This window comes from Nannocystis bainbridge (genome assembly GCF_028368995.1).
GTDB lineage: Bacteria > Myxococcota_A > Polyangia > Nannocystales > Nannocystaceae > Nannocystis > Nannocystis bainbridge.
Window position 1 is genome coordinate 1 of record NZ_JAQNDL010000002.1, and the last position, 57,671, is coordinate 57,671.

Consider the following 57,671-nt stretch of genomic DNA (forward strand, 5'->3'; position numbering starts at 1 on the left):
TCGTAATGGTGGGAGGAGTCACCTTCGGGCCGCGGCGCGAGGGCCCCGTGGTAGCCGCGGAGCAGCCGCTTCTGGACCATGTCGCGGTGGACATGGATGCGCTCGAGCGCGGCCCGCCGCTCGGCTTCGGTCGGCACCAGCACGAGGATGTCGGCCTCGGGCTCGGCCAGGATCAGGGCCTCGCACAGGGCGATGGTGACCGGGCGGAAGCCGCAGATCAGCACCCGCTTCAGCGGGAGGTGCGGCTCGCGGGCGAAGGGCGGGGCGTCGGTGACGGTGTGCAGGGCGGCGGCCTCCTGGTCTTCGGACCAGACGGCGCCGTCGGGCTCGCGCCGCAGCGCCTCGGAGAACTCGCGCACGTGGGCGAAGCTGGGGGCGAGCGCGACGAAGCCGTTGCAAGTGGGGGCGATGGCGCCGGCGGGGCGGTCGTCGCCGCCGATGGCGACGCCGAGGTCGGGCATGCCGAGCTCGTCGACCTCTTCGTAGAGGAGGCCGATCGGGACCAGCCGCTGCCGCCGCGGCAACATCCGCGCCCGCCGCGTCAGTTGGTTCATCGCCGCGTGCGGCTCGGCCGCCAGCTGCGGCGGGGTCTCGCAGCTGTAGCTGAGCTCCGGCTGGTCGAAGAAGCAGGTGTAGATCTCGTGGCCGGTGCAGGTCAGCAGTTCGGCGAGCAGCGGGCCGATGCCGGCGGTGCGGCCGACGCAGGCGAGGAACAGCGCGATCATGCGATCGACGACGACGATGAAGGCCCGCAGCTCGCCGCCGCCCGAGGCCAGCGCGGCCCAGGCGGCCGGGACGTTGCGCTCGTCGAGGATCTCGGCGATGAGCAGCTTGCCGCGCCCGCGCTGGTGGGTGAGGTGGCCGTCGGTGACGCGGGCTGTCCTTCGGGACCTGTTCTTTTGGACCTGTACGTTCGAACCGGTGACGGCGCCCTCCTCGGGGTCGGCGGGGCTCGGGTCGCGCAGGCCCTCGACGATCGCCAGCGAGGCGCGGATGGTCTCGGCGTCGGGCTCGGCGGCGGAGGTGTCGGCCAGCAGCACGACCCGCTGGGCCACGGCGATGTCGGCGCGGTGCATGAACGCCTCGTCGGTGGCGCTGCCGTGGCGGTAGACGATGCGTGCCAGCTCGCTGCGGCGCAGGAAATCGGGCCGCTCGGGGCTGGTGCCGACGACGACGTAGCGCGGGCCCATCAGCGCCCGCCGCACGTTGTCGAGCAGGAGCACGAACCACCAGCGCGACAGCGGCCGCACGTCCTGCGGCAGCAGCTTTTGGTAGTAGCGCATCAGCTCCTCGAGCAGCTGACGGGTGGCGGCGGTGATGTTGACGATCACCGTGTGCCCGTGCAGGCCGGGCGGCCGCAGCTGGCTCAGCTCCATCATCTCGCGCACGACGTCGCTGCCTAGACCGATGAGGAAGCTGACGAGGAACAGGCCGGCGACGGTGAGCCACAGGCTGATGATGACGACGCTGGCAGCGGAGGGCGCGGCCATCATGTTGCCGGGATCCTGGATCTGCCGGAACGCCCACCACAGCTTGGTGAAGAAGTCGTGGTCGTCGCGGTCGACCACGCCGTCCTCGTCGTAGTCGACGCCGCGATCGTCGACCTCGCTCTGCTGCAGGAACAGCGCGCCCGCGAACGACAGCAGGCCGACGACCATCGCCATGACGACGACCTGCCGGGCCCGCTCGCGCCGCAGCATGACGGTGCGCAGGTCCTTCATCAGCGGGGCCCAGTAGCCGAGCAGGACCACGAATCGCAGCAGGCGGAGGCTCCGCATCCACGGCGAGGCACGCGGGTCGATCGGCAAGAAGCTGACGAGGGCGACGAGGTCGAGGGCCAGCAGCGCGAGCGCCCCGGGCCGCGGCAACCGCCAGCCGCGCTGCCGCGGGTCGTCGGCGGTCTCGCGCCGCACGGCCAGCAGGAGTCGTAGCGAGAACTCGAGCGCGAACAGCCCCAGCAGCAGCGGCTCGTACTGCTTGACCCACGGCTCGGGGATCAGGCTGAAGATGATCGCCGCGCTGAGCAGCAGCCTCACGCCGGCGCTGCCGAGGATCCGGCCGAGGCGCGCGAGTGCGGCGGAGGACCTTTCCGGCACGCGGGGAAAGATAACCGAGGGACTGGCCGAAGGGGCAATCCCGCGCGACACTCAAGTCATGTGCGGCCGCTACACGCTGACGACCCCCGACCTCGAAGCGCTCGCGCGCGTGGTGCAGGCGGAGATCTCGCCGGAGCTGCGCGAAGCGTACCGCCCGCGCTACAACATCGCGCCGACGCAGGCGACGACGATCGTGTACGCGGCGCCGGAAGAGGGCCGGCGGCTCGATTTGGGCCTGTGGGGCGTGCACCTCGCGGGCAACCGCCCGGGGGCACAGATCAACGTGCGCGCAGAATCGGCCGCGACGGCGCCAGGCTCGCGCGAGCTGTTCGCGCGCGGCCGCTGCGGGGTCCTGGCCGACGGGTTCTACGAGTGGTCAGGCCCGAAGGAGCACCGCCAGCCGCACTGGTTCCACACGCCCGGCGGCCGCCTGATCGTGTTCGCGGGCCTCTATCAGGACGTGCGCGACGAGGCGACGGGCGAGGTGACGCGGAGGTTCGCGATCCTGACGACGGGGGCGAACCTCACGGTCGGGCGCCACCACGATCGCATGCCGGCGATCGTGCCGCGCGGGCAGCTCGGCCGCTGGCTGGCACCGCTGCCGCGCACTGCCAACATGGCCGAAAAGACAGCTCTGGCGCACCTGCTGGGCCCGGCGCCCGACGACATGCTGGTCGACTCCCCCGTGTCGACGCGGGTCAACAGCCCGCGCTTCGACGACCCGAGCTGCCTCGAGCCCGAACCGACGCTGCTCGAGGACGAGAGCGAGGCGCCGCGCGGCCGCTCGAAGTGACGGGCGGCGAGACATCGCAGGCGCGTCAGGCTGCGAGCTCGGCCGAGGCGCGGCATCACCCGTGGGCTTGCGACCCGGGATGTCGCGCCGCGAGCGGGCTCGACCGGCGCGAGAGCAACATGTCTCTTGCGACATGTGAGCACGCTCGACATTGGGGGAGAGGTGTCGGCGCTCGGTGACTCTCGCGACAAGCGCTCCCGCGAGCGAGCTCGACCGGGGTGAGGGGCACATGTCTCTTGCGACATGCGAGCGCGCGCTCGAGGGCGAACGCTCGGGGGATGCCGCGCTCGTCGGGGGTCGTCTCACTTTGGAGGCTGGGGCGCGTGGGCGAGCGCGACCGGCGATCTGCAGTTCGGGGGTGCGCGGGAATCATATGTCCTTCAGGACATGTCTCGAAGAGCGGTGAGCCTGGCCACATCGGCGAGATCGGGCGGCCTCTCGCCGCGTTCGGCCCGGGGCATGTCGTCCACGCGCCTGTTCATCCGCGCCCTCGCGCTCGCGTTGCCCTTCTGCGGCGCCGCCCTCACGTCGCCCGCGATCACGCTGGGCACCTGCGGCGAGCAGGTCGAGCGGATGCGCCGGAGCTTCGCCGACCTGGAAGGGCGGCTCGGGGGTCCGCACGTGCAGCGCGAGGATTGGCCGTTGCCGGTGTCATCGGCCGGCGCGCCGATGCACGGGGCCGACGTGGGGCCGATCCTTTACGGACCGACCTCGGACCACGAATGGCCGGCGCTGGTGCAGGCCGTGGCGGCGCTCGAGGACGACCGCCGGCTCCGGCGCGCCAGCGGCGAAACGCGCCCGCCGGAGCCGATCTATCTGGCGCTGCGCAGCGATGTCCGCCTCGACAAGCACTGGTCCGCGCTGCAGCGGCTCGCCGGTGAATGGGAGCTGCGGCTGGTGGTCGCCTCGCCCGAGCCGGCGCTGCCGCGGCCGAGCGCGCCGGCGTGGGTGCGCGAGGCGCTGGCGGGGCGCACGTTGACGGCCCAGGCCGGCTTCGATCGCTTCGAGGAGCTGCGCGACGTGTGGGCGGCCGCCGATACCTGCCCGGCGACGGTCCACGTCGACACGCGCTTCGGCTTCGGCCCGCGGCAGATGATGCGGCTGTGGGCCGAGCGGGCCGAGGCGTGTCATTGCTTCTCGATCGACGAGGAGGCGCTGATCGCCGTGGCCTGGCGGGCGTTCGCTCCGCAGGGCGCGCCGCAGCGGTGGGTGCCGCTGCGGATCGCCGTCAGCGAGGCGGCCCGCCACCGGGCCGAGCGCGAGTACGGGACCGACTCGGTGCATTCGGAGGATCCGACTGCCATGTTGCTGCCGGGCGCGGCCACCGTGGAGCGGCTGCTCGCCTTGCTCACCGCCGATCGCGCGCCCACCATTCATTTCGGGGCGCCCAATCGCGGGCCGCTGTTCGATCCGCTGTTTGATTATACCGCCTGGGCCGGCAAGCGCCGGCGGTGAGCGGTGCGGCGAATCGCAGGCGACCTGCGATTCGCCGCACCCGGCGGCCCGCTTCAGTTGTACTCGGTGCCGCCGCTGCGCAGCAGGTACTTCTCGGACACGCTCTTGAGCTGGACCCGGCCGAGGTCGGGGTGACGGCGCTCGAGCTGCGGGCGCAGGACGATGCCTTCGCGGACGTGGAGGGCCTGGCCGGACACGGTCTCGCGGCCATCGGTGTGTTCAGCCATGGTCGCGCGGTTGAACGGGCCGCGGTAGAGCACGGGCACGCGCGGCAGCTCGAGCGCGCTGCAGGCGGCCTGCAGGTCGGCGTCGGACAGGAAGCCGCCCTGGCCGTACCAGCCGGTGTAGATGTCGAACACGCGGAACCCGAGGTGGCGGTCCTGATCGGTCTTCGAGCCGTAGGCCAGGTCCTGCACGCCGGCGCCGAACACCTCGCCGAGCACGAACACCGGGCGACCGGCGGCCAGCTCCTCGGCGAACACTCGCCCGGCGCGGGCCTCGAAGTCGAGGTGGCGGGCGACCCGGAGGTACAGGTTGTGCTGATTCTCGGTGGCGGCCGGCGTGAAGGCGAGGCCCTTGGCCGCGAGGCCCTTGCTGCTGACGATCAGCGGCCCGTGCTCGCCCGCGGCGTCGTTCGGCACCAGCCCGAGCTGGCACCACGTGCCGTGGATCTTCTCGGTGAAGACGACGGGCTCGCCCTCGACGAGGACGTCGGGGAAGGCCTTGACGTTCTCGATGTCGTACTTGACGCAGCGATCGGGGCCGGCGCCGTAGACGTGGCCGTTCATGTGCGACGGCACGGCCGGCTCATACTTGAGGATGCCGAGCTCGGCGGTGACGTCCTGGCCTTCGGACCAGGTCGGGCGGGCCGGGTAGACCAGGCCCTGCGACAGCACCCCGCGCAGCTTGATGGCCTTGACCCGGTTCGTGTCCTTGCCGGACAGCCGCCCCCGCAGGCCGAGCTCGTCGAGCAGCGGGTCGGGGACGATGGCCTGCTCCGGGATGTACGCGACGAGCTCTCCGCTGGTGAACTGGCCCTTGCGGACGATCGAGCGGTAGTCACCGACGCGGGCGATCTCGAGGGAATCAGCGTTGTCGTGCGGCTCGATGGCCACACGCACGACGTGGACGGCGAAGCTGGACATGATGCACCTGTGCTTTCGTGGACGAAGGTCCTGGCAATGCGAGGACACGGCGATACCCGACGTGTGCTCGCCGACGCGGCCGCGCTCGCGCGGTCGGGTCGGAATGTCACGAGCCGCGGCGGCCCGGACTAAAATCAGCGGACTGTCGCTGGGGCCCGATACGCTCCTGGCACGCGCGCAGCAGCCGTAAAGGCCGGGGCGTACGAGGATGCGCAAAACAAGCGGCGGGCGGCGAGCGACATGGAGAGACCCAGGGAGGGCGAGAGTATGCCGTGACCGGCCCGGGTGTCAATCCATCATGATCGCGCCACCGTCGATTCGGCCGCGGGCGCGAACTCGAACCGCCGGCCTGCGGACGACGGCGGCGAGGGGTCGCGGCCGAGAGATGTCCTGAAGGACAGATCGGCGGCCGGCTCGCGCCCGGCGATGAATCATAGCAGTTCGACGCAGCCGTCGGGACCCGGTCTGCCGAGGCCGGGGGCGAGGCCGGCGGCGGTGACGGTGGGGACCACGAGCAGGGCGTCGAAGGCGGTGGCCAGCGACTTGTAAGGGTCGTTGTAGCGGCTGGCGTCGACGGGATCGTAGGCGCCCTCGATGGCGCGAATGGCCGGCTTGCCGCCGAGGCTGCGCTGCAGGCTCGAGCCGCGCAGCAGGGTCGGGACGGCGAGCAGGGCCGGGCCGGCGAGGCCGGCGAACACGGCGTCGAAGCTGCCCGCACGGGCAGGTGGCAACTCGAGCGGGCACAGGCGGCCGTCGCTGCGCTCGAGCACGGCGCGGCCGCGCACGAACAGGCCGCCGATGGCGACGTAGGCCCGGCCGTGCCACTGCCGCAGGTACTCGCCGACCGAGGGCGCGCCGCCGGGGACGTCGGCGGCGGCGCGCCGGTTCTCGCCCCAGAAGAACAGCTTGTAGCCGGGGCCGCCGAGCTGCAGCGCGAGGTCGAGGTTGCGCGCGCGGTGGAACTCGGGGGCGTCGAAGGCCCAGCTCTCGGCCTGGTCGAGCAGCTGCACGGAGGCCTCGGCCTGCATGCGCGCGCGGGCGTAGGCGGAGGCGGAGCTGCGCTCGACGTAGGCGGGCCGCTGGGCGTCGAAGCGCTTGAGCAGGGCCGCGAGGCCGGGGCCGTCGCCGCCGCGCAGGATGGCGGTGGCGCGGGCGGCGTGGTCCGGATCGACCAACTCGAGGTAGCCGAGGTAGCCGCGCGCGACGCTGTCGAGCTCGCCAGGGTCGGTGCCGTGGACGTGCAACATGCCCTTCGGGCCAGCCGCGTTGTGGGCCCGCACGGCGGCGATGAAGTCGCGCAATTCGGCGGTGCGCAGGGCGGGCTCGTCGAGGTCGAGGAGGATGGCGTCGAGGGCGTCGAGGTCGGGCGCGCCGGCGGCGGTGGCCCAGGCGTCGAGGGCGAAGCCGGCCTTGATGCTGACGTCGAGGGCGAGGCCGGTGACGCCGTGATCGCGGACGAGGGCGAGGAAGAGGTCGCGCGCGAGGACGACGAACTCGTGCCCGCCGGCGAGCGGCCGCCCGAGGCCGATGATCCGGGCCTCGGCGAAGCGAGCGTTCAGCGGTTCGAGCGCGGCGGCGGCGATCGGCTGTCCAGGTTGGAGGGCGCCGCGAGCCGCGAGCGCGTCGAGCTCGGCGCGGGCGTCAGGGCGCAGGTTACGATTGCCGGCGCAGGCGGTGGCGAGGAGGAGGAGAGCGAGGGAGATCCGGCGCACGCGCGAGGAAGCTAGCACGGCCCCGCGACACTGGTGAATCGCGGCTCGCGTGCGTGCGAATCCAGGGAGACATGCGGACGAGATCTTGGGGCCGACGTCAGGCGACGCCAGGAACGGTGGATGTCCGCTGTAGGACGAGGAGGATCCGCCGGGCGCGGCAGCACGATCGTGACACGAGCGCCAGCTCCGGCGACCGTCGCAGCGAAGCCTCAGGGGAAGGGGCGTGGGGCCGGCTGGTTGACGATCGAACGCGGACGTGTACCATGCCGGCGATGCGACTCTTACGAATGGTTGTCCTGGTGAGCGTGGCCCTCGCGAGCATGGGCGAGGGCGAAGCAAAGGCGTGCTCCTGCCTGCGGCAGGGCTTCGGCGGCGGCAAGCTCTACGTCGGCGCGGGCGGCTCGGTGCCGGCGGACGCGGAGGGCTTCGCGTGGACCGGCGACGAGAAGCTGAGCAGCGCGAAGGGTCGCGTGACCGTGGTGCGCGTCGACGGCAAGAAGAAGGTGCCGGTCAAGCACACGATCGTCGAGAAGGGGCCGGTCGAGGTGATCGTGCCGGCCGCGAAGTTCAAGCCGGGCCAGGTGTTCGAGGTGACGGTGCGCGAGGGGCCGCTGGCGGCCGAGACCCGCAAGTCGCTCGACCCGGCGGCGGCCGACGTGCCGAAGCCCGAGACGACGACGACCGTGACGATCGCGGCCGGCCCGCTGGCGCTGCCGCAGGCGACGGTGACGGCGGGGGCGCCGGCGCAGGAGAAGATTCAAGTGGCCCACCCGGCCAGTTGCAGCGCAGAGGTGGCCGCGGCCACGGCGACCCTCAAGGTCGAGCTGCCGGCCGAGGCCGAGGCGATGCGTGAGTACCTGGTGTACGAGACGCGGGTCGACGGCGCGGTGTGGAACGCCAGCGCGGGGCTGTGCAATCACGTCGATCCGGGCCGGACGTGGACGGGCGAGGTCGGCACCGACAAGCTGTTCGTGGTCTGCGAGCAGCCCGAGGCGCTGAAGCCCGGTAAGCACAAGGTCGAGGTCGAGGTGGCTTCGCCCGATCGGGTGCACGTGATCACGACGCCGGCGGTCGAGCTCGAGCTGGCCTGCGCCGCCGCGCCGGACCCGACCCCGGAGCCGGCCACGCCGCCGCCGGGCTCGGAGCCGCAAGAGCCGCCGCCGGTGGCGAAGAAGGGCTGCAGCGTCGGCAACGACGCCGGGTTCGCGTGGGTGCTCGGGGTCGGGCTGCTGTTCGCCCGCCGCCGCCGTCGGGCCGCCTGAGCGAGGATGACTCCGCCGCGCCAGGCGGCGGGCTCGTGAGCGTCGCCCGGCACGAGGGTGCCGGGCGGCTGTCCCCGAGGACATGTGCATAGAGACATGTCCGAATGGCTTAGTCGTCGGTGAGTGATTCGACGGGTCCTGGGGCAGGTCGTGATCGACGTGACCTCGAGGACAGATGACGGTCGCCTCGCGGTCGAGGGCGTGAATCGACCTGACCGCGAGGACATGTTGTCGGGCGGGGTCGCACCGGGCCGCGCGAGACTCGCTGTGCAGGGTCTTCCAGGACGTGCCGGGCGCTGCTCGCTGCGTGCGGGTTCGCGCGCGGGCCGCTCATGACAAGGGACGGCGGAGCCGCTATCGTGGCGGGACCTCATGGTCGTGTCGAAGCTCCTGCTCGCTGTCGTGCTCGCTGCTCCGGGCGAAGAGGCGAGCGGTGCTTCGCCGGCGGCGGTCGACGGCACGGAGGCCGCAACCTCGACGTCGCCGACCCCGGCCGATCCGGCGGCTCCCGGGGCGCTGGTGCCGGCTCCGCCCGCGACCCGGCCGGCGGTGGTCGTGAGCTCGCCGGTGCGGCGGGCCAAGACGGGACGCGGGCTGCTGATCGCGGGCGGGGTGCTGACGGGGCTCGGGGTGGTCGGGCGGATCGGGCTCGAGGTGTTCTGGTCGACCGCGGCGCAGATCGTGCCGAACGATCCGTTCGCGCGCTGGAGCACCGCGAACCTGGTGTTCGTGACCAACTGGAACAACCTCATGTTCTTCGGGCCAGGTCTCGGGCTGCTGACCGCGGGGGCGTATCGCCGCGGCGGGCACGAGGCGGGGCTCGGCAAGCTGCGCGACGCCCGGCGCATGCGCCTGGTCGGGATCGGGCTGCTCGGCGGCGGGCTCGGGCTGTGGGCGCTGTCGCGGGCGCTGTTCCTGCCGATCGCCGACGCCTGCCCGAGCAACCGCTGCGCCTATACGACGCTCGAGACGACCTTCTGGGTCGGCGCGGGGGCGATCTTCGCCGGCGCGGCGCACCTGGCCTATGCGACAGGTTATTCGCGGGCCGCGGCGCGCGTCCAGGTCGCGCCGAGCCTGGGTCCGGGCTTCGCCGGGCTGGGCCTGACCGGCCGCTTCTGACGGAGGAACGCCGATGCACGCGCACCGCCTGACGCTCGCCGCCCTCCTGCTGCTCGCCCCGGCCTGCGCCGACGACGAGGTCCCCGGGGACCTCGGCTCGCGGCCGGAGGACGACGTGATGCTGATCGACAGCCCGGCGCTGCAGCACCTGGCGGCGGCGCTGCAGGACGGCGAGACGCTGCGCGTGAGCGACCTGTTCTTCGCCGAGCGGCTGCGCTTCGACGCGGCGCCCGATCCGTCGCCGTTGCTGGCAGCGCAGGCGAGCGAGCACGCCGGATTGCCGCCGCTGGCCGAGCCGGCGACGCTCAAGGTGCTGACGTACAACGTCGGGCTGCTGAATCGCTGGTACCCGTTCACCCACGTCGGCGTGCCGTATTACCGCGAGCGCCGGGCCGAGGCGCCGGGGCGGCTGCTCGCCGACGGCTGGGACGTGCTGTTCTTGCAGGAGGCGTGGGAGCTGGTCGACGTCGAGCGCTTCGCGGCCGAGGCGGAGCGGCAGGGCTATGCGATCTACGCCGGCAGCAAAGACAAGCACGTGCAGCACGGGCTGGTGATTCTGGTGCGCGAGGCGCTGATCGGCGCGGCGAAGCAGGAGTTCGGGGAGGAGCAATTCGCGGCCCAGCGGGAGATCGAGCTGTTCCCGGGGCCGGGGATCAAGCGCGGGCTCATCCGCTGGAGCTTCACGCACGCGCCGACCGGGCGGCGGATCCACCTTTATGCGACGCACCTGACCGCATTCCCCGAATTGTGGCAGGAGCGCGACGTGCAGGCGCGGGTGCTCGGCGGGCGAGCCAGCAGCCACGACGACGAGGACGTGGTGCTGATCGGCGGCGACTTCAACGCCGGGCCGTATTACCCCGACGATCGATTCGGCAGCACCGGCGAGGAGGTGCTGTCGGGCTGGTGGCACAACGCGATGATGTATCCGCTGATGCTGCACTACGGCGGGCTCTACGACAGCCGCAGCGCGCTGCAGCCGGCCGACGACGTGGCCCGCATGCAGCAGTTGTTGCTGCCGTTCGCGTTCGCGCCGTACCGCGACGAGCCGCTGGCGGGCCGCTGCGCGAGCATCCCGGCCGACACGTTCACCGGCACCGACTGCAACTCGCTGTACTTCCAGCAGTACGGGGCGACCGAGTACCCGGCGCGGCTCGACTACATCTTCGTCCGCGACGTCGCGCGGCACGCCCGCGTGGTGGCGACGGCGCTCGAGTACACCGAACCGCTCGACTTCGGGGCGGCCGGCGCGTTCGAGCTGTCCGATCATTACGGTCAGTCGGCGACGCTGCAGATCGAATGAAATAGCGCCGCGGGCCCGCGGGTTGTGCCCCGGCCGCATGCGACCCGCCGGCGTCATCCCCGAGTCGCGCCAGGCCCGGCGCTTCGCCGACTATCTGCGGACGCAGGGCATCGCCGCGCGGCTGGGCCCGGCGCGCGAGGGCTGGACGGTGTGGGTGATCGAGGAGGAGGCGCTGCCGCGGGCGCGCGACGAGCTGGCGTCGTTTTGCCGCGAGCCGGGCGCGGCCCGCTTCGCCGTGCCGCGCGAGGCCGTGCGGATCCGCCCCGAGACCCGACGGCGCGAGGCGACCGCCGCGGCGCTGCCCCGGGCGCCGGCGTGGTGGGCGTGGACGCTGTCGTCGCCGACGCCGTTGACGTGGGCGCTGCTGCTGCTGGCCGCGGTCGCGGCGCTGATGACCCGGCTCGGCGATCCGGCCGCGCCGCTGCTGACGCGGCTGCTGCCCGCGGCGAGCGGGCTGTCGGCGGGCGCGCCGGGGCCGTGGCTCACCCCCGTGATCGTCCATTCCGGGCCGCTGCACCTGCTGTTCGTGGCCGCCACGTGGCCCGAGCTGGCGCGCCGGTTCGAGGCCCGGCGCGGCACGCTCGCGCTGGCCGCGGCGGTGATCGGTTTCGGTCTCTTGGGCAATGTCGTTCAGACCATGTACTTCGGGACAGCTTGCATCGGCCTGTCGACGCCGGTGTTCGGGCTGCTCGGGCTCGCCGCCGCCGAGCGGCGCGGGGGCGCGGCGCGCGAGGCCGAGGTGGTGCTGGCGGCGGCCTGGCTCGGCGCCTGTCTCTTGGGACTGGTCGGTCCGGTCGGCGGCGCGGCCCACCTGGCGGCGCTGGCGGGCGGGGCGATCGTCGGCACGGTCGCGGCGCGGCTGCGGGCGCCGGACTGAGACTTTCGACGGCGATGCTCACCGCGGGACAGCCCGGGCCTGACGGGCCCGTGCGAGAATTTCGCTGGCGAGGGGGCGGGCCAGCGCCTATTGTCCGAGGGCATGGTCAAGGCGGCGGAGAGCAACCTCGACGGCTTGCGCGACAAGATCGCCAGTCGATACAGCGACGGCGCCGTGCTGGTCGGCAAGGCCCACGATCTGGCGGCCACGGGCGACGCGGCCGCGGCCCTGCGCGGGGTGGTCGCGGCCGACATGCTGACCGAGCTGCGCCTCGATCCGCCGGCCCTGGCGGCCGCGATGGTGGCCGACGCGGCGATCTCGGGCGCGATCAAGATCGAGGCGGTCGGCGAGGCGCTCGGGCCCGACGCGCAGGCGATCGTCGACGGCGTGCGTCGGGTGGCGATGATGCGCTGGGACCGGCCGGCCGGCGACGACGGCGAGAGCCTGCGCAAGATGTTCATGGCGATCGCCGCTGACGTGCGGGTGGTGATCGTGGCGCTGGCGCTGCGCCTCCGCGACATGCGCTCGCTGCGGAGCCGCGACGACGAGGCCGAGCGGCGGCGGATCGCCCGCGAGACGCTCGAGATCTACGCGCCGCTGGCCAACCGCCTCGGCATCTTCCACCTCAAGTGGGAGCTCGAGGACCTGTGCCTGCGGGAGCTCGAGCCGGACATCTACCGCCAGATCGGCGCGGCCCTGGCGGCCAAGCGGGACGAGCGCGACGGCATGATCCGCGACGCGATCCTGACGCTGCAGGCGCGCATCGAGGAGGCCGGCATCCACGGCAAGATCAGCGGCCGGCCCAAGCACATCTACAGCATCTACAAGAAGATGCAGCGCAAGCGGGTCGCGTTCGCCGAGATCTACGACGTCAGCGCGGTGCGGGTGCTGGTCGACTCGGTGCCCGACTGCTACGCGGTGCTCGGCATCGTCCACGGGCTGTGGACCCCGATCGCCGGCGAGTTCGACGACTACATCGCCCGCCCCAAGCCCAACGGCTACCAGTCGCTGCACACCGCGATCGTCGGCCCCGGCGGGCGCTCGCTCGAGGTCCAGATCCGCACCGCCGAGATGCACCAATTCGGCGAGTACGGCGTGGCCGCCCACTGGGCCTACAAAGAGAGCCGCAAGGCCGGGCGCATGGCCGACGCCAAGTTCAACTGGCTGCGGCAGCTGATCGACTGGCAGAAGGAGGTCACCGATCCGCACGACATGGTCGAGTCGCTCAAGACCGACATCTTCCAGGACCAGGTCTACGTGTTCACGCCCGGCGGCGACGTCATCGACCTGCCGGTCGGGGCGACGCCGGTCGACTTCGCCTACCGCGTGCACACCGACGTCGGCCACCGCTGCCGCGGGGCGCTGGTGAACGGCCAGATCGTGCCGCTGGACCACAAGCTGCAGACCGGCGACCGCATCGAGATCCTGACCCAAAAGACAGCCCAGCCGAGCCGCGATTGGTTGAGCCCGCAGCTCGGGTATGCGGCCACCTCGAGCGCGCGCCACAAGATCCGGCAGTGGTTCCGCCAGCAGGGCCGCGAGGCGGCGATCGTGCAGGGCCGCGAGTCGCTCGAGCGCGAGCTGAAGCGCCTCGGCATCGATCGCCCGCGCCACGACGAGTACGTCAAGCTGTTCGCCAATCACCACACGCCGGAGGAGCTGTTCTCGGCGATCGGGTTCGGCGACATCGCCACCCAGGCGGTGGCGGCCAAGATCCTCGACGCCGAGCGCGCGCAGCAGGAGGCGGCCAAGCTGGTGGCCGAGGCGGCCCGCCTGGCCGCGACGGCGACGTCGACGCATTCGGGGTCTGTCCCCGAGGCCAGCCCGAAGCGCCCGCCGAGCAAGCCGGGGGGCGCCGGCGGGGTCAGCGTCGAGGGCCAGGGCGGAGTGCTGAGCCACCCGGCCCGCTGCTGCACGCCGGTGCCGGGTGACGCGGTGATCGGCTATATCACCCGCGGCCGCGGCATCGCCATCCACCGCCGCGATTGCCCCAACATCCTCAGCAGCCCCGAGCCCGAGCGCCTGATCGAGATCGCGTGGGGCAACGAGAACCGCCGCCGCTATCCGGTGACGATCATGATCCAGGGCAGCGACCGTATCGGCCTGCTGCGCGACATCGTCGAGGTGTTCGCCGACCTCGGCATCAACGTCAGCGGGACGACGGTGACGACGAACAAGAAGGAGCAGTCGGCCTCGATCTCGGCCACGCTCGAGGTGTCAAGCAACGAGCAATTGGTGCGCGTGCTGACGAAGATCGAGCGGGTCCCGGGGGTCGAACGGGCGCGCCGGCAGGCGGGCTGAGCCGAGTTGGCCGGTGCTCCGCCTCCGGCGAGGAGATCCCCGGCGTTTCCGTCGATTGGTGGCAGGATCGTCGACAGGATCGTGGCCGAAAGGCCAGGCCGCCGGTTCGATGGCCGGCGCCATCCTACGTCGATTCGCCGTTCGTCCGTCGCTGTCGCGCGGGGTGACGACTGCCACGCGTAATGTCGATGGATAGCGATCGCGGCGCGGGGACGCTTGCGAAGCGGCCGATCCGGCGTGTATCACCACAGGCGAAGGCGAGGTTTACCCGGATGGCGAAGAAGACGGCGGGGGCGAAGAAGACGGCTGCGAAGGCGACGGCGCGCAAGGCCGCAAGCAAGACCCAGGCGACGCAGGCGACGACCGGCGCGACGTCGAAGGCCGCGAAGGGCACCTCGGCGAAGCCGGCGGCCGCGAAGGCCAAGTCGGCGAGCAAGAAGGCGACGAAGGCGAAGCCGGCGGCCGCGAGCAAGAAGCCCGGTAAGAAGGCCAGCAAGAAGGCGGCCGGCGAGGCGACGGCGCCCGCGAAGAAGGCCGCCAAGAAGTCGGCCAAGTCCGCGAGCAAGGCGAAGGCCGAGCCGAAGGCCGCCAAGGCGACCGGGACCCGGTCGACCAAGAAGGCGAGCAAGGCCGCGAGCAAGGTGACGAAGGCGTCCGCGGCCCCGTGGATCGCCGGCGGCTCGACGGGCGCGGGCAAGAAGCGCGGCAAGCTGGCGCCGCCGCGCGCGACCGAGGCGAGCAAGATCGCGGCCCAGGTGATCGAGGCGGCCGCGGCCGCGCTCGGCACGGGCAAGAAGGCGGGCAAGTCCAAGTCCAAGGCCAACGTCGGCGCCGACTACGGGGCGCCGGCCAAGGGCAAGGGCGGCAAGGGCGGCAAGGGCGGCAAGGGCGGCAAGGGCAAGCAGTCGAGCCTCGCGGCCGACTACGCGACGCCGGTCGTCGAGCTGGCGGCGAAGAGCAAGAAGGCGGCCAAGAAGGGCGGGCGCAAGGCCGGCGCGGCGCTGGCCAACGCGGTGCAGACGGTCGCCAGCGTGACGAAGGCGGCGGTCGAGGCCGCGACTTCGACGGTCAAGGCGGTCATCGCCAAGGCCCAGAGCGGGTCCAAGAAGGCGGGCCGCAAGGCCGCCAAGGCGGGCAAGGCCGCGAGCAAGGCGACGCAGGCGCCGGCGGCCAAGAAGACCGCCAAGAAGACGGCGAAGAAGGCCGCCAAGGCCGGCGCGCCGAAGGCCGCTGCCGCGGGCAAGCAGGCCGAGGTCGCGGCGCCGCGCAAGGGCACGACCAAGGCCAAGGGCAAGAAGAGCGGGTCGAAGCGGGCCAAGGGCGGCAAGAAGGCGTCCAAGAGCTCGGACGACTCCGCTAGAAGCCCGCAGCCGGGCGCGGTGAAGGCCGCGCGCGCGACGAAGGTAGCGACGACGCCGGCGACGAAGGTCGCCCGCGACGGGCAGGCTGCGGGCAAACATAAGGGCAATCCGGCCGCTCGTGCGGCCAAGCTGATCGCCAAGATCGAGGCGGGCGCGAGCGCGGCCGGGGTCAAGCTGCCGAAAGGCGCCAGCCCGGCCGCGATCGCCAAGCTCGAGCAGACGCTCGGGCTGGTGCTGCCCGACGCGGTCAAGGCCTGGTACCTCGCGCACGACGGAGGCGGCAGCCGCTTCGAGCTCGAAGAGCGCGAGCTGCTGTCGCTCGAGCGCATCGCCGACGAGTGGAAGATCTGGAAGGACCTGCTCGACAAGGGCGTGTTCGGCGACAACGCCCACAGCGACCCCGGCCCGGGCGTGCAGCAGAAGTGGTGGATCCCCGAGTGGGTGCCCGTCACCTACGACGGCTCGGGCAACCACGACGTGGTCGACCTGGCGCCCGGCAAGGGCGGGACGCGCGGGCAGATCCTGTCGTTCTGGCACGACGAGCCGAGCCGCCGGGTGGTGGGTAGCGACTTCCTGTCGTGGCTCGCCAAGCAGACCTGGGGCGCCGACTGATCGGTCGCCCGGCGGTCGCCGGGCGCGCATGACTGTTCGGGTATGTCCGATAGGGCATGCCCGAATGGGCATGTTCTTCCGGACATGTTCTAAAAAGCATGTCCGGGCGGGCATATGCCCAAATCGTGTCTGTGCGGGCGTGCAGGGCATGTGTGCGTAGGCCTGTCCGAACGGGCAGGTCCGGACGGACCCGCGTACGAACTGCCCGCGAGTGCTGCGAGCGGGTATGTTCGAAGGGACATGTCCGTGAGTGGCGCGAGAGAACGGCCATGTTCGAAGGGACATGTACAGACGTGGCCCGTACGCTGACGATGGGCCGCATCCGAAGGGGCAAGCCCGAGTAGGCCTATCGGCGAGCCTCCCGGAGGGCATGCACGGGAATGATTCGGGCATGACTCGCGCATGCCTGTGCATGACTCGCGCATGCCCGAGCGGGCATGCCCGAAGGGACATGCCCGGTCAGGGGCGACGGCGCGGGCGCAGCAGGGGCAGGAGCACCAGCAGCCACGCGGGACCCTGCGGGGCGCCGCGGCAGCCGCAGCCCTCGCCCTCGCCCGACGCTTCGGGCTCGCCGGTCTCCGACGCGGTCGCGCCGCTCGTCGAGAGGTCGACGCCGGTCTCGCCGGAGCTGCCGGTCTCGTCGCCAGAGCTGCTCGAGGTCGGGGCGCCGTCGCTGTCCGATTCATCGGGGGCGGTCGTGCTGCCGCCCGTCGTCTCGCCCGGATCGCCGGTGGTCGGGGCCATCGGCTCGGGGCAGGCGGGGTTGGCATCGCCGACGCCGCACTGGTGCTCGTCGAGCAGCCACACCTCGTCGCCGGTGCCCTGGACCAGGATCGGGCGCGCGGCCACGGGCGTGCCCTCGGGCAGGCCGGCGATCGCGTCGGCCGGCATGATCGCGGCCGTGGCGGGGTCGAAGCGCCAGGCGCCGAGGCTGTCGGGGGCGACGAGGCGGCGAAAGCCCTGATCGATCAGCCACAGCGGCTCGGTGGTGCCCTCGGCGAGGGCGAGCTGCGGCGGGCCAGCGACGGTGGCGCCGATCGGCGTGCCGGCGATGGCGAGGTCGGCGACCTTCATCAGATCGAAGTAGGTCGAGAAGTGCCACTGGTCGAGGATCGACGGGCCAGCGATGTGGCGCTTGACGTTGCCGACGACCGGCAGCGGCGGGCAGGTGTAGACGGCCGGCGAGCCCGACAGCTCGAGGTTGGGATCGCCGTTGGTGTCGATGCCGTAGGCGTGCACGGCGTGCGGCTGGCCGTCGAGGCGGCTCAGCGGGAGGGCGCCGCGGAAGCCGTGCTGGCACTGCTCGCCGCGACAGCCGCCGTCGAGCGGACGATTGGCGGTGAGGGGCACGCCGGTCGCCGCCGGATCGCCGGCCGGACCGTCGAAGTAGAGGTGGACGTCGATCGTGGTCGGCGGGGTGTCGGGATCCTGGGCCCAGCCGGACACGCCGCTGCAGTCGGCCGTGACGACGCCGACCGGGCCGGCGGCGCTCACGGCGGTCGGCGCGAGGGCGATGAGCCCGAGGACCAGGGCGGACCGGGTCATCGCGCTCACAGGACGACGCCGTCGATCGGCGCGGTGCCGTCGTCGCCGAACACGGCCCCGTCGAAGCCGAAGCTGCCCTCGACCTCGTAGGCGTCGAGCAGGCTGACGTGGAGGTCGGTCAGCGGCGGCTGGGCGTCGAGCGGGAAGGCGAGCTTGCGGTTGCCGGTGGCGATCACGCCGGTGCCGCCGAACAACATCGGGCAGTTGTGGCCGTGATCGTGGCCGTTGCCCTCGCCCATGCTGGCGATGGCGAGCACGATCGTCTCGTCGAGCAGGGTGGCGCCGGTGGTGCCGGGGGTGTCGCGCAAGAGGCCGAGCAAGGCCCCGAGCTGCTGGTTCTGCCAGGTCTCGACCTTCTCGAGCCGGTCCTTGGCGGCCTGATCGCCGAAGTGCGACAGGGCGTGGTGACCGCCCGGAGCGGCCAGGAAATCGTGCGAGCGACAGCTGAGGCCGAACTCGATCATGAAGCTCATGATGCGGGTCTGGTCGCACAGGAACGCCAGGCGGATCAGCTGATGGAAGGCGTCGACGCGGCCGGCGTAGTCGAGCCCGGGCACCGGCGGCTGCGGGTCGGCGGAGCACTCGGCGCCGCTGCTGGCGAGGCTGAGCTCGAGGTCGCGGAGGGCGTCGAAGTAAGCCTCGAGGGTGGTGCGATCGGCGGCGCCGAGCTGCTGCTGGAGGACGCGCGCGTCGTCGCGGACGAAATCGATGACCGATTGCTTGGTCTGGCGCCGCAGGTCGGCCGGGGGCCCGGTGAGGCCGTCGACGCCGGCGCCGAACAGGCGCTCGAAGGCGGCGCTCGGATCGATGGTGGCGACCAGCGGCGAGCCGGGGCCGGTCCACGAGATGCTCTGGGTGAAGGCGCAGGAGGAGCCGCCGACGTCGCACGGGCCGGGCTCGCCGGCGCTCCACTGCAGCGACTTGAAGCGGGTGTCGGGCGCGAGCTGCTGCACGAGCAGCTGATCGAGCGAGACGCCGTTCTGCATGTGGCCGCTGAGGTCGACGATGTGCCGCCCGGTCATGATGGTGCCGGTGCCCATGGCGTGGGCGGCCCCGGGGCTGGCGATGGCGGCGTTGTTGGAGAGGTTCTCGAGCGCGAGGGCGCGGTCGGCGAACGGCTGCAGCGCGGCCGCCTGGGCCGGGTACACGAGCTGGTTGTCGACGAGCTGCGGGACCCACCACTCGGGCCGGTGACCGTTGGGGAAGTAGTAGACGAGCAGGCGCGGCTTGGGCCCGGCGGCGCGGGCGGTGCCGACTTCGAACAGCTCGAGCGCGGGCAAGACGAGGCTGGCGGAGCCGACCCCGAGCAACCACCGACGACGCGAGAATCGTTGAGACACGGGCATCACTTCTCTCCGAGAGCGGCCGGCGAGCGGAAGGCCGGGGTGTGGACGATGGCGTCGATCAGCTCGCCGAGGGTGTGGTCCTCGACGGTCGCGGCGGTGGCGATCTCGTTGAGGTAGGCGGCGTCGAACAGGGCGAGCGGCCGACCGGCGGCGTAGGTGAACAGCTTGCGGGTGAGGCAGCCGACGAACACCTCGCTGTCGTTGAACAGGCCGGAGAGCTCGGCGGCGCCCTCGAAGGTGCGCCCGTCAGGCAGCTCGCCGAGGTTGTCGAGGTTGGGGTCGAAGACGGGCTGGGCGACGCCGTCGTACTCCTCGAGGCCGATGCCGAGGACGTCGAGCAGGGCGTGACAGCCGGCGCACGACGGATCGGAGCGGTGCTGCTCGAGCGCCTCGCGCACCGAGCCGGCGCCGCCGAGGTCGGGCGGCTCGAACACGAGGCCCGGAGGCGGCGGCGCGACCGGGGTGCACAGCAGCTTCTCGGACAGCCAGCGGCCGCGGCGGATCGGCGAGGAGTGCTCGGCGTCGGAGGTGGCGGTGAGCCAGGCGCCGAGCGAGAGCAGGCCGCCCCGCTCGCCCTCGCCGACGGGCACGCGCACGACCTCTGCGGAGCCGACCGGCGGGAGGCCGTAGTGGGTGGCCAGGCGATCGTTGCGGTAGGTGAAGTCGGGGTGGATGATGGCGGCGACGGGCAAGCCGTTGGTGAAGAAATCGCCGAAGAACCGCTTGGACTCGGCGGTCATGGCGGCCCGCACGTCGTCGTCGAAGCCGGGGAACTTGTCGGGGCTGGGGCTGAAGCTCTGGAGGTGCCGCGTCGAAAGCCACTGCTCGGCGAAGCCGTCGAGCAGCGCGGCGGCGCGGGGGTCGTCGAGCATGAAGGCGACGGCCTCGGACAGGCCCTCGTCGGTGGCGAGCCGGCCCTCGGCGGCCATGGCGAACAGCCGGTCGTCGGGCATCGAGCTCCACAGGAAGTACGAGAGCCGGCTGGCGAGCACGTAGTCGTCGAGCCAGGCGCCCTCGTCGGCGTCCTCGGTGGTGCGGGCGCGGTAGAAGAACCGCGGCGAGAGCATGACGGCGCGCATGACCAGGCGCAGCGCCTCGTCGGCGGTCTCGCCCTGCTCGCGCAGGCGGGTGAACAGACCGACGAGCTCGGCCTCCTCGGCGGCGTCGAGCGGGCGCCGCCAGGCGCGGAAGGCGAACTGCTTGACGATCTGGGCGTAACAGTCGAGGTCGCCCTCGCCCTGCGGCGCGCACACGAACACGCGGTCGTGACCTGGCCCCGGGGCCAGGTCGAGCGAGCGCACGCCGAGCGTGGCGACGAAGATGTTGTTGAAGGTGTTCTCGGCCGGGAGGTTGACCCAGTTGGTCGGGATGACCTCGATGGTGTGCACGCCGGGCGCGAGCGAGATCGGCTGCACGTGCTCGGCGGGGATCGCCGGCGTGCCCTGGACCGCGAACACCGGCAGGCTGACGCCGTTGACGCGCAGGCGCGCCTCGGCGGCGGGGGCCGGGCCGCCGAGGCCGGCGCCGGCGCGCAGGACGATCTGCGCCTCGGTGGCGGCGGGCACGTGGACCTGGACGACGAGCACGTTGCCGGTGAGGGCCCACAAGTCGCCGATCGAGTAGCCGGGGGCCGGGACGGCCAGCTGTGCGCCGGTGAAGCTGGCGGCGAAGGCGGGGCGATCGGCGAGCGCGTCGGCGATGACGGTGCGCGCGGCGGCGTCGTAGGCGTCGAGCAGGGTGGCCGACATGTGAAGCTGGCCGGCCATGTTGTCGAAGCCGCTGGCCTCGGGATCGGGGCCGAAGGCGTCGGCCGGGCGCAGCGAGGTGCCCAGCAGGTCGCGCACGGTGTTGTTGTATTCGAGCCGGTTGAGCCGGTGCAGCGGCTGGGCCGGCTGCTCGGGGCCGTCGTCGCCGCCGGTGGTGTCGTCGGGGCCGCCGGTGCCGGGGCCGTCACTGGTGGCGGCGGCGGTGGCTTCGCTGCCGCCGCTGGTGCCCGCGGTGGCCTGGGCGGGGCCGTCGTCGCGGTAACAGCCGAGGGTCAGCAGGGCGCCGGTCAGGGCCCCGGCGACCAGGCGGCGTGAAGATGGGAGCCCCGGCGAACGAGCGCGCGCGGGCCGGGACAGCAGGTCGAGGGGTGCAGACATGGGCGGCGGCGAGGCGTGGGAGACGACCAAACTCGACCATAGCCAGGCGCGCGACGGCTGAGAAGAGCGAATCGCGGTTCGCTCGATCGGCCGCACATGGAGGTCCGCGGGTGCGGGCGACCTGCGATCTGCGGGGTCACGCGCGCGGCGACGCGGGCCGAGGCGCGCACGACCTTCGATCTGCGGGGTCACGCGCGCGGCGACGCGGGCCCGAGCGCGATGTGCATCACACACATGTCCCGAGAGACAGGTGTCGAGAATGCGCCCCGCTCACCCGGCCGGATTGCCGAGCCGGATCTCCACGTCGACGGGCGGCGGCGGGCGCGGGCGGCGGGCGGCCAGGCGGGCGCGGGCGCGAGCGACCAGCGGCGGGCCGACGACCGAGGCGACGGTGGCGGTGGTGGCCGAGGCGGCGGCGATGCCGAGGCCGACCGGGCCGAGCGGACGGCAGCCGAACAGGTGGCTGAGGCCGGGGGTCTCGACGACGGCGAGCATGACGGCGAGCGAGCCCACGCCGGTGAGGATGACCGCGCGGCTCATCTGGCCGGCGACGAGGGTCTGACCGAGCTGGCTGCCGACGAGGGCCAGCAGGCCGACGGTCGAGGCGCCGCGGCGGCCGCCCGGCAGCAGGTGCGCGGCCATCCACGCCGCCCCGGCGCCGCCGGCGGTGGTGATGGCGCGCAGGGCGATGTCGCGGTCGAGGGCCTCGCCGAGGGCGACCTCTGGCCCTTCGGACAGGAGGTGGCGCAGGCTCGCGGGCGCGGGCGGGCGCAGGGCGATCGCCATGGTCGGGGCGACGTCGGTGAGGAGGTTGATGAGCAGCAGCTGACGGGCGTTGAGCGGGCTGCCGCCGAACAGGCCCGACAGCAACGAGAAGCCGATCTCGCCGAGGTTGCCGCCGGTGAGGATGGCGACGGCGTCGCGCACGGCCGACCACATGGCCCGGCCCTCGGCGATGGCGTCGACGATGGTGTCGATGCGCTCGTCGACGACGAGGAGGTCGGCGGCGTCGCGGGCGGCGAGAGTGCTGCGCGCGCCGAGAGCGATGCCGACGTCGGCCAGGCGGATCGCGGCGGCGTCGTTGGCCCCGTCGCCAGTCATGCCGACCACCCGCCCGGCCCGCTGCAGCGCCTTGACGATCCGGACCTTGTGCGCCGGGGTGGCGCGGGCGATCACGCCGAGGCTGGGCAGGGCGGCGTCGAGTGTCTCATCGGACATGTCCTCGAGTTCAGGTCCGGTGAGGACGTCGCGGCCGTTGAGGAGGCCGAGCTGGTCGGCGATCCGGCGGGCGGTCCGCGGGTGGTCGCCGGTGATCATGATGAGGTCGACGCGCGCCTCCTGCAGGCGGGCGATCGCGGCGGCCGCCGAGGCGCGCGGAGGATCGCTGAGGAGGACGAAGCCGCCGAAGCGCAGGCGATCGATGCGGGCGTCGTCGAGGTCGCGCTCCTCGCTGGCGGGGCGCTCGGCGATCGCCAGCACGCGCAGGCCCTCGCCGGCGAGCGCCTCGGCGCGCGCGAGCACGGCGGCGCGCTCGGCCTCGGGCAGGTCGCAGCGGCGCAGGACGACCTCGGGCGCGCCCTTGACGGTGAGCCGCAGGCCGGCGTCGCTGGCCCCGAGCACGGCGTGATAGCCCCGACCTGGCTCGAAGGGCATCTCGTGCAGGCGCTGCCAGCCGGGCACGTCGCGCTCGGCGACGACGCCGATCCGTCGCCCGCCGTCGACGATCGCGCGGTCGGTGGGGTGCGGCAGGACAGCGCGCGCGTGGTTCGGCGGCGAGGCGCGCAGGGCCGCGGCCAGGAGGGCGCAGGCCCACTCGGGTGATTCGTCGCTGCCGAGCGCGACGGTCTGTTCGGCGTCGGCGAGGCCGTGGAGGTGGATCTGGCCCTCGGTGAGGGTGCCGGTCTTGTCGGCGCACAGGACGTCGAGCCGGCCCAGGGCCTCGACGGTCCGCGGGTTGCGGACCAGGGCGCCGCGCTGCGACAGCCGGCGCGAGGCGGCCAGCTGGGCGACCGTGGCGAGCAGCGGCAGACCCTCGGGCACGGCGGCGATCGTCATGCTGACGCCGAGGTCGATGAGGCTGTGGATGTCCTGGTGGCGGAACAGGCCGGCGCCGACCAGCAGGGCGCCGCTGAGGCCGGCGATCGGCAGGGTGCTCTCGGTCAGCTTGCGCAGGCGGGCCTCGACGCCGGTCTCGGGGCTGAGCTCGCGCAGGGCGAACAGGCCGCGCCGCGCCTCGGTGTCGGTGCCGGTGGCGACGACGACGGCGCGCGCGCGCCCGGCCGCGATCGCGGTGCCCTCGTACAGCATGCTGCTGCGATCGGCGATCGCGGCGGCGTAGGAGGGTGCGGGATCCTTGGCGATCGGCAGCGACTCGCCGGTGAGGCTCGACTCGTCGACCTCGAGATCGTCGGTCGCGAGCAGGCGGCAATCGGCGGGCACGACGTCGCCGGCGTGGAGGTCGACGACGTCGCCCTCGACCAGCAGGTCGGCGGCGATCGTGCGCTCGCGACCGCCGCGGAGGACGCGGACGGCCGGGCGCTCCTGGTCGGCGAGGGCGGCGATGGCCCCCTCGGCCTGGTAGCGCTCGGCGCCGCCGATGATGGCGTTGAAGCCGAACACTGCGGTGATGAGGCCAGCGTCGAGGAAGGAGCCGGTGACGGCCGAGAGCGCGGCGCCGGTGACGAGCACGGGGGTCAGCGGATTGACGATCTCGTGGGCGACGGCCCGCGCGAGCCGCAGCGGGCGCGCGGGCTGGTGCGGCGGCGGGTGGTGCCGGCTCGCGGCCACGGCGTCGGGCAGGCCGGAATCGACGCTGGCGCCGAGGCGCGCGAGCACGAGCTCGGGCGAGAGCCGGTGCCACGGGGTCGGGTCGACGGCGGGCGGGGGCGGTCGCCTGGCCAAAAGGACAGCTCGCCTGAGGCCGTTGGCGAGGGCGATCACGCTGGCGGCGTAGGTGGCGAGCATGACCTGCTGCGGGCGGGTCTTCTTGAGCCCGCCGAGCGCGAGCGCGGCCCCCAGCGCTGCGCCGACGCCGGCCAGCACGACGCTCTGCTCGGCGACCTGGCGGGCGACCACGCAGGCGTCGACGAGGAAGGTGGCGTCGGCGAGGTCGTCGCGCAGGAGGATGTCGGCGGTCCACGGCGGGTGGCGCGGATCGAGGGCGAGGCCGAGGCCGACGTCGGCGGCGGCGAGGCCCGGGCGATCGCGGGCCGAGAGCACGGCGACGACGCGACCGTGGCGCTGCAGGCCGTCGACGGCCTCGGACAGGCCCGCGGGCTCGATGCGCTCGTGGGCGGTGAGGAGCCGCGCGAGCGCCGGGTCGTCGCAAGCGAGCACGAAATGCAGGCGCGAGTGGCGGATCGCCGCCAGCAGGACGTCGGCGCCGCGACGCAGGGCCGGACGCAGGTGGACGACCGCGACCGGCTCGCCGCCGTGGGCGAGGATCAGCGAGTCACCGGTCCAGCCGTCGACGGCGGCGCGCAGCGGGCCGCGCCAGTCGGGCGGGACGAGGCTGGCGGGCGGGCCGATCGACCAGTCCTCATGGACATGGACCGAAGACCAGGCGTCCTCGCGGAACAGCATGCCGGCGTGGTGGACCACCGGCTCGCGGGCGACGCCGGGCCCGGGCACGACGGCGGCCATGGTGCGGGCGTCGGTGAGCAGGGCGTCGGCGTCGACGACGAGGGTGTCGACGCGGTCGAGCAGGCGCACGGCGGCGTTGCGCAGGACCAGGCAGCGGCGCCGGCCGAGCGCGACGCCGAGCTCGGCGGCGAAGATGGTGCGGCCGTAAAAGGCGGCCTTGGGCAGGCCGCCGAACAGCGGGGTGAGGGCGGACTCGAGGTTGTGGGTGTCGGCGATGCCGACGACGAAGCCGCCGAGCGAGGCGAACAGGGCGTCGTCGGCGTAGCGCTCGATGATGCTGTCGGGCAGCGGCACCGGCCGCTCGCGCGCGGGCAACGGGGCCAGCCGCGCGGGCGCGTGCGGGTCGCCGCACAGCTCGGCCTCGCGCCCTTCCCAGGCGGCATAACGGGCCCGCTCGGCCCGCAGCTTGACGGCCTGCACGACCATGTCGACGAGCAGGCCGATCGGCCCGGCGCCGACGGCCTGGACGACGGCGTTGGTGACGCCGACGCCGACCTCGGTGGCGGCGCTGCCGAGGCGGTCGACCAGGAGCTTGCGCAGCCGCGGGGTGTTGTCGACGACGGTCATCAGCGCGGCGAGGTCGAAGCCGGCCCGGCTCGGGGCGAAATCGACGAGCCGCAAGGCGCTGCCGAGGACGACGCCGCAAGCGTCGGCGCCGAGGTCGACGGCCTTGCGCAGCAGCGGCTCGCGATCGCCAGGGTAGTCGGGCAGCGCATCGGCGAACGGGAGGTCGTGCAGCCCGAGCCGCAGCTCGATGGCGTCGACGATCCGCGCGAGGGTGTCCGGGGTCCACACGGCGGGGTCGTGGTCGATGATGGCGCGCCCGACGAGGCCGTTGATCCGCACGCCCCGCACGCCGCCGAGGCCGGCGAAGGTGGCCTCGACGGCGTCGGCGAAGCGGGCGAAATCAGGGCCGTCGAGGGCCCGCAGCTCGACGTGCGCGCGCGCGCCGTCGGTCCAGACCCGCCGGTGGCGATGGCCGAACAGGTTGACGGCCGTGCGCAGCCACGACGGCGGGCGCAGCGGCGAGATCGAGGCGAGGCGATCGAACAGGCCCACGCCGCAGATCATGGGCCGCGCAGGCGCGGCGCGGAGAATTGTCCAGGGCGGCGGCAAGGACCCGAGAGCGCGCGGCAGGGGCCCGCGCCGCCGAACAGGGCCGCCCCGCGCGCGCCAGGCTCGACGGGGCGCGAGCGAGGCGGGCTCGGCTTGATGCCAGCACGGGCCCGCGCGGTCGGCAGTGATATGGCTCTCGGGACAGGTTCTAAAATAGCAGCGATGGAGATGTCCCTGGGGACAGGCTATGCGAGGATGGTTCTCACGGTGGCGAGAACGCGGCGGCCGGCAGCGACATGTCCTGCGGGACAGGTGATGTGAAGATGACTCTCACGGTGGCGAGATCGCAGCGGCCGGCAGCGACATGTCCTGCGAGACAGGCGATGTGAGGATGGCTTTTACGGGCGCGAGCTCGCGGTTACATGTCCATTGGGACAGGCGGTGCGAGGATGGAGCGGTCGCTAGAACGGCAACGACATGGCCTCGTGGACAGGCGACAGGAATGCCGGACCTCCGGCAGCTCGCGGGCTCACGGCCCGACACCAGGGGACGGTGGCTCGCTCCCATCCTCGACCCGCCGAAGCGTTCGCCGTGGCCTTGCGGATTCCGCGTCGTTTGCGGACAATCTCACCGTGTTTCGCCACCTCTTCGTCGCTTTGGTCGCGCTCTCCGTCGTCGCTTGCGCGGACAATTCCGATCCGCTCGGCAACGTCACGGCCAGCGGTCAGAATCCGGTCACCGGGCCGCAACCGTCGGGCGGCGGCTCCGGGAATCCGTCCACCGACGATCCCGAGCCCACGGGCGGCGTCACCAGCAGCAGCGGCAGCGAGACCGATAGCACCTCCGAGACCTCCGGCACCGGCGGCGGTGAGCCGACCCGCGCCGTCTGCGACGATTATCTCGCGTGCCTTGCCGTGACCCAGCCGGCGAACCTCCCGGCGGCGCAGATGGGCTTCGGCCCCGACGGCACGTGCTGGGAGGGATCGCAGGAGATGATCGATCAATGCCTCGAGGCCTGCGCGGCCGGCCTGGCCAGCGGCCACGAGGCCTTCCCGGACCAGCCGAAGTGTTATCCGTGCCAGGAGCACAGCGACTGCCCGGCCGGCGAGCGCTGCGGCGCGCACAAGTGCGGCGTTCCGGCCTGCGGCGACAGCGTCGTCGACGACGACGAGGTCTGCGACTGGGGCTCGGACAGCTGGTGCTCCGAGAGCTGCCAGGACGGGGACATCAACTGCAATCCGTTCTCGCACCACGGTTGCCCTGCAGGCATGATCTGCGATCCGGGTGGGGACTTGAACCTCTGCTTCGAGCCGTTCGGGCCGATGGTCGGCGACGGCGACATCTGCGACGGCGCCACCTGCGGCCCCGGGCTGGCCTGCGTGCCGGCCAGCTGGACCCAGGGCTGCTCCGGCGCCAACTGCTGCGTCCCCCTCTGCAACCTCAAGCTGCCCGACGAGTGCACGAACGGCCGCGTCTGCGTCGCCAGCCTCGAATCGACCGAGGTCGGCGCCTGCGAGCTGCCCTGATTCGCGGCGACGTCGTCGCCCCCCCGGGAGAGCGACGCGATCGTCCGGGAGCGACACCGACGACTCCGTCGCGGTCAGCGGTGCCCGCGGATTCAACCCGTGGGCTCGCGCTCCGCGACCCGCCGCGCGGCTGACAATCCTCTCGAGGAAATGTCCTCACGGAGTGCGCGCTGCGAGGCGTCGAATGGACGATCGACGCCGGCATGTTCGCCGCGGCTCGAGCTCGCGCCGAGGTGCGGGAGTGACATGGTCTTCGGGACAGGCCGCGATCGGCGGCGCGCGGAGGCGTCCTGTCCTCGAGGCAAGAGCATCTTCAAGAGAGAGAAGATGTCCTCGGGGACATGTCGCGGCGCGGCCTGCGGTCCGCGGGTGGGGGTGGGCGGCGACTCGTTGACAGGCCCGTGAGCCCGCGGAAACAATGTTCGTCATGGCGGCGAAGCGAGGGCGAGGGAGCTGGGTGCTGGGGCTCGGGCTGGCGGCGTGTGGCGGCGATCCAGCAGCGACGACGGACGGGTCGACGACCGGGGAGTCGACGAGCGAGGCTTCGACGACGAGCACGAGCGGTGACGAGTCGACGACCGACGTGACGCCGACGACCGGGACCTCGCCTTCGACCGCGACCGAGACCGGCACGACGACGGGCACGACGGACGCGACGGCGACGACGGACGACCCCACGGGCGAGACCTCGACCACCGGCGAGCCCGGCCCCGAGCTCGGGCCGCCGGTGCTGCGGATCAACGTCGGTGGCCCGGCGGTCGGCGAGTTCCTGGCCGACGACGGCGACGACTCGCCGTACCGCTTCAGCCCCGACACCCAGATCTTCGCCGCCGACGCGGTGGTCGCCGGGCCGAGCGTGCCGGCCGACGTGCCGCTCGAGGTGCTCGCCACCGGGCGGATCGAGCCGCCGGAGCTGATGGGCGGGACCGGTCAGCTCCGCTACTCCTTGCCGGTCGAGCCGGGGCCGTACCAGCTACGGCTGCATTTCTCGGGGCCGTCGCAGGGCGGCGGGACGCGGCTCGTGCAGCCGTGGATCGACGGGGTGATGGTCGGTGAGCCGATCGACGTGTCGGCGCTGACGGCCGGCGATACCAGCGGGTCGGTGATCCTTGCGATCGACGCCGACGACTGGCTCGACGTCGAGCTGGTGCGGGTCCCGGGCAGCGAGATGCCGCTGCTCTCGGCGCTCGAGCTGTTCGGCGACGGCGGGCTGCGCGACGGGCCGGCGGGCGCGGTCCGCCACGTCACGCCGGCGGGCGGCGGCAGCGGCGACAGCCTCGACGACGCGGCCGGGCTCGGGCAACTGCCGGCGCTGATCGCCGCGTCGTCGCCGGGCGACGAGGTGTGGATCCACGCCGGCGACTACGAGGTCGGCGGCGAGCTGTTCATCACCAGCGGCGGCACGGCGGAGGCGCCGATCGTGATCCGCGGGGTCGGGGCCGACTGGCACTCGCCGGGGCGGCCGCGGCTGGTAGGCACGCGGGCGAACCCGTGGACGGCCGAGGGCGCGGTCGGCGGGACCGTGTTTCGCCTGACGGCCGGGGCCGACCACCTGCAGTTCGTCAACCTCGGGTTCGCCGATCAGGGCAACGGCTGCTGGCGGGTGGCCGAGCCGATCGCGGGGCTGCGGCTCGACAACATCGTCGCCACCAACGTCCACCGCCTGCTCGAGAATTTCGCCGGCGGCGGCCAGACCGACGCGACGATCACCGGCCTGGTGATGAAAGACGTGTCGGTCCGCGGCTACGCCCGCGCGGTGACGCGGCTGCAGTACGAGTCGAACGAGCTGCTGCTCGAGGACGTGTTCGGCGACTCGGAGGCGCAGCCGTTCGAGTCGTTCTCGACCGGGGTGACGCTGTACCAGTCGGCCCACCACGCGACGCTGCGGCGGGCGGTGATGCTGAACCACCACCACCTGGGCGGCGACGGCTACTGGAACGCCGATGGCTTCTCGACCGAGCGGGAGAACCACGCGATCCGGTTCGAGGACACGTTCGCGGCCGGCAACACCGACGGCGGCTACGACCTCAAGTCGTCCGACACGACGCTGCTGCGCGCGGTCGCGGCCGACAACAAGCGCAACTTCCGGCTGTGGGGCCAGATCGCCATGAACCAGTGCGTCGGCCTCGACCCTCACAAGCGCGGCGGCTCGGGCACGCAGGCCCAGGTCCACGGCAACCCGCAGGGCGAGTTCACGGTCACCGACTCTCGCTTCGTCGACGCCGACCCCGACACCATCGTGTTCGACCTCGACGAGGACACGGTCGGCACGGTCGCAGGCGGCTGCGTCGAGCACCACCCGGACGCGACCTACCAGACGGTCGAGCCGGCGGCCAGCCTGATGGTCGAGGGCGTGGCCGACGGCTGCTGAGGGCGGGTCTTCGGGGCATGTCCGCATGGACATGCTCTCGAGGACATGCTCTCCGGGGCATGGCCTCGGGGACATGCCCGGAAGGACAGGCGGGTCAGACCTCGACGATGCGGCCCTGGACCGGGGCGAAGCAGCGGACCTTGAGGGCGTCGGCCTCGGCCTTCTGCCCGTCGGCCAGCGGGGCCTCAGAGATCAGCCACACCTGGCCGTCGGGGAACGAGGCGTCGGTGAGGCGCTTGCGGGCGTCGCCGGCGAGGGCGGCGAGCTGGTGGTCGGTGAGCTCGGCCCCGCGGGCGGCGCACAGGATGGCCAGCGCCGGGGCGGTGCGATCGAGGCGGCGGCCGATCGCGAACGAGGCGATGCTGAGGCCGCCGAGCGTGTAGCCGGCGATGGCCCGCACCGAAGCGGCCTGCGAGACCGGACCCTCGGCCTTGGCCGGGCGCGCGCCGGCCATCAGCGCCATCGCGGCGGCGAACAGGCCGGCCATGCCGCCGAACTTGAGGCCGAGCGCGGCGCGGCGCGGCACCCGGCCGCGCACCTCGTCGACGGCGGGCGCGACGGGCTTCGGTTCACCCTCGACGCGCACGCCCGCCTGGGAATAGAGCCACGGTACGCAACGGTCGCCGGAGAAGGACTTGGACATGCCGTCAGGTCTAGCAGGTCGAAGCCGGCGGCTGACCTTTCATGTGTGAAACGACGGCGAGGCGAGCGGTCGATCACGGTCGCCGGCGAGCCCGACCGTACGTCGCTTCAGCGGCGGGCCAGCGCGTGTTCGAGGCTCTGATAGCAGCGCACCTCGGACAGGTCGACGCCGGCGTCGACGATCGTGCGGGCCAGCGGCGGGCGCACCCCGCTGAGCGCGGCGGCGACGCCCTGGAGCCTGAGCACGCGGACGATCCGCAGCACCCCGGCGGCGGCCTCGGCGTCGTCGACGGCGGCGCCGGTGAGGTCGACGACGACGCGCTCGACGCGGGCGCGGTCGGTGTGAGCGAGCAGGGCGGCGAGGGCCGCCTCGACGCGCTCGCGGTCGAGGACGCCGATCAGCGGCAGGGCCAGCACGCCGGCGCCGATGCGGATGACCGGCGCGGCGAGTCGCAGCAGCGCGTCGGCCTGGTCGGCGATCTGCTGGCGGTTGCGCTCGATCTCCGCGAGGTGGGCCCGGCGCTCGGTGATGTCGCTCTGGGTCACGAGCAGCGCCGGCGCGCCGCTGACCGGATCGAGGCTGCGGCGGACCGCGGTGTCGAACCAGCGCTCGCCGGTGGTCGTGCGCACGGCGGCGTCGAGGCGCGCGGCGCCGGTCGTCAGGCGGGCGCGCAGCTCGGCGGCCAGGCCCGGGTCGACGAAGCCGGCCGCGAAGGCGTCGCCGGGCCCGGGCTCGCCGAGCGCGGCGGCGGCGGCCGGGTTGCGCATCAGCACCTCGCCGGCCTCGCTGTAGAGCGACACGAGCTCGCCGAGGTAGCGCAGGGCCTCGATGCCGCGCCGATCTTGCAGCTCGGCCTCGTGCTCGCCGAGCACGCGGGCCTCGATCAGCATGCCGAAGCGGGACGCTTCGCCGCGGCGGTCGGCGATCCGCACGCCCTGCTGGCGGCACTCGGCGACGAACGGTTTGGCGTGATCGGGGTAGAGGGTCCAGCGATCGACGGCCCGCTCGCCGCGCTCGAGCCGGCGCTGTAGTTGTTCGAGGCGCAGCCGCGAGGTCGGCGAGGGGCCCGGGCCGGCGGCGCTGGCCGCCAGCAGCTGCTCGCGGTCGGTCGCGCCCCACATCGGCAAGCAGGCGAGGTTGGCCCACCACTGGTGCCCGCGCTCGAAGTCGACGATCCACACCGGCGTGCTGAGCACGTCGAACGCCGCCAGGTCCTCGGGGTGGTAGACGGAGTCGGTGGCCATGCGGCGGTGTGCGTGCAGGCTAGCGCGTCTGCGACCTGTGCGTGCGGTCTGCCAGGGCGTACCGGGCATGCGCGAACCCGGGCACGCGCTGGGGCCAAAAGGCGGGGTGGTCGACGCGGGCCGGCGGGGTCGCATGATAGGCTGGCGGAATGCGCAGACGTCGGCTCCTCGCAATCGTGTCGGCGGTGAGCGTCCTCGGTTGCGGCGACCCGGGGGCGACGAGCGACGCGGGCACGGCGAGCACGACGACGGACGCCTCCGGCACGAGCGAGGCGACCGCGGCGACGACCACCACCGACGCGGCGCCGACGACGGGCGAGCCGACCACGACCACCGGCGGCGAGGTCGACATCCGCGAGCAGTTGGCGGCGCTCGACGGCATGACGGTCGACGAGCTGCCGACGTCGGCCGTTGGCTATCGCCTGTTCGCGCTGCGCTTCCGCCAGCCCGCCGATCACGAGGTCGAGGGCGGGCCGAGCTTCGAGCAGCACATGACCCTGCTGCACCGCGACGTCGCCGCGCCGCTGGTGATCGTCACCGCCGGTTACACCATCAAGACCACGACGGCGGCCCTCGGCGAGCCTGCGCTGCTGGTCGCGGCCAATCAGCTGACCGTGGAGCACCGGTTCTTCGCCGGTTCGCGGCCGAGCGCGCCCGACTGGGACGACCTCGACATCCGCCAGGCCGCCACCGATCACCACCGGATCGCCGCCGCCCTGCACCCGCTGTATTCGGGCCGCTGGCTGGCGACCGGGGCGAGCAAGGGCGGGCTGGCGGCGCTTTATTTCCGCCGGTTCTTCCCGGACGACGTCGACGGCACGATCGCCTACGTGGCGCCCTACAGCCTCGAGGAGTCGGACGGCCGCTACGAGGCGCGGATCGCCACTCTCGGCGACGAGGCCTGTCGCCAGGCCTTGCGCGACGTGCAGCGCGAGGTGTTGCTGCGCCGGCCGGCGATGCTGGCCCGCATGGCCGAGTCATCGGCGTCGTTCGAACTGTTCGGCGCCGACGAGGTGCTCGAGACGGCCGTGCTCGATCTGCCGTTCGGGTTCTGGCAGTACCAGCGGGCGAGCCTGTGCGACGCGGTGCCGGGCCCGGCGGCCGACGACGACGCCATCTGGGCGTTCTTGCAGAAAGTCAGCGCGCCGAGCTCGGACCCCGACCTGCTGCGCTACGAGCCGTATTACTGGCAGGCGGCGACGCAGCTCGGCGGGGTCGCCTGCGACGAATCGTGGGTGGCCGACCTCTTGCTGTTCCCGGGCTTCAACGTGCCCCGCAATTTCATCGTGCCCGGGCCCGGCAAGACCCCGGCGCCCTTCGACCCGGAGCCCTCGCAGGACGTCGCCGACTGGCTGGCGACCGAGGGCGAGCGGGTGCTGCTGATCTACGGGGAGAACGATCCGTGGTCGGCCGGCGCGTTCGAGCTCGGCGACGCCAGCGATTCGTATGTGTTCCACGCGCCGGGCGAGAACCATGGGGCGCTGATCGGCGACCTGGCCGAGGCCGACCGGGCCCAGGCGATCGCGGCGCTGGAGGCGTGGGCGGGCACGCGGGCGGGTAGCGACAGGCTGGTGCGGCCACGGCCGATGCGCGAGACACTGCGGCAGTTCGGCTGGTGAGCGCGTCGCGGCGAAGCTCGGCAATGGCGGCGCGAATCGGGGCAGTCGGAGCGATGATTCGGGTGCCTTGACCGTGAAAAAAGCCAGGCGCGAATCATGGCACCAGTGGTGTCATGATTCGCGCCTGCAGCCCAAGAGCGCTGCTCGAGCGATCAGGCCGCGCGGCGGCGGCGGCGGGCCAGGGCGCCGAGCACCAGCAGGCCGAACGCCAGCGGCGGGGTGCCGGCGTCCGAGCGGCAGCCGCAGCCGCCGGCTTCACCGACGTCCGTGCCGGCGGTGCCGCTGGCGCTGCCGGCCGTGACGCCGGCGTTGCCCGTCGATGCGTCGCCGGTCGACGCGTCGGTGCTCGCCTCGGAGTCGTTGCCGGTCACGTCACCGCTGCCGCCGGTGGTCGGCGGATCGCCGGTCGGATCGTCGCCGGTGGTGGCGTCGACCTGGCACTCGGGATCGAGGCTGTCGGGCACGCACTGGCGATCGTCGAGCTGATAGACCTCGGGGCCGGCGCCCTTGACCAGGATCGGCTTGTCCCGCAGCGGCGTGCCGACCGGGATCGCATAGACCTCGGCGGCCGGGAGCGTGACGACGGTGCCGAGGTCGAGGTCCCAGTTGTCGGCGATCTCGGGGCTCGGGATGTGGCGCCGCACGGGGCCGTCCTTGAGCCACACCTCGGGCGAATCATCGTCGGCCCGCATCATCTGCGGCGCCGGCTCGATGGCGATCCACTCGGGGATCGCCAGCAACGTCGGATCGTCGACGGTGACCAGATCCCAGAACATGTCGAACTTCCACGCGGTGACGACCGCCGGATCGGCGATGTGGCGGCGCACGCCCGTCAACGCCGGCGGGGCGCAGGTGAACGACAGCGGGCTCTGGGACAGCTGCGGGTTCTTCTGGCCCTCGATGTCGATGCCGTAGACGTGGACCGGATGGGTGGCGTTGTCGCGCAGGCTGTTGGGGACGTCGACCTTGTAGCCGTGCGCGCACGAGCCGAGGACCATGCAAAGGTCCTCGCGGTGAATGTTGGCAGAGGTCGACACGCCGATGCCGGCCGGATCGCCGGCGGGGGCGTTGAAGTAGACGTGGACGTCGATCGACGCGTCGGGCGCGTCGGGGTCCTGGGCCCAGCCGTAGACCGTCTCGCAATCGACGGTGTCGAGGTAGCCCTGCGGGGGGATGCTGATGTCGCACACGCCGCCGCCGGGGCCGCCGCCCCACCACTCCCAGTGCCACGGCTCGCCAGGCACGGTCTCGGTGAAACCGAACGCGCCGCCGTTGGCGTTGAGCCAGTTATAGACGCCGGGGGTGGCGGTGTTGATGTCGAGCGCGTGGCCGCTCTGGTGATTCGACCAGCCGGGCTTGGCCGCCAGGTTGCAGCTGTTGCAGCTGCAGTTGATGTAGCAGTTGTAGAGGTACTCCTGCTCCGACATGGTGCGGAAGCCGCTGTTGATGTGCATGTCGACGCCGGCCGCGGCCGCGGCCTCGCGCATGACCCAGTAGGCGTTGGCGGTGTCCTTCTCGACCGGGCGCCCGTCGATGTGCACGACGGTGATCTCGAACGGGTTGCCGCTCGAGTAGCCGGTGTCCGTGCTCTGACTGCAATCGACCGGCGCCGGGTGCTCGCCGACGTCGGGCGGGATCGTCAATTCACAGACGTCCGCGTATTCGTGCGGGCCGTCGGCGCGAGCGGTGGACGGGGCCACGCAAAGGGCGGCGAGTACGGCGAGTCGGAGCGAGGTCGCGGTCGGCATGGAGGCGCACCGTATCACGGGGCGCGCGGGGACGAGTGGGGACCGCCGACGCGTCGGCAGATGAAGGTCGTCTGGGGCCTGTGGGCCGCGGGTGGTGCACGACGGCGAGTTCACCCATTGCCCCGAACATGGACCGGGCGCGGGAGCGCGGCGCGAGGCGCAGGCACTGCCGACAGCGCGGATGGCTGGCCGCGAAGCGCTCGCCTGTCGGGGCCGGACCTCGCGTGAGCGAGGGCTTCGAAGTCGGTGCTTCGGCGCGCGGTTCCCGTTCGCGCGGCGGGAGCAGTCGGCCCGGCTCGCGGCGCGGGCGTGGCACCGCGAGCCCGAGACCACCGGGGCCATGCTCAGCAACCTGCGGGTCGACGACGCCCGCTGGAACAGCGTGATCGTGCCGCGGCAGGCCCGACTGACCCGCCACGATCCGTTCGTGCACGTGCTGCGCGTCGATCCGCCGATCCCGCGCGGCAGGCCGCAGGAGCAGGTGCTGGGCCCGGGGGTGTTCGCGCCGGAGGAGTTCCGCCGGCGCTTCGAGGCGGCGCGGCGGCAAAGCCGACGGTCGGCGCTCGAGCTGCGGTATCAGGGGCAGTCGCTGAAGAGCCGCGACCTGGCGGTCGACCTCGGCCTCGTGGGCTTCGCGGCCTCGCTGCCGGCGCGGCCGCTGGAGCAACCGGTCCTGGCGCTGCGCGGCCCGCAGCACTGTGTGCATTGAGCCGGCGACGCGCCGGTCACGGCGGTCGAGTTCGAGGGCGGAAGATCAATCGCCGAGCAGCTCGTCGAGCGCCTGCCACATCGCGGCGAAGCGGTCGCTGTAGAGCGCCGCGCGGAAGTCGGGCTGCTCGCGGCGATAGACGTCGCGCATGCTCGAGCGCGTGACCGTCGAGTAACCGGCGTTGGCGAGGCGGTCGCAGATCTTGACGAAGGTGGCGACGTGGCTGGCGCGGATGCCCGCGTAGTAGCGGGCGTCGGCTCGCTCCTTGCGCGTGCGGCCCTTCTCATTGGTCAGGGCGTACGCGACCTCGGCGACGGCCTCGTTCGTGGCCTGCTTGACGTCGTTGTAAGTCTGGCGGGCGTCCTCGATGGCGTCGTGCACCCAGGCGCCGGCGAGGGCGATCGGCCGCTCGTCCTCGGCGAGCAAATGGACGAACTGGAGCGCGTGCTCGACGACCATGCTCAAGTGGGTCGCGTAGGGCCGGCCGTCGTAGAGGTGATTCGTGTCCGCGTGCGCGCGCGTGGCGTAGTGCTGGGCCGCCTGCACCAGGGGGTGGAGTAGGAGCTCCTTCATGTCCCTCCTCCATACACCCGCGAGGCCGGTCGCTTCAAAGCGCGAGGGAGCTCGCCGCCGCGGGTGTCTCTCGGGACAGCTCACGCCTCGTGGACAGTCTGCAGCGGCTGGGGCGCACCGGCGCGCGGTCGTTCGTCCGCCGGGGTCGAGCGCGGTCGCTGACGCGTCGGCAGATCCGGTTCGCGCGCCCACGAGCGCGTGCTCCGTGTCATACTGCCGAGCAGCATGCGCGCGATCAGCAGGCTCTCTCTCGTCACTCTATGGGCCGGATCGATGGGGGCCTGTGCCGGGGGAGAGGGCTCGGAGAGCCGCGGAGGGACTGCCACCGAGACGACCGTCGGCGCGATGACGGCCACCGAGGCGACCGCCGGCACGGCCACCGACGCCCCGACCGGCACCGACTCTGCCAGCGGCGCCAGCGAGGGCAGCGGGACCGACTCGGCGACGGTGGGCACGACCGCGACGCCGCCGACGACCACCGATCCGACCACCACCGATGGCGTCACGACCGACGCGGTCACCTCCACCGACACCGCCTCGACCACCGGTGAGCCGTGCGAACCGGTGCAGTGCTCGCCCGACCTCAAGGGGCTCGAGTGCGACGGGCAGATCGTGTCGACCTGCGAGGACGACTCGTACTGCGTCGACGGCGTGTGCACGCCGCTGGCGCCGTGCGAGGCGGCCGCGCTGCTGCAGGGCAGCGAGGGCTGCGAGTTCTGGGCCGTGAAGACGCAGACCACCAAATCCGGCGGGTGCTTCGCGGCGTTCGTCGCCAACACCTGGGACGAGCCGGTCCACATCGAGGTCGAGTACGACGGCCAGAGCCTCGACGTCGCCGGCTTCACGCGGATCCCCCAGGGCCAGGGCGAGGGCATCAGCTATGCCCCGTACGATCCGGGGGCCGGGCTGCCGGTCGGGCAGGTCGCGCTGGTGTTCCTGTCCCGAGGGACAGGTGACAACCCCGACTGCCCGGCCCCCGCGGGCGTGGCGGCCGAGACCGAGGTGGTCGGGACCGGGCGCGGCAAGGGGTTCCGCATCACCACCGATCGGCCGGTCGCCGCCTATCAGATGCTGCCGTACGGCGGCGGCTCGGTGGCGATCACCTCGGCGACGTTGATGCTGCCGACCAGCGTGTGGGACACCAACTACGTGGTCGTCAACGCCTACGCGCAGAGCGTCGCGGTGCCCGCGGCGCGGCCGCTGTGGGCCATCGTCGCTGGCGAGGACGGCACCGAGGTGACGCTCGATCCGAAGGTCGCCGTCGTCGGCGGCCCCGACGTGGCCGCCGGCGCGGCCGGGGTGCCGATTCAGTACACCCTCGATCGCGGCGAGACGATCCAGTTCGCGCAGTCGGCCGAGCTGACCGGCTCGCCGCTGGTCGCCAACAAGCCGGTCGGCGTGTTCGGCGGGGCCAGCTGCTTCAACGTGCCGGTGGGGGCCTCGTACTGCGACGGCGCGCACCAGCAGATCCCGCCGATCAAGGCGCTGGGCAGCGCCTACGTGGCGGTGCGTTACAAGAACCGGCTGGCGATGGGCGTCGAGGAGACGCCGCCGTGGCGGCTGGTCGGCACGGTCGACGGGACCATGTTGACGTGGGAGCCGGGCAAGCCGGCCGGCGCGCCCGACACCTTGTCTTTGGGACAGGTCGCCGAATTCGCCGCGGCGGGGCCGTTCACGGTCCGCAGCCAGGACAGCGAGCACCCGTTCTATTTCGCCGGCTACATGACCGGCGGGCAGCTCCACGACAACCGCGGCGACCCCGAATGGGTCAACGTGATCCCGTCGGAGCAGTACCTCGATCGCTACGTGTTCTTCACCGACCCGACCTACTCCGAGACCAGCCTGGTGGTCGTGCGGCGCAAGCAGGACGGCGCCTACGCCGACGTCACGCTCGGCTGCGCCGGCGTGCTGGACGGCTGGGCGGCGGTCGACGACGAGCACGAGTACACCCGCGTCGACCTGGTGACCGGCAACTTCGAGGACGTCGGCGGGTGCTCGAACGGCCGCCACGAGATCTCGAGCGCCAACCCGATCGGCGTGACGGTGTGGGGCTGGGGCTCGCCGGAGTCGGTCGATTTCTACACGCTGAACGTGTCGTACGCGTACCCGGCAGGGGCGGCGATCCGGCCGATCAACGACGTGACGATCATGCCGCAGTGAGCCGCGGGCTCGCGACCTGATGCGCGCGGCCGCGACGAGCGAGCCGCGCGCGCCGGTTGTCGCGGCGGCGCGGAGAATCAGTTGAGGAGGCGGCCCGGCGGGCGCGGCGGTCGAGGTCGGCCGCGCGAGCGATCGAGCCGGCCGCGGTCGTAGAGGGCCATGCGGTAGAGGTGCCCGCGCTCGCAGAAGAAGGTGATCGTGCAATAGCCGTCGCCGTGGATCGAGGTCGGCAGATCGATCCACGACACGTGAATCGGCTGCGCGTCGAGCTCGGCCAGGCGGTCGCGCACCAGCGGCAGGCCCTCTGCCAGCGCGTCGAGGTCGTGCCAGACGCCGGGTTCGGCGGCGAACAGGCGGGTCAGGAGCGGCTCGTGGCGCCGCTCGCTGACCAGATCGGCCGCCAGGTCTTCGAGCAGCAGCTCGGCGTCGACGGGTTCGTCGGGGTCGTGGTCCGTCAATGGAAGCTCAGGGGGCGACCGGCGCGGCCGGTCGCGAGGTCGGGGAGCGGGGCAACGTTCGGGGTGCTGACAATCGTGCGGAGCTCGCATTGGTGGCGGACGAACTCTCGCAGGAGGGGCCCGGGACGCCGGTCTTCGAGGTTGCCATCGGCCGCCGCCGGGGGCTCGTGCGCGGCCCGGCAGCCGCGTCCTTGCACCTGCATGCGTCGGCGAAACAGCCGTCGAGACCGCCGAGATCGCACCGCTCGCGGCGGCTCGCACCGGAACCGTTTTTCGTCCTATCGGAGGTCGAAGCGGGCGGCGTCGGGCCGTGATCGTCGACCGTCGCCGTCGCCGACGTGGGGTCCGTGGTCGTGGTCGCGGTCCGGCCCGATCGGCAGGGGGCCTTCGCGGGTGCCATCCGATCGTCGCTGCAAGCCGACGCGGGCGGGGGCCCGCGCCGGGGCGTGGCGGTCAAACGGCGTGCTCCGGTCATTGCGTTCGAGATCTTCGGCAGGACCGGGGCCCGCTTCAAGGCATGCGCGTCGGCGCTCGACCTGTCTCGGGCGAAAGCCGCGGCGGGCGAATGGGTGTGCACCGTTTCGCACACCGTGCGGAGCATGACGGCAGTGGCAGTCCTGTGCCGCGATTGGGGGGACGCTTTTGTTCGCAGAGGTCCCTGGTTGCCGAGGGGAGCTCGAGGGTATGTTCCCGCGCATGCGAGTAAGCGATTGTACGAAGCGTCACATCCTTGGTTATTTGCTGGGCGCGGCGCCGGGCCTGGTGCTGCTGAGCGCGTGTCCGAACACGCCGGCCACCACCACGGATTCCGGCACCGAGACGGAGACCTCCTCGGGCACGGATACGACCGGCTCGATGACGACCACGCCGGACCCGACCGTGCCGACGACCGGCCCGACGACGACCGAGGGCGGGACCGAGACGACGACCGGGCCGGCCACCGACACTGACACCGACACCGACTCCGACACCGACACCGGCGGGCCGGGGGTGTGCGGCGACGGCAACGTCGACCCGATGGAGCAGTGTGACAACGGGGCCAACAACGACGACAACGCCGCCTGCACCTCGGAGTGCAAGGAGAACGTGTGCGGCGACGGCAAGGTCGGCCCCGGCGAGGGCTGCGACGAGGGCCCCGACAACGGCGGCGAGACCTGCAAAGAGAATTGCAGCGTCCCGAGCTGCGGCGACGGCAACGTCGACCTCAACGAGGAGTGCGACGACGCCAACGACGAGAACGCCGACGAGTGCACCAATACGTGCACCAGCGCGACCTGCGGCGACGGCTTCCAGCAGGAGAGCAACACCGAGGAGTGTGACGACGGCGTGGCCAACGGCGCCAACGCGACCTGCACGCCCGAGTGCAAGGCCAACGTCTGCGGCGACGGCTTCGCGTTCATCGAGGGCGGCGAGCAGTGCGACGCCGGCAAGGACAACGGCGCCAACCAGACCTGCCTCGAGGGCTGCATCCTCAACGTCTGCGGCGACTCCGACGTCGGCCCGGGCGAGACCTGCGACGACGGCAACACCGACGAGGGCGACGGCTGCGGCCCGAGCTGCACCCTCGAGGGCTGCGGCAACGAGATCGTCGACGTGATGGAAGGCTGCGACGACGGCGCCAACGGCGACCAGGACGACGGCTGCACCGACCTGTGCCAGCTGCCCAAGTGCGGCGACGAGTTCGTGCAGGCCAGCCTGATGGAGGAGTGCGACACCGGGGCCGCCAACAGCAACTCCGGCGACTGCACCCTGCAGTGCAAGAACGCCAAGTGCGGCGACGGCAACGTCCTCGCCAACGTCGAGCAGTGCGACGACGGGGTCGCCAACGGCGACGACAAGGCGTGCCTCTCGACCTGCGTGTCCGCCAAGTGCGGCGACGGCAAGGTCCAGGCCGGGGTCGAGCAGTGCGACGACGCCAACATGAGCAACGAGGACGGCTGCACCAACGTGTGCAAGCTGGCGTCCTGCGGCGACGGCTTCATGCAGGCCGGCGAGCAGTGCGACGACGGCAACATGGACGCGACCGACGCCTGCACCAACGCCTGCAAGCCGGCCGCCTGCGGCGACGGCTTCGTCCAGGCCGGCGTCGAGGAGTGCGACGACGGCAACCTGACGCTGACCGACGGCTGCGTGGCGATGTGCAAGGCCAACAAGTGCGGCGACGGCCACATCAACATCGGCGTCGAGCAGTGCGAGGACGGCAACGTCAGCGCCGGCGACGGCTGCAGCCCGACCTGTCAGTTCGAGCAGCCCAACGAGACCGTCAAGAAGAACGCGCTCGGCCTGGCGATCCCCGACAACGGCTACAACGGCACCATCGCCTCGATGGCCTGCACCACGATGAACGTCAGCGGCGGCGGCAACGGCACGGTCAAGGACGTGACGCTGCGGATCGGGATCACCCACCCGTTCATCGGCGACCTGTCGATCAAGGTCGTCAATCCGGCCAACCAGGTCGTGACGGTCATGCTCAGCCCGGGCATCATCGAGGCCTTCGACGACGGTGGCTCCTACATCGGCGACGGGACGGACCTGGACGCGGCGTACCCGGTGTTCTTCCGCGACACCGGGACCACCGACGCCGAGGCGATGGGCGGCACCATCGCCAGCGACAAGGTCGTGTGCAAGGACGACTTCCTCTGCGACTTCAAGCCGAACCCCGGCAAGGGCCCCGGCCCGAACCTGGCGGCGTTCGCCGGCAGCATGGGCGCCGGCAACTGGCAGGTTTGCGTCGGCGACAACTACGTCAGCGACGCCGGCTCGTTCCAGTCGGCCGAGCTGACGGTCGTTTTCAACCAGTGAACCGGGCGTCGGGGCGGTGAACGCCGCCCCGGCGAAACGTGTTCCATGTGATCGGCCGATCGCACGCGCGTACCGGCCTCGTGAGCGGCGTTCAGGGAGGCGGTCCCAGCGCTGCTCTCGGCTTGCTCGTGCCGGCTGTGCGGGCAGGCAAAACGCGCTATGAATGGTGCCGTGACCCGCGTAGCGAGCCTGGCCTTCGCCTGTCTGGTCGGTTCGACCGGCTGTTGGATGTCGGTGCCGGTGCTGGAGGCTTCGGCCAGCCCGGAGATGGTGCCCGCCGTGATCGCGCCGGAGTCCGACGCGGCGGTGGCGGTGATGGAAGTCGATGAGTCGATCGACGACTTCGACGGCGGCGACCCCTCGGCGCTGCCGGAGCCGTCGCGCCAGCTCGAGGTCGAGGCCCAGCTGGTCGAGGCCCGCAGCGCGGCCGCGTGCGGCAAGAACAACGTCGCGGTGGTGATGCGCTACGCGGTGAAGCGGGTGCTGGCCGGCAACTACGACGAGCGCGACCTGTACGTGGCCCTGCAGTGTCCGGAGATGGGGCTGTCGCCGTGCCGCGGGGGCAAGGGCGCCCGCGTGCGCGCGATCCGGGCCGGCGACGTGCACCGCCTGCAGCTGGTCCAGGGGACAGGTAGCGGCATGATCGTCGACAGGTTCACGGGCGGCGCGGGCGGCGAACTGCCGCGCTACCGGGCCCGCTGCGGCGCGGCCGGGGCGTAGACCGGGCGCGCGGAGGCGCGAGCGGGCGTGCTCGATCGGGCATGTGCTCGAGAGCATGTCCGATCGGGCATGTTCCATGGAGCATGCCTCGAGGAACATGATCGAAGAGACAGATGATGTCGCGGGTTGATGGGCGCCACGTCGCCATGGCGCGCGGGACATGTCCCATGGGCCTGGCCTGACGCGCGGGCGCGCGGCGCTTGACGCTGGCGCGCGGCCGGCGATAGCTTCCCGGCCATGCGCACCCCCTCGCCCGTGTGGCTCGTCGCGCTCGCGCTGGCCTGTCACGAGGACTCCGGCGCCAGCGCGTCCGCGGCTGCGGGCACCGCCCCGACGACGCTGCCCGATCTGACGCTGCCGGGGACCGCGAGCGAGACGGGCAGCGAGACGGAGCCCTCGTCGGGGACCGCGGACGGATCCAGCACGGCGCCGACGAGCAGCGGCGGCCCGAAGTTCGACCTCGGCGAGGACGACTCGACCGGGCCCGACGGGGCGCTGTGCCCGTGCGCGCCGAAGCTCGACCTGATCTACGTGCTGTCCGACGACCGCGAGCTGTGGACGTACGATCCGCTGGCCAACAGCTTCGCCCTGGTCGGGCCGCTCGGCTGCCCCACGACCGACGGCACGTTCTCGATGGGCGTGGGCCGCGACGGGTTCGCGTGGATCCAGACGACGATCCCGCAGGGCGTCAGCAATTACGTCGGCGACCTGTTCCGCCTCGACGTGACGAACCCGCTGAATTGCGTCGACCCGGGCTACGTGCCCGGGGCAGAGGGTTGGGTCCACTTCGGCATGGCGTTCGTGTCGGCCAGCGCCGGCGACCCGTGCGACCGGCTGTACGGCCAGCACTGGGACGGCCAGGCGGGGCTGTGGTCGGAGGGGCCCGGCGCCGGCAAGCTGGGGGTGTTCGACGCGGCGGCGCTGCGGATGGAGACGATCGGAGCGACGAACTACAACGGCGCGGAGCTGACGGGCACCGGCGACGGCCGGCTCTACGCGTTCGGCGGGGTGCCGCACGCGAAGCTGATCCAGTTCGACAAGCAGACGGCGCAGGCGATCGAGACGCTGCCGTTCAACAGTTTGCCGCTGACGAACGCGTTCGCGTTCGCGTTCTGGGGCGGTGATTTCTACTTCTTCACGCTCGCCGATCCGGACAGTCCGTCGAGCCTCAGCAAGGTGACGAAGCTCGACTACGACGACAGCGACAACAGCGGCAAGTCGCTGACGACGGTGAATGCCAATGCGCCGATCCGGATCGTCGGGGCCGGGGTCTCGACCTGCGCGCCGCTCGAGCCGCCAGGCTAGGGCGCGGGCGCGCGGCGCTCACGGATCAAGGCGCCGCGGGCGGAGGCTGCTCGGCGGCCGCATCGGCGGCCGCGGTGGCAGCCGCAGCAGCGGCCGCCGCGGCGGTGCGATCGTGATAGGCCAGCGAGTGGCTCGCCATCTCGGCCATGCGCAGGGCCATGATGCGTTCGGCCATCACCGCGCCGTCGGCTCCGTGGCGGAGGAGGTGCTCGACCTCGGCTTCGGAGTGGCCGCGGGCGATGATCGTCATGTCGGGCTTGGCGGCGCGCAGGCGGGCCACGACCTCGCCGGCTTCGAGGGCGTGGGGGATGGCGAGCAGGGCGAGGCGGGCCCCGGCGGGGTTGGTCTCGGCGAGCACGCGAGGGTTGGCCGCGTTGCCGCAGATCGCGGCGATGCCGAGGGCCTGGGCGCGGTCGACCAGGTCGGGGTCGGTGTCGAGGACGAGCAGCGGCACCCCGCGCTCGCTCAGGATCTTGGCGATCGAGCTGCCGACCCGGCCGAAGCCGATCAGCAGGACGAACGGGCCCTCGGGCGGCGGCGGACCGGAGGCGACGACCGCCTTTTGCTCGGCCTCGGCGCGGTCGCGGCGGCGCTGCCAGCGATCGAGGGCGGCGAACAGCAGCGGATTGCAGAGGATCGAGAGGATGGCGCCGGCGAGGACCAGGTCGCGCGCCATCGGCGGCATGATGTCGAGCTCGATGCCGAGGCCGGCGAGGATGAACGAGAACTCGCCGATCTGGGCCAGGCTGGCGGCGATCGTCATCGCGGTGCCCAGGGGGTGGCGGAAGGCCAGCACCAGCGCGAGGGCGGCGATCGATTTGCCGATGACGATGATGCCGAAGGTGGCGAGCACCAGCAGCGGCTCCTCGACGAGGATCCGCGGGTCGAACAGCATGCCGACCGAGACGAAGAACAGCACGGCGAAGGCGTCGCGCAGCGGCAGCGAGTCGCTGGCGGCCTTGTGGCTGAACTCGGACTCTGCCAGCAGCATGCCGGCGAAGAAGGCGCCGAGGGCCAGCGAGACGTTGAAGAGGATCGCCGCGCCGAGGGCGACGCCGAGGGCGATCGCCAGGACGCACAGGGTGAACAGCTCGCGCGAGCCGGTCCCGGCGATCTTCTCGAGCGTCCACGGGATGGCGCGCCGACCGACGACGAGCATGAGGGCGATGAAGCCGGCGACCTTGAGGAGGGTGAGGCCGAGCGAGAGCCACACGTCGCCGCTGCCGCCGTCAGCGGGCGCGCCGGCGATGGCGGGCACGAGCACGAGCGCGAGCACCATGGCGAGGTCCTCGACGATGAGCCAGCCGATGGCGATCTTGCCGCGCGGGCTGTCGAGAAGGCGCCGCTCCTCGAGCGCGCGCAGGAGGACGACGGTGCTGGCGACCGACAGCGCCAGGCCGAACATCAAGCCCGCGCCGGCCGACCAGTCGAGCATCCAGGCCAGGCCGGCGCCGAGCGCCGTGGCCAGGGCTATCTGGACGACCGCGCCCGGGATCGCGATCGCCTTGACGGCGAGCAGGTCGCGCAGCGAAAAGTGCAGGCCGACCCCGAACATCAGCAGGATGACGCCGATCTCCGACAGCTCGTTGGCCAGCGCCTGGTCGGCGATGATACCCGGGGTGTACGGGCCGACGACCACGCCCGCGGCGAGGTACCCGACCAGCGGCGAGAGCCGGAGTCGCGTCGCCAACGAGCCGAGGACGAACGCGACGACCAGACCGGCGGCGATCGTGTCGAGCAGCGGGGTGTGGTGAAGCATCGCTACCTGGCATGCTAACCGCGGCGGTCGGCGCTGCTGACGAGGGCATACGGCAAAAGGCCGGTCACGCTCGCCGCGAATCCGAGTTCGGGCTCGCAGGACGGGGCCAGGGGCGTCGCGCCGCGCAGGGCCGCGAAGCGGGCTCGGCCGGTCCGGCGCTCGCAGGCCGCGCCGGGCCGGGTCCTGGCAGGCATGTCATGTCGCGCGCGGCGGCGATGCAAGACGACGAGCGGTCGACAGGGCTCGTGGGGCGGCTGGATCGCCGGCAGCGCGAGCAGGCGCGCGGAGATGTCCTTGCGGACATGTCATGTCGCGGGCGAGGGCGCGGCGTGGCGGCGGAGCGGAGATGTCCTTGCGGACATGTCATGTCACGGGTGATCGCGGGGCCGTGAGCGCTCGCGGAGGGAGCCGGGGATGGATGTCCGGAAACGGAGGGGATGTCCCTTGGGACATGCTGGGTCGAAGCGACTCCAGCGCCGGCGCCGGGGCACGCGGCGAGGGCTCCGCGGGCATGCCATGGCGGTCGCGGCGCTGGCGTGGTGCCAGCGACAGGCAAGCCGGCGGTATATGTCCTTGCGGACACGTCATCGCGCGGGCGATCGTCGTCGGCCATGGGCAACCGCGTGGACGAGCCGGGATGTCCTTGCGGACATGTCACGTCCCGGGCCGCAGATGTTGCGGTCGGAGAGCGTCGAGGCGGCGCGACGGCGGGCCCGACGAGCGCAGAAATGTCCTGGCGGTTCCGCCGAGTCGGGGGGGCGCCCACGCTGTCGTCGGGCGCGCGCGGGCGGCCTTTTGTCGAGCGCTCGCGGGATCGGCGGGGATCGGCCGGGTCGCGTGGGCGCGGGCGGTGGGCGCGATGGAAGACAGGGCGAGCTCGGCTCCCGGTGCGGCTGGGCGGCGAGCGGCGATCGCATCGCTCCAGGACATGCTCGAATGGTCATGTCCTTGGAGACATGTAGTAGAGGACATGACGATATCGGCATGTCCTTCGGGACATTCTGCCCGAGGCCGAGGCTCAGGGCGCTTCTTCGCCCTCGAGGCCGTGCGCCAGCGGCAGGGTGAACGTGAACACCGTGCCGGTGTGGTCGCTGGCGACCTGCATGCGGCCGTCGTGGGCGTCGACGATGCTGCGGGCGATCGACAGGCCGAGGCCGAGGCCCTTCTTGCCGCCGCGGACCGTCGACCAGAACGGCTCGAAGATGTGGGGCAGGTCGGCCTCGTCGATGCCGGGCCCGTGGTCGCCGACGGCGAAGCGGACCTGGCCGCCCTCGATCTCGCCGTCGACGGTGACCTCCTGGCCGGACGCGCTGAACTTGATCGCGTTGTCGAGCAGGTTGCCGAACACCTGGGCGATCCGGGTGCGGTCGCAGAACAGCGGGGCCTGGGCCATGCGCAGGCGAGCGACCAGGCGCACTCTCTTTTTGTCCGCGAGCGGCTTCTGCAGCGCGAGCGCCTCCTCGACGATCTCGCGGGCGTCGGCGACCTCGCGCTCGAGCACGGTGGCGCGGCCGGCCTGGGCGCCGGCGAGGTCGAGCAGGTTCTCGGTGAGGCGCTCGATGCGGGCGGCGCTGCGCTGGATGACGGCGACGTTCTCCTCGGCGTCGCGGAGCTTCTTGACCAGCACGGTGGTGCCGAGGGTGATGGCGCTGAGCGGGTTGCGCAGGTCGTGCGAGACGACGGTGAGCACGTCCTCGCGGGCCTGGCTGGCGCGCAGGGCCTCGGCGTGTTGGCAGGCGTTGTCGAGGGCGAGGGCGAGCCGGTCGGCGAGGCGGCGCACCAGATCGAGGTCCTCGGCGTCGAGGCGGCGCGCGGCCAGCAAGCGGACGACACCGAGCGCGCGATCGCGGGCGATCAGCGGCGCGACCAGGCCGGTGCGCAAACCGAGCTCGTGCAGCGGCGCATCGAGGCGGCCGAGGTCGTCGAAGCCGCGGGCGCGGCTGTCCCGAAGGACATCCAGGGCGTGGTCGTGCAGCGGGAACAGGTCGTGCAGCGGCCGCTCGTGCAACAGGGCGGCGTCGGCGTGGGCGAGGCCGATCAGGCGCAGCTCGTCCTCGGCCTCGAGCAGCGAGACGAGGGCGACGTCGCCGAGGCGCGGGGCCAGCAGCTCGGCGCCGAGCTGACCGACGCGGGCGACTTCGAGGGACTCGAGCAGCAGGCGACCGGCGTCGTCGAGCAGCCCGGCGGCGGTTTGGCGGCGCCGCTCGGCGCCGACGTCGGTGAGCACGGCGACGGCCGCGACCACGGCCCCGGCGCTGTCACGCACCGGCACGGCGCGCACGTGGACGTGGACGACCTCGCCGCCGGCGGTGACGCGGCGGACATCCTCGTCGATGACGGCGCCGGCGAGGCAGCGCGCGAGCGGGTGATGGCGAGGGTCGTCGGGGAAGTAGGCCAGGAGGGCCGCCGCGGCGCCGCTGGCGGCCACGGGGGTGCCGTGCGGCGCGGCGGCGACGACGGCGTCGAGGGAGCCGAGGCGGGCGAGGGCGTCGACGATCCGGCGCGCGGGATCGGGGAGGACAGCAACGGGCTCGCGCATGCCCGAATCAACGTAGCACCCGCAGCGGTCGCTCCCGGCGCCGGTGTGGAGCGGCGCACGCGGAGGCTTCGCGGGCGATCGACACAGGCGCTGCGGAGGGGGCGCCGGCCGGTGACGAGCGCCGCGGGGCGCATGGCGATGAGTGTGGGGCGGGGGGACTCGTGGCGGTGATGCGAGCAGGATTCGCGGCGGAGGTCGCTCGATGCGATGCGCATCGAGTGGGGTCGCGAATCAGCGGCGATCGTCGCAGTGCTCCGGCGGGTGGACTTCGGTGGCGGCGCGTGGGGCCACCTCGGGCGCTGCTTCGGGCAGCGGTGGGTCGCTCATGGCGAACGCTGCGAGCACGTGGGCGGTGGCGCGGGTGTTCTCGAGCAAGGCGTCGCGGCTGTAGTTGTCGCGGTCGTCGCAGCGGGCGTGGTAGCAGGGGTCGTAGGCGACCTCGGCCTCGCCGCCGAACAGCTGGGCCTCGTGGCTGCTCTTGCGGGCCTCGGCGCCGGTGAACAGGCCGCCGGCGGCGATGTCGTGGCGGATGAAGGCCCAGTAGTCGGAGCGGCCGTCGAACGCGGTCTCGCGGGTGGGCACGCCGAGGTCGACGAAGTAGTCGGTGAGCGCGGCCTCGATCGCGGCCGAGCCCGGGGGCCCGGCCTTTTGCCACGCCGAGCCGTCGCCGTCGTAGACGAAGCGGACCGGGTTGGGCGAGGCGATCATGTCGAGGTTGAGGTAGAGCGCGATCGCGGCGCGAGCCTCCGCGGACATGGACTCGACGTGGTGGATCGAGCCGAGCAGGCCGAGCTCCTCGGCGCCCCAGAAGGCGAAGCGGACCTGATGGCGCAGATCACAGCGCGGCAGGGCGCCGGCGATGCCGAGCAGCGCGGCGACGCCGGAGCCGTTGTCGTTGACGCCGGGGCCGGCCGGCACCGAATCGAGGTGGGCGCCGAGCATGACGACGCGGCCGCTGGCGGTCGGCGCGGTGTCGGCGATCACGTTGAAGCTCTCGCGCACGACGGCCTCGGCGGCGATGACGAGGCGCAGCCGCAGGTCGCTCGGCTGCGCCAGCGCCTCGCCGAGCGCGTAGGGCACGGCGACGACGGGCAGGGTGGTGCCGGGGTCGAGGCGGGCCGTGAACAGGGGCAGGCGCTCGGGGATGTCGCCTTGATTGAAGTAGACGACCGCGGCGGCGCCGGCCGCGACGGCGTGGTCGACCTTCTGCTGGTGGGTGCAGCCGCCGCGCTGCAGGAGGGCGATGCTGCCGGGGAAGAAGCCGGCGAAGTCCTCGGGCTGGCAGCCGCTGGTGGATTTATTATCTGGCCCGAGAGACAGGTCGACGGGGAGCACGGGCCCGGCGACGTCGCCGCTGGCCGAGAAGGCGGCGACGCGGAAATCGACGCCGGCCTCGTACTCGGGGCCGGGCGCGTCGGGCCAGTGGAGGCGCGGCGGGGCCAGCAGGACGAAATCGTCGAAGGTGAAGGGCTCGCGGCGCACGGTCAGGCCAGCGGCGAGCAGCTTCTCGGCGACGTACTCGACGGAGGCCGCGAAGCCGTCGGTGCCGGCGGCGCGGGTGTCGGCGTGGACCTGGCCGAGGTCGGCGAGGGCGAGCAGGTGCAACTCGAGCGTGACGAGGTCGATCGTCTCGGCGAGCGGCGCGGGGCAGCCGGCCGGTTCGCCGCTCGGCGAGCCCGAACAGGCAGGGGCGGCCAGCGCGAGGGCGAGCGCGAGGGGCCGGATCCGTGGCTCGCGGCGCACGCGATCAGGATAGCGCATCCGGCACGCGGCACGCGGGCGCGGGCGCACGAAGGGTCGCGGCTCGGCGATGAACGTGGTCCGAGTGTCAGGGCAGCGCGCCCGTAGATCGGCGAGCGGCACGGCGGCGCGGAGGGTCGGTGAAATCGCGCGGACTGCCGGGGCCACGCATCGCGGGGCCGCGTGCAGCACGGCGGCGCGGGTCGTCGGCGGATGGGCGCGGAGCCGCGGCGCAGCGCGTCACGGGCCGGTCCACACGTAGCCGGCGACGGCCTCGTACTGGTAGCCGAACATCGCCACCGCGCTGTCGCGCTCGCCCTCGCTGGTCGTGTAGAAGTGGTCGCCCTTGCCGTAGAGGCGGAACAGCGGGACCGCGCCGCACTGCGGGTCGGTGGCGATGTGGCCGAGCGGGCCCTCGGGCGTGGCCGCGTTCTCGCAGGTCGCGCTGGTGGTGTAGAAGCGGCGGCCGTCGCCCTTGAGGCAGCGGTAGAACGGGACCAGGCCGGTGCCGGGGGCCGCGTAGAGGAAGAAGAAGTTGAGCGACTCGGGGCTGAAGTCGCCGGACATCGCCTCGGCGGCGTCGACCGTATAGAAGTGGCCGAGCGTCGGGCTCGAGCTGCGGTGGACGCCGACGCGGCAGCCGGGCAGGGCGCCCTCGTCGCACACGCCGTCGCAGTTGTCGTCGAACACGTTGCACGCCTCGGCCTTGTCGGGCTTGCAGACCAGGCCGCACATCTGCCCGGGCGCGAGCTGCTGCTCGCAGCCGTTGTTCGGATCGGCGTCGCAGTCGAACCAGCCGTCGTCGCACTCGCCGAGGGCGCACTGGCCCGCGCTGCAGGCCGACGTGGCCCGCGGGATCACGCAGCTGATGCCGCACTTGCCGCAATTGGCGGGGTCGGTCATGAGGTCGACGCACTGCACGCCGCAGGTGATCAGTGGGTCGCACACGAGCGGCGGGTCGTCGACGCCACTGCCGCTCGTGGAGCTGCTGGTGTCGCCCGTGGAGGTCGGCGGGGCGTCGGTGGTGCCGGTGGTGCCGGGCTCGCCGGTGCTCGTCTCGGTGCCGGTCGCGTCGGGCCCGGTCGGGGTCGAGGCGGTCGAGCTGTCGGCCCGGCCGTCGTCGCCGCAGGCGGGCAGGAGCGTCAGCGCGACGAAGAGACATGTCCCGGAGGACATGGCGCGAGCACCATGGCGTGATGGCCATGTCCCGGAGGACATGGCACATGCGCCAGGTCGAAGCAGCGGGGTCCCGCGGGGCATGGCGCTCAGGCCAGGATCCCGGTGAGGTGCTCGGTGGTCTCGCCGCCGTTGAAGCCGTAGCTGGGGGTGTCGATGCCGAGCGCGCGCAGGATGGTGACGTGGACCTTGCAGAGGTTGCCGCCCTGCTCGCGGTAGTGGTAGCCGCGGACCAGCTTGCCGCCGGCGCCGCCGGCCAGGACCACCGGCATCTCGGCGGTGCTGTGCTTGTAGCCCTCGCCGTACTCGGACGCCCCGTAGACGCAGGCGCGGTCGAGCACGCTGACGCCCATCGGGTCGACGGCGGCGGCGAGGTGGTCGAGCAGGCGGGCGAACGCCAGCATCTGGTACTCGGTGATGCTGCGGACGTGCTCCCACTGACCGTCGTGGCAGACCTGGTGCATCCCGTTGGGCACGCCGAGGTTGTTGAACACGTGGGTGGTGGCCGGCGAGCTCAGCATGAACGAGAACACGCGGGTGAGGCCGCAGTTGAGCGCGGCGGCCAGCAGCCCGGCCATGATGTCGGTGCGGGCGACGACGTCGGCCGAGTCGCCGGGGGCGGCGGGGATGATGTCACATGTCCCGGAGGACAGATCGAGGCGGCGCTGGACCTCGCGCAGGTGGTCGAGGTGGGCCTCGAGCCGCTGCTTGTCGGTGCCGCCGAGGCGGCCGCGCAGGCCCTCGGCGTCGGCCATGACGGCGTCGATGAGGGTGACGCGGCGGGTCAGCGCCATCAGGTCGGCCGGCACGTCGAACAGCATCGAGTAGAGCTGCGCGGGGCTGTGGATCGCCCCGACCGGCGAGTCGGGGCCGGTGAACGAGATGGCGTTCCAGTGGCCGTAGTCGTGGAAGCGGGCCTCGCTGACGCCGAGGCACAGCGAACGGAACCGCGAAGGCGTGTTGCCGTAGAACTGCTCGTGACCGGCGATGTACTGGTCGAGGGTCGGCCGCAGGCAGGTCAGGGTGTGCGACGGGTGATCGAAGCCCTCGGGGCGGATGCGGTCGCCGGTCATCGCCACCATGAAGCCGCGCATGTGGCCGTCGCTCTGGCCGTTGTCGGGCTGCGGGACCTCGGTCTTGGGCTCGAGGCCGGTGGCGACGCTGACCTTGTGGGCGGCGAGCGGCGTGAGCAGCGGCGAGGGCGTGAAGTCGGCGCCGAGCGTGGGCGGGGTCCAGACGTCGCCGCCGGGGCTGTTGGCGCCCTGATCGGCGCCGTGCCCGGCGTGCCACGGGACGCCGTTGGCCCAGTAGAACAGGCCGAAGATCGGGTCGCTGCTCGGGTCGGCGGCGCGGGCCTCCTCGGCGAACATCGCCTCGAGCGGCGGCAGGGCGAGGGCCACGGCGGCGCCGCCGACGGCCCCGCGCAGGACGGTGCGGCGGGAGATGGGCGGTTTGCGGATCAGGAAGGTCATGCGTCGGTCTCCTCGGAGACGGTGCGGAAGGCCTCGCTGACGACGAGGTCGAGCAGCAGCTGCTTGAAGCGGTGGTCGGCCTTGATGAAGCGCTGCTCGAGCGCGTCGAGGGCCGGGAACTCGGACAGCGCAGGCAGGCGGCCGGTGGCGTGGCGGTACAGCTGGTTGACGATGCAGCGACCGACGCGCGGGTCGGTCTTGAGCGCCTCGGCGAGGTCGCGCGCGCCGTCCAGCGGGATGCCGTCGAGGTTGCCGCTGGCGTCGACCGGGTAGCCGTTGTCGAGCGTGCGGTAGCCGCCGACCGAGTCGAAGTGCTCGAACAGGAACCCGGGCGGGTCGATGATCGAGTGACAGCCGGCGCACACCGGATCCTTCTGGTGCTGCTCGAGCTTCTCGCGCACGGTCTGGGCGTCCATGTCCTCGTCGTCGCCGAGGTCGGTGTCGACGTCGCCGGGCGGCGGCGGGATGACCTGACACAGCACCCGCTCGCGCACGTACTTGCCGCGGTTGGTCGGCGAGGTGATGGTCTCGTGCGCGTTCATGGTGAGGAAGGCGCCGAGCGTGAGGATGCCGGCGCGCGGGCCGTCGACGGGCAGGTCGACCGGGACGAAGGTGATCGGCGAGGCGCCCTCGGCCTCGATGTCGTAGAGCGCGGCCAGCTCGGCGTTGACGAAGGTGTGGCGGGTGCTGAACAGCTGGCGGATGTCGCTGTCGCTGCGGTGGATCAGGTCGTCGACGAGCAGCTGGACCTCGGTGCGCATCGACGCGGTCATGGTCGGGCTGAACATCGGCCAGCGCGCGGGGTCGCGGGCGACGTGGTCGAGGCGCGCGAGGTCGAGGTACTGGGCGAAGAACTCCTGCAGGGCGACGCGGGCGCGCGGGTCCTCGAGCAGGCGCTCGGCCTCGGCGACGAGGCCGGCCTCGGTGTGGAGGTCGCCGCTGCCGGCGGCGTCGAGCAGGACGTCGTCGGGCGGGCCGTTCCACAGCAGGAAGGACAGGCGCGTCGCCATCTCCCAGCCGGTGAAGCGCAGCCGCGTCGGGTCGTTCGGGTCGGGCTCGCCGAGCTCGACGCGGTACAGGAAATGCGGCGACTGCAGGACGCCGGCGACCGCGAATTGCAGGCCGCGCCAGGCGTCGCCCTCGGCCAGCTGGGTGGCGACGTCGGTCCAGCGGGCCTGCTCGGCGCCGGTCAGCGGGCGGCGATAAGCGCGGCGGCCGAAGCTGGCGAGGAAGTTCTGCACGCAGCCGTCGCCGGGCGACAGCGGGACGCAGCCGACCAGCGCCTCGCGTCGGGCCTGATCGGTGAAGACGGCCCGCGCGAGGGCGTCGGCGGCCTCCTCGTACTGCTGCACCCCGAGTTCGGAGATGAAAGTGCTGGTCGCGCCGATGTTGTAGAAGAGGTACGGGTTGGTGTCGGGCTCGAGCGGCAGGCCGGGCAGGCCGGGGCCGAGCAGGTGGGCGATCGCGTTGCGGTACTGCGAGGCGGTGAGGCGCGGCAGGACCGGCTCGGCCGGCTCGAAGGCCTCGGGCGAGTCGCCGCTGTCGCTGTCGCTGCCGCCGGTGTCGGTCGGATCGCCGGAGCCGACGGTGGCGTCGGTGCCGGCCGACTCACCGCTGCTGCTCGCGGGCTGGTCGCTGTCCCGGGCGCTGTTGTCGTCATAGCAGGCGCTGGCGAGCACGAGCAGCGCACCGGCGATTCCGAGCCGAGGGAACCTCACCATACAGTCGGAGGTTCTATCACGATTCGCTGCGGGCCCGCCGGCCCGCGCGTGCGGACGCTACTGTCCCTTGGGACAGGTCCTTGCGGGGGCGGCCGGCGACGCGTTCGCGGGCCGGGCGGGCGCGATGGCTCGCGGAGCCGGGTCGGTTCCGAGCGCCGCGGCGGCCCGGTCGTTCGCGGCTGGCGGCGGCGCGCCTCGCAGGTCCTTCGCGCGCCTTTACGAGGCCGCGCTGCGCCGGGCGGGCGAACTCGACTTCGCGGACGTCAGCCGGCGTAGCTGAGGAACTTCGGATCGACCGCCGGGCCCTTTTGCAGGATCTCGGTCGCCTGCTCGACCGCCTCGCGGCCGCCCGCGAAGGTGACGACCTCGCCGAGCGCCAGCTTGTGGCGGGTGATCGGCTGCGGGACCTCGGTGCCGTCGGGGCGGTGGATGGTGAGGATGGCGACGCCGGTGCGCAGGCGCAGGTTGAGCTGCGAAAGGCTGCGACCGAGGCCGGCGCTGGTCTCGACGATCTGCACCGCGGTCATGCCGGGCAGGCCGGGGAGAATCTCCTCGACGGTGGGCTCGGGGGGCTCGATGATCGCCGGCGAGCCGTGGTGCGACTCAGCGGCCCTGCGGCTCTGGCGGCCGAGCATCTCGACCACCAGCTCGGCGCCGGCGCGCACGTGGCCCTGGAGGTTCTTGATGCTGCGCCAGGCGTTGACGGCGAGGGCGAGGATGATGAGGGCGAACACCGCGAAGGTGGAGCCCGGGGGCACGAACGGCTGGGTGATGGCGACCAGCGGCAGGCCGACGGCGAGGCCGAGCGCGAGCTGGAACACGACGATGATGAGGTTGCGCGGGGCGGCGCCGAGGTCGGGCCGGGACGTGCCGTCGTTCGGGCGCTCGGGCATGACGATGCGCGCGAGGATGTTGGCGAGGTTGACGCTCTGGCGGATGACGCCGACGAAGAAGATCGCTGCGACCACGAGGGTGACGCCGGTGAAGGCGGGCCCGACCAGCCACTCCGGCAGGGTGAAGCGGTCGTGCAGCGCCTCGACCACGCGCTTTTGGACCAGACGCGCGCCGGCGAGGCTGGCGATCAGCAGCGCCGCGTCGACGCCGAGCAGGATGATCGTGCGGCGGATCCGCTGCCAGGTCGAGACCGTGCCGCGGGCCGACTTGAGCTGCTCGATCCACGTCTCGTAGAAGGTGACGAACGTCTGCAAGCGGGCCGGCAGGCGGCGGTCGACCGCGTCGGCGACCCGCTCGGAGTTGCGGACCATCCACGGGGTCGTGAGCGAGGTGAGCAGCGAGACGGCGACGGCGACCGGATAGATGAAGCTGCCGGTGGCGCCGCGGGCGATGCCGAGGCCGGCGATGATGAACGAGAACTCGCCGATCTGGGCCAGGCTCATGCCGGAGCGGACCGAGTGCTTGATGCCGTTGCCGGTGAGGAAGGCGCCGAGCGCCACGCCGAAGGTCTTGCCGACCAGGACCAGCGCGGTGAGCACGAGCACCGGCAGCCAGTGGGTGGCGACGTCCATCGGGTTGATCGACAGGCCGACGGCGATAAAGAAGATGGCGGCGAAGATGTCGCGCAGCGGCTGGACCAGGTGCTCGACCTTGCCGCCCTCGCCCGACTCGGACACCAGCATGCCGGCGAGGAAGGCCCCGAGCGCGACCGAGTAGCCGGCCTCGGCGGCGAGCGTGGCCATGGTGAAGCACACGGCGATGCCGGCGATCAGGGTGGTCTCGGAGCGGCTGAGGCGGACGACGCCGCGGATGAAGCGCGGCACGACGAGCAGGCCGATGGCCAGCAGCGCGAGCAGGAACCCGAGCAGCTTGCCGATCTCGAGCGCGAACTCGCCGGTGGTGAGGCCCTCGCCGGACGACACGGCGGTGAGCACGGCGAGCAGGAGGATGGCGATGATGTCCTCGAACACGAGGATGCCGAACACGACCTCGGCGAAGCCGCCCTTGAGCTTCTGCTCCTCGAAGGCCTTGGCGACCAGCATGGTCGAGGAGATGCCGGCGCAGGCGCCGACGAACAGCGACTCGATCGGGGTGAAGCCCAGCAGCCGCGCGGCGACGAAGCCGAGGCTCAGCATGAGGCCGACCTCGACGACGGCGGTGAAGCCGGCGACGAGGCCGATCCGGGCGATCTTGCGCAGGTTGAACTCGAGGCCGATGGTGAACATCAGCAGGATGACGCCGAGTTCAGAGAGGCTGTGGGTGAGCTCCGCGCCGCCCTCGCCGCCCAGCACGATCCCGGGGACGTGCGGGCCGAGGAGGATGCCGGCGAGCAAATAGCCGAGCACCGGCGGCTGCTTGAGGCGCTGCGAGATCAGGCTCGTGACGGCGGCTGTGCTGAGGACGATGCTCAGATCGCGGAGATGGTCGGCGAAGCCGGCTGCGGCGCTCATGATGTGACCGCAAGAATACCCCAGGACGGGGCGGACTCGCGGCGGTCCCGCGTCCGCGTCCGGCGCCGCGCTGGCGGTGCGGGGGGTCGTGGTATGGTCGCAGGCCGGTCGCCCCCATGTCGTCGACACCGGTTCCGCGGCCGACCCGCCGTCTCCAGGCCGCTCGCCTCCTCGGTCTCGCGGCCGTCGGCGTGCTCGGGATGATCGTCACCGACGCGCCGTTCGGTCACTTCGGTGCGTCGAGTCAGGTGACCCTGCTCGGGGCGATCTACGCCGGGGTGCTGGTCGCGCTGTCGGGCCTGTTTTCCCTTGCGGCGCTGCAAGGTCGGCGGTGGGCGACCTGGGGTTCGTTCATCCTGCTGTCGCTGAACATCGGCGCGTTCCTGCCGGCGATGATCCACGACTTCCCGGTCGCCGGCTCGGTGATGCTGTGGAGCGTCGTCCACGTCGCCAACGAGTTCTTCGTCGCCGACACGCGCACGCACCGGGTCCGCCGGCAAGAGCAGAAGGCGACGCCGGACGCGGTGTGGATCCAGCGCTACGGGGCGGCGGCGCGGCACATCCTGGCGGTGTCGCTGATGGCCAACCTGGCGATCGTCGGCTTCGAGATCGCGGCGTCGTGGGTGGCCGACATGACGTGCCTGGTGCTCGGCCTCGGGGTCACGGCGCTGACCGGGCCGTTCATGCTGGCGGTGGTGCGCGAGCGGCCGCGCTACCTGATCTGGCTGGCGCTGGTGCTGCTGGGGGTGCCGTGGGGGACGACGCCGCTGAACGCGGTGCTGGTGGGGCTGACGCTGTACCAGATCGTCGCGTTCGCGGTCGTGCTGGCCCGCGGGCCGCTGTTCGACGACCTCGTGCAGAGCTTCCTGCACCGGCCGGCGCTGCTGCTGCTGTCGACGTTCGGGACGATGGCGGTGACCGGGGCGCTGGTGCTGAGCTTCCCGGCGTCGGCCCGCGGCGCGCCGCTGTCGTTCATCGACGCGCTGTTCACCGCGACCAGCGCGGCCTGCATCACCGGCCTGATGGTGCTCGACACGGCGACCACGTTCTCGGCGTTCGGCCAGGCGGTGATCCTGATCCTGATCCAGCTCGGCGGGCTCGGGATCATGGTGCTCTCGACGTTCGCGACCATCCTGCTCGGCGGCCGGCTGGCGCTGCGCAGCGAGCAGGCGCTCGAGGAGATCCTCGACATCCAGAGCCCGGGGGCGGCCTACG

General features: G+C 72.4%; 36 protein-coding genes (1 of these 36 running past the window's edge). 17 read left to right on the forward strand and 19 right to left on the reverse strand.

What is annotated here, in order from left to right:
• Nucleotides 1-2,096 (reverse strand): hypothetical protein (locus POL25_RS17770; protein ID WP_272087265.1); only part of this gene is annotated, 2,096 nt, incomplete at its 3' end.
• Nucleotides 2,097-2,154: 58 nt separating this feature from the next.
• Here POL25_RS17770 and POL25_RS17775 point away from each other — a divergent pair.
• Together POL25_RS17775 and POL25_RS17780 are read left to right on the forward strand one after the other, a co-directional pair.
• Entirely contained in the window at nucleotides 2,155-2,889 is a 735-nt protein-coding gene (locus POL25_RS17775; RefSeq protein ID WP_272087266.1) for an SOS response-associated peptidase, read from the forward strand.
• Between the two features lie 459 nt (nucleotides 2,890-3,348).
• Nucleotides 3,349-4,344 carry a hypothetical protein gene (locus tag POL25_RS17780; protein WP_272087267.1) on the forward strand — a complete coding sequence of 332 codons (996 nt, stop codon included), beginning with the start codon at nucleotides 3,349-3,351 and terminating at the stop codon, nucleotides 4,342-4,344.
• Nucleotides 4,345-4,397: 53 nt separating this feature from the next.
• Here POL25_RS17780 and POL25_RS17785 read toward each other — a convergent pair whose 3' ends face one another.
• The gene (locus POL25_RS17785; protein ID WP_272087268.1) at nucleotides 4,398-5,489 is read right to left on the reverse strand and encodes an RNA ligase (ATP); all 1,092 of its coding nucleotides are present in this window, start codon (nucleotides 5,487-5,489) and stop codon (nucleotides 4,398-4,400) included.
• Nucleotides 5,490-5,920: 431 nt separating this feature from the next.
• On the reverse strand, nucleotides 5,921-7,201 hold the full coding sequence (locus POL25_RS17790; protein ID WP_272087269.1) for an erythromycin esterase family protein: 1,281 nt from the start codon (nucleotides 7,199-7,201) through the stop codon (nucleotides 5,921-5,923).
• A gap of 305 nt (nucleotides 7,202-7,506) precedes the next feature.
• Between POL25_RS17790 and POL25_RS17795 the strand changes: the two genes are divergently transcribed.
• The 6 genes from POL25_RS17795 (at nucleotide 7,507) to POL25_RS17820 (ending at nucleotide 16,033) form a co-directional block, all read left to right on the forward strand.
• Nucleotides 7,507-8,463 (forward strand): hypothetical protein, encoded by a 957-nt coding sequence (locus POL25_RS17795; RefSeq protein WP_272087270.1) that lies wholly within the window; start codon nucleotides 7,507-7,509, stop codon nucleotides 8,461-8,463.
• A 372-nt stretch (nucleotides 8,464-8,835) separates the two neighbouring features.
• The gene (locus POL25_RS17800; protein WP_272087271.1) at nucleotides 8,836-9,582 is read left to right on the forward strand and encodes a hypothetical protein; all 747 of its coding nucleotides are present in this window, start codon (nucleotides 8,836-8,838) and stop codon (nucleotides 9,580-9,582) included.
• 13 nt (nucleotides 9,583-9,595) lie between these two features.
• On the forward strand, nucleotides 9,596-10,882 hold the full coding sequence (locus POL25_RS17805) for an endonuclease/exonuclease/phosphatase family protein (protein ID WP_272087272.1): 1,287 nt from the start codon (nucleotides 9,596-9,598) through the stop codon (nucleotides 10,880-10,882).
• 37 nt (nucleotides 10,883-10,919) lie between these two features.
• Nucleotides 10,920-11,759, forward strand: a complete 840-nt coding sequence (locus POL25_RS17810; RefSeq protein ID WP_272087273.1) for a rhomboid family intramembrane serine protease — start codon at nucleotides 10,920-10,922, stop codon at nucleotides 11,757-11,759.
• Nucleotides 11,760-11,861: 102 nt separating this feature from the next.
• A complete protein-coding gene (locus POL25_RS17815) occupies nucleotides 11,862-14,060 on the forward strand; it encodes a RelA/SpoT family protein (RefSeq protein ID WP_272087274.1) in 2,199 nt (732 codons plus the stop codon).
• 272 nt (nucleotides 14,061-14,332) lie between these two features.
• Nucleotides 14,333-16,033, forward strand: coding sequence for an SMI1/KNR4 family protein (locus POL25_RS17820; RefSeq protein WP_272087275.1), 1,701 nt, complete (start codon nucleotides 14,333-14,335; stop codon nucleotides 16,031-16,033).
• A gap of 459 nt (nucleotides 16,034-16,492) precedes the next feature.
• Here POL25_RS17820 and POL25_RS17825 read toward each other — a convergent pair whose 3' ends face one another.
• From POL25_RS17825 to POL25_RS17840, 4 genes are all read right to left on the reverse strand, one after another.
• Nucleotides 16,493-17,578 (reverse strand): hypothetical protein, encoded by a 1,086-nt coding sequence (locus tag POL25_RS17825; RefSeq protein WP_272087276.1) that lies wholly within the window; start codon nucleotides 17,576-17,578, stop codon nucleotides 16,493-16,495.
• Nucleotides 17,579-17,583: 5 nt separating this feature from the next.
• The gene (locus POL25_RS17830) at nucleotides 17,584-18,918 is read right to left on the reverse strand and encodes a DUF1552 domain-containing protein (protein WP_272087277.1); all 1,335 of its coding nucleotides are present in this window, start codon (nucleotides 18,916-18,918) and stop codon (nucleotides 17,584-17,586) included.
• A 5-nt stretch (nucleotides 18,919-18,923) separates the two neighbouring features.
• The gene (locus POL25_RS17835) at nucleotides 18,924-21,068 is read right to left on the reverse strand and encodes a DUF1592 domain-containing protein (RefSeq protein ID WP_272087278.1); all 2,145 of its coding nucleotides are present in this window, start codon (nucleotides 21,066-21,068) and stop codon (nucleotides 18,924-18,926) included.
• Between the two features lie 270 nt (nucleotides 21,069-21,338).
• Complete coding sequence (locus POL25_RS17840; protein ID WP_272087279.1) at nucleotides 21,339-25,769, reverse strand: cation-translocating P-type ATPase; 4,431 nt, start codon at nucleotides 25,767-25,769, stop codon at nucleotides 21,339-21,341.
• A gap of 629 nt (nucleotides 25,770-26,398) precedes the next feature.
• On the opposite strand from POL25_RS17840, the gene POL25_RS17845 reads away from it, so the two are divergent.
• Both POL25_RS17845 and POL25_RS17850 read left to right on the forward strand, forming a co-directional pair.
• Nucleotides 26,399-27,292 (forward strand): hypothetical protein, encoded by an 894-nt coding sequence (locus POL25_RS17845; protein WP_272087280.1) that lies wholly within the window; start codon nucleotides 26,399-26,401, stop codon nucleotides 27,290-27,292.
• A gap of 427 nt (nucleotides 27,293-27,719) precedes the next feature.
• Nucleotides 27,720-29,663 (forward strand): hypothetical protein, encoded by a 1,944-nt coding sequence (locus POL25_RS17850; protein ID WP_272087281.1) that lies wholly within the window; start codon nucleotides 27,720-27,722, stop codon nucleotides 29,661-29,663.
• 94 nt (nucleotides 29,664-29,757) lie between these two features.
• Here the strand turns inward: POL25_RS17850 and POL25_RS17855 are convergent, their stop codons facing one another.
• Entirely contained in the window at nucleotides 29,758-30,306 is a 549-nt protein-coding gene (locus POL25_RS17855) for a hypothetical protein (protein ID WP_272087282.1), read from the reverse strand.
• Nucleotides 30,307-30,413: 107 nt separating this feature from the next.
• Nucleotides 30,414-31,550 carry an STAS domain-containing protein gene (locus tag POL25_RS17860; protein WP_272087283.1) on the reverse strand — a complete coding sequence of 379 codons (1,137 nt, stop codon included), beginning with the start codon at nucleotides 31,548-31,550 and terminating at the stop codon, nucleotides 30,414-30,416.
• 185 nt (nucleotides 31,551-31,735) lie between these two features.
• Here POL25_RS17860 and POL25_RS17865 point away from each other — a divergent pair, with 185 nt between their 5' ends.
• The gene (locus POL25_RS17865) at nucleotides 31,736-33,169 is read left to right on the forward strand and encodes a S28 family serine protease (RefSeq protein ID WP_272087284.1); all 1,434 of its coding nucleotides are present in this window, start codon (nucleotides 31,736-31,738) and stop codon (nucleotides 33,167-33,169) included.
• Nucleotides 33,170-33,321: 152 nt separating this feature from the next.
• Here the strand turns inward: POL25_RS17865 and POL25_RS17870 are convergent, their stop codons facing one another.
• Entirely contained in the window at nucleotides 33,322-34,917 is a 1,596-nt protein-coding gene (locus POL25_RS17870) for a M15 family metallopeptidase (RefSeq protein WP_272087285.1), read from the reverse strand.
• A 340-nt stretch (nucleotides 34,918-35,257) separates the two neighbouring features.
• Between POL25_RS17870 and POL25_RS17875 the strand changes: the two genes are divergently transcribed.
• A complete protein-coding gene (locus POL25_RS17875) occupies nucleotides 35,258-35,626 on the forward strand; it encodes a hypothetical protein (protein ID WP_272087286.1) in 369 nt (122 codons plus the stop codon).
• Between the two features lie 45 nt (nucleotides 35,627-35,671).
• Here the strand turns inward: POL25_RS17875 and POL25_RS17880 are convergent, their stop codons facing one another.
• Nucleotides 35,672-36,199 carry a hypothetical protein gene (locus POL25_RS17880; protein ID WP_272087287.1) on the reverse strand — a complete coding sequence of 176 codons (528 nt, stop codon included), beginning with the start codon at nucleotides 36,197-36,199 and terminating at the stop codon, nucleotides 35,672-35,674.
• Nucleotides 36,200-36,544: 345 nt separating this feature from the next.
• Here POL25_RS17880 and POL25_RS17885 point away from each other — a divergent pair, with 345 nt between their 5' ends.
• Nucleotides 36,545-38,359, forward strand: a complete 1,815-nt coding sequence (locus tag POL25_RS17885; RefSeq protein ID WP_272087288.1) for an IgGFc-binding protein — start codon at nucleotides 36,545-36,547, stop codon at nucleotides 38,357-38,359.
• 77 nt (nucleotides 38,360-38,436) lie between these two features.
• Here POL25_RS17885 and POL25_RS17890 read toward each other — a convergent pair whose 3' ends face one another.
• The gene (locus POL25_RS17890) at nucleotides 38,437-38,817 is read right to left on the reverse strand and encodes a hypothetical protein (RefSeq protein ID WP_272087289.1); all 381 of its coding nucleotides are present in this window, start codon (nucleotides 38,815-38,817) and stop codon (nucleotides 38,437-38,439) included.
• A gap of 696 nt (nucleotides 38,818-39,513) precedes the next feature.
• On the opposite strand from POL25_RS17890, the gene POL25_RS17895 reads away from it, so the two are divergent.
• The 3 genes from POL25_RS17895 (at nucleotide 39,514) to POL25_RS17905 (ending at nucleotide 43,644) form a co-directional block, all read left to right on the forward strand.
• A complete protein-coding gene (locus POL25_RS17895) occupies nucleotides 39,514-41,619 on the forward strand; it encodes a DUF4215 domain-containing protein (protein WP_272087290.1) in 2,106 nt (701 codons plus the stop codon).
• A 171-nt stretch (nucleotides 41,620-41,790) separates the two neighbouring features.
• A complete protein-coding gene (locus tag POL25_RS17900; protein WP_272087291.1) occupies nucleotides 41,791-42,339 on the forward strand; it encodes a hypothetical protein in 549 nt (182 codons plus the stop codon).
• 237 nt (nucleotides 42,340-42,576) lie between these two features.
• Nucleotides 42,577-43,644, forward strand: a complete 1,068-nt coding sequence (locus POL25_RS17905; protein ID WP_272087292.1) for a hypothetical protein — start codon at nucleotides 42,577-42,579, stop codon at nucleotides 43,642-43,644.
• A 25-nt stretch (nucleotides 43,645-43,669) separates the two neighbouring features.
• On the opposite strand, the gene POL25_RS17910 is transcribed toward POL25_RS17905, so the two are convergent.
• From POL25_RS17910 to POL25_RS17940, 7 genes are all read right to left on the reverse strand, one after another.
• Nucleotides 43,670-45,403, reverse strand: a complete 1,734-nt coding sequence (locus POL25_RS17910; protein ID WP_272087293.1) for a monovalent cation:proton antiporter-2 (CPA2) family protein — start codon at nucleotides 45,401-45,403, stop codon at nucleotides 43,670-43,672.
• A 1,018-nt stretch (nucleotides 45,404-46,421) separates the two neighbouring features.
• The gene (locus POL25_RS17915) at nucleotides 46,422-47,942 is read right to left on the reverse strand and encodes a sensor histidine kinase (protein ID WP_272087294.1); all 1,521 of its coding nucleotides are present in this window, start codon (nucleotides 47,940-47,942) and stop codon (nucleotides 46,422-46,424) included.
• 231 nt (nucleotides 47,943-48,173) lie between these two features.
• Nucleotides 48,174-49,685 carry a M20/M25/M40 family metallo-hydrolase gene (locus POL25_RS17920; RefSeq protein ID WP_272087295.1) on the reverse strand — a complete coding sequence of 504 codons (1,512 nt, stop codon included), beginning with the start codon at nucleotides 49,683-49,685 and terminating at the stop codon, nucleotides 48,174-48,176.
• 237 nt (nucleotides 49,686-49,922) lie between these two features.
• Entirely contained in the window at nucleotides 49,923-50,858 is a 936-nt protein-coding gene (locus tag POL25_RS17925) for a hypothetical protein (RefSeq protein WP_272087296.1), read from the reverse strand.
• 89 nt (nucleotides 50,859-50,947) lie between these two features.
• Nucleotides 50,948-52,330 carry a DUF1552 domain-containing protein gene (locus tag POL25_RS17930; protein ID WP_272087297.1) on the reverse strand — a complete coding sequence of 461 codons (1,383 nt, stop codon included), beginning with the start codon at nucleotides 52,328-52,330 and terminating at the stop codon, nucleotides 50,948-50,950.
• Nucleotides 52,327-54,051: a DUF1592 domain-containing protein gene (locus POL25_RS17935; protein ID WP_272087298.1), complete on the reverse strand. Its 1,725-nt coding sequence runs from the start codon at nucleotides 54,049-54,051 to the stop codon at nucleotides 52,327-52,329. The genes POL25_RS17930 and POL25_RS17935 overlap by 4 nt, the downstream gene beginning before the upstream one ends.
• Nucleotides 54,052-54,314: 263 nt before the next feature.
• The gene (locus POL25_RS17940) at nucleotides 54,315-56,456 is read right to left on the reverse strand and encodes a monovalent cation:proton antiporter family protein (protein ID WP_272087299.1); all 2,142 of its coding nucleotides are present in this window, start codon (nucleotides 56,454-56,456) and stop codon (nucleotides 54,315-54,317) included.
• Nucleotides 56,457-56,572: 116 nt separating this feature from the next.
• On the opposite strand from POL25_RS17940, the gene POL25_RS17945 reads away from it, so the two are divergent.
• Nucleotides 56,573-57,671, forward strand: the 5' portion of a protein-coding gene (locus tag POL25_RS17945) for a potassium transporter TrkG (RefSeq protein WP_272087300.1). The gene runs 959 nt beyond the window's last position; 1,099 of the gene's 2,058 nt are visible here — the first part of the coding sequence; the start codon lies at nucleotides 56,573-56,575; its stop codon lies beyond the right edge, outside the window.

Excerpts from the sequence above, each read along its gene's own strand:
- POL25_RS17835 (WP_272087278.1), bottom strand. The coding sequence starts at position 21,068 with ATGTCTGCACCCCTCGACCTGCTGTCCCGGCCCGCGCGCGCTCGTTCG.
- POL25_RS17855 (WP_272087282.1), bottom strand. The coding sequence starts at position 30,306 with ATGTCCAAGTCCTTCTCCGGCGACCGTTGCGTACCGTGGCTCTATTCC.
- POL25_RS17880 (WP_272087287.1), bottom strand. The coding sequence starts at position 36,199 with ATGAAGGAGCTCCTACTCCACCCCCTGGTGCAGGCGGCCCAGCACTAC.
- POL25_RS17915 (WP_272087294.1), bottom strand. The coding sequence starts at position 47,942 with ATGCGCGAGCCCGTTGCTGTCCTCCCCGATCCCGCGCGCCGGATCGTC.
- POL25_RS17825 (WP_272087276.1), bottom strand. The coding sequence starts at position 17,578 with ATGACCCGGTCCGCCCTGGTCCTCGGGCTCATCGCCCTCGCGCCGACC.
- POL25_RS17870 (WP_272087285.1), bottom strand. The coding sequence starts at position 34,917 with ATGCCGACCGCGACCTCGCTCCGACTCGCCGTACTCGCCGCCCTTTGC.
- POL25_RS17905 (WP_272087292.1), top strand. The coding sequence starts at position 42,577 with ATGCGCACCCCCTCGCCCGTGTGGCTCGTCGCGCTCGCGCTGGCCTGT.
- POL25_RS17805 (WP_272087272.1), top strand. The coding sequence starts at position 9,596 with ATGCACGCGCACCGCCTGACGCTCGCCGCCCTCCTGCTGCTCGCCCCG.
- POL25_RS17875 (WP_272087286.1), top strand. The coding sequence starts at position 35,258 with ATGCTCAGCAACCTGCGGGTCGACGACGCCCGCTGGAACAGCGTGATC.
- POL25_RS17775 (WP_272087266.1), top strand. The coding sequence starts at position 2,155 with ATGTGCGGCCGCTACACGCTGACGACCCCCGACCTCGAAGCGCTCGCG.
- POL25_RS17885 (WP_272087288.1), top strand. The coding sequence starts at position 36,545 with ATGACGGCCACCGAGGCGACCGCCGGCACGGCCACCGACGCCCCGACC.
- POL25_RS17935 (WP_272087298.1), bottom strand. The coding sequence starts at position 54,051 with ATGGTGAGGTTCCCTCGGCTCGGAATCGCCGGTGCGCTGCTCGTGCTC.
- POL25_RS17810 (WP_272087273.1), top strand. The coding sequence starts at position 10,920 with ATGCGACCCGCCGGCGTCATCCCCGAGTCGCGCCAGGCCCGGCGCTTC.
- POL25_RS17930 (WP_272087297.1), bottom strand. The coding sequence starts at position 52,330 with ATGACCTTCCTGATCCGCAAACCGCCCATCTCCCGCCGCACCGTCCTG.
- POL25_RS17785 (WP_272087268.1), bottom strand. The coding sequence starts at position 5,489 with ATGTCCAGCTTCGCCGTCCACGTCGTGCGTGTGGCCATCGAGCCGCAC.
- POL25_RS17925 (WP_272087296.1), bottom strand. The coding sequence starts at position 50,858 with ATGTCCTCCGGGACATGTCTCTTCGTCGCGCTGACGCTCCTGCCCGCC.
- POL25_RS17780 (WP_272087267.1), top strand. The coding sequence starts at position 3,349 with ATGTCGTCCACGCGCCTGTTCATCCGCGCCCTCGCGCTCGCGTTGCCC.
- POL25_RS17860 (WP_272087283.1), bottom strand. The coding sequence starts at position 31,550 with ATGGCCACCGACTCCGTCTACCACCCCGAGGACCTGGCGGCGTTCGAC.
- POL25_RS17850 (WP_272087281.1), top strand. The coding sequence starts at position 27,720 with ATGGCGGCGAAGCGAGGGCGAGGGAGCTGGGTGCTGGGGCTCGGGCTG.
- POL25_RS17895 (WP_272087290.1), top strand. The coding sequence starts at position 39,514 with ATGCGAGTAAGCGATTGTACGAAGCGTCACATCCTTGGTTATTTGCTG.
- POL25_RS17800 (WP_272087271.1), top strand. The coding sequence starts at position 8,836 with ATGGTCGTGTCGAAGCTCCTGCTCGCTGTCGTGCTCGCTGCTCCGGGC.
- POL25_RS17815 (WP_272087274.1), top strand. The coding sequence starts at position 11,862 with ATGGTCAAGGCGGCGGAGAGCAACCTCGACGGCTTGCGCGACAAGATC.
- POL25_RS17820 (WP_272087275.1), top strand. The coding sequence starts at position 14,333 with ATGGCGAAGAAGACGGCGGGGGCGAAGAAGACGGCTGCGAAGGCGACG.
- POL25_RS17910 (WP_272087293.1), bottom strand. The coding sequence starts at position 45,403 with ATGCTTCACCACACCCCGCTGCTCGACACGATCGCCGCCGGTCTGGTC.
- POL25_RS17940 (WP_272087299.1), bottom strand. The coding sequence starts at position 56,456 with ATGAGCGCCGCAGCCGGCTTCGCCGACCATCTCCGCGATCTGAGCATC.